The sequence below is a fragment of the Roseivivax marinus genome (assembly GCF_900109705.1).
Taxonomy (GTDB): Bacteria; Pseudomonadota; Alphaproteobacteria; order Rhodobacterales; family Rhodobacteraceae; genus Roseivivax; species Roseivivax marinus.
Genome location: NZ_FOAI01000004.1, coordinates 1 through 56,017, shown reverse-complemented (window position 1 = coordinate 56,017; position 56,017 = coordinate 1). Strand labels below are relative to the sequence as shown.

At 67.8% G+C, this 56,017-nt stretch carries 53 protein-coding genes and 1 tRNA gene (1 of these 54 cut by a window edge); 21 read left to right on the top strand and 33 right to left on the bottom strand.

The window, feature by feature from the left end:
* On the top strand, positions 1–149 hold the end of the coding sequence (locus BMX29_RS06530) for a protein-disulfide reductase DsbD domain-containing protein (protein WP_092811366.1). The gene continues 646 nt to the left of window position 1, outside the view; the window shows 149 of its 795 coding nt (coding positions 647–795); its start codon lies off the left edge, out of view; the stop codon is at positions 147–149.
* A gap of 391 nt (positions 150–540) precedes the next feature.
* Entirely contained in the window at positions 541–1,164 is a 624-nt protein-coding gene (locus BMX29_RS06525) for a YcbK family protein (protein ID WP_175471145.1), read from the top strand.
* A gap of 173 nt (positions 1,165–1,337) precedes the next feature.
* Here the strand turns inward: BMX29_RS06525 and BMX29_RS06520 are convergent, their stop codons facing one another.
* From BMX29_RS06520 to BMX29_RS06500, 5 genes are all read right to left on the bottom strand, one after another.
* The gene (locus BMX29_RS06520; protein ID WP_092811362.1) at positions 1,338–4,742 is read right to left on the bottom strand and encodes an efflux RND transporter permease subunit; all 3,405 of its coding nucleotides are present in this window, start codon (positions 4,740–4,742) and stop codon (positions 1,338–1,340) included.
* 1 nt (position 4,743) lies between these two features.
* Positions 4,744–6,210, bottom strand: coding sequence for an efflux RND transporter periplasmic adaptor subunit (locus BMX29_RS06515; protein WP_092811359.1), 1,467 nt, complete (start codon positions 6,208–6,210; stop codon positions 4,744–4,746).
* Positions 6,211–6,330: 120 nt separating this feature from the next.
* Positions 6,331–6,873 carry a molybdenum cofactor biosynthesis protein B gene (moaB, locus tag BMX29_RS06510; protein ID WP_092811357.1) on the bottom strand — a complete coding sequence of 181 codons (543 nt, stop codon included), beginning with the start codon at positions 6,871–6,873 and terminating at the stop codon, positions 6,331–6,333.
* Positions 6,870–7,292: a hypothetical protein gene (locus BMX29_RS06505; protein WP_043842049.1), complete on the bottom strand. Its 423-nt coding sequence runs from the start codon at positions 7,290–7,292 to the stop codon at positions 6,870–6,872. The genes moaB and BMX29_RS06505 overlap by 4 nt, the downstream gene beginning before the upstream one ends.
* Positions 7,289–8,107, bottom strand: coding sequence for a uracil-DNA glycosylase (locus tag BMX29_RS06500; protein WP_043842048.1), 819 nt, complete (start codon positions 8,105–8,107; stop codon positions 7,289–7,291). Before BMX29_RS06500 ends, BMX29_RS06505 begins: the two co-directional genes overlap by 4 nt.
* A gap of 575 nt (positions 8,108–8,682) precedes the next feature.
* Between BMX29_RS06500 and BMX29_RS06495 the strand changes: the two genes are divergently transcribed.
* The 4 genes from BMX29_RS06495 to plsY all read left to right on the top strand — a co-directional run bounded on the left by BMX29_RS06495 (position 8,683) and on the right by plsY (position 12,215).
* Positions 8,683–9,633: an aspartate carbamoyltransferase catalytic subunit gene (locus BMX29_RS06495; RefSeq protein WP_092811355.1), complete on the top strand. Its 951-nt coding sequence runs from the start codon at positions 8,683–8,685 to the stop codon at positions 9,631–9,633.
* 115 nt (positions 9,634–9,748) lie between these two features.
* Positions 9,749–10,300 (top strand): aspartate carbamoyltransferase catalytic subunit, encoded by a 552-nt coding sequence (locus BMX29_RS06490; RefSeq protein WP_092811353.1) that lies wholly within the window; start codon positions 9,749–9,751, stop codon positions 10,298–10,300.
* The gene (gene pyrC / locus BMX29_RS06485; protein WP_092811351.1) at positions 10,297–11,607 is read left to right on the top strand and encodes a dihydroorotase; all 1,311 of its coding nucleotides are present in this window, start codon (positions 10,297–10,299) and stop codon (positions 11,605–11,607) included. The genes BMX29_RS06490 and pyrC overlap by 4 nt, the downstream gene beginning before the upstream one ends.
* A complete protein-coding gene (plsY, locus tag BMX29_RS06480; RefSeq protein WP_092811349.1) occupies positions 11,607–12,215 on the top strand; it encodes a glycerol-3-phosphate 1-O-acyltransferase PlsY in 609 nt (202 codons plus the stop codon). The genes pyrC and plsY overlap by 1 nt, the downstream gene beginning before the upstream one ends.
* 176 nt (positions 12,216–12,391) lie before the next feature.
* Here plsY and BMX29_RS06475 read toward each other — a convergent pair whose 3' ends face one another.
* Positions 12,392–13,222 (bottom strand): alpha/beta fold hydrolase, encoded by an 831-nt coding sequence (locus BMX29_RS06475; RefSeq protein ID WP_092811347.1) that lies wholly within the window; start codon positions 13,220–13,222, stop codon positions 12,392–12,394.
* The gene (locus BMX29_RS06470; protein ID WP_092811345.1) at positions 13,222–13,821 is read right to left on the bottom strand and encodes a 2-hydroxychromene-2-carboxylate isomerase; all 600 of its coding nucleotides are present in this window, start codon (positions 13,819–13,821) and stop codon (positions 13,222–13,224) included. Before BMX29_RS06470 ends, BMX29_RS06475 begins: the two co-directional genes overlap by 1 nt.
* 96 nt (positions 13,822–13,917) lie before the next feature.
* On the opposite strand from BMX29_RS06470, the gene BMX29_RS06465 reads away from it, so the two are divergent.
* The gene (locus BMX29_RS06465; protein ID WP_092811343.1) at positions 13,918–14,928 is read left to right on the top strand and encodes a ribose-phosphate pyrophosphokinase; all 1,011 of its coding nucleotides are present in this window, start codon (positions 13,918–13,920) and stop codon (positions 14,926–14,928) included.
* Positions 14,929–15,014: 86 nt separating this feature from the next.
* On the opposite strand, the gene BMX29_RS06460 is transcribed toward BMX29_RS06465, so the two are convergent.
* The 7 genes from BMX29_RS06460 to BMX29_RS06430 all read right to left on the bottom strand — a co-directional run bounded on the left by BMX29_RS06460 (position 15,015) and on the right by BMX29_RS06430 (position 21,485).
* Positions 15,015–15,365, bottom strand: coding sequence for an H-type lectin domain-containing protein (locus BMX29_RS06460; RefSeq protein ID WP_092811341.1), 351 nt, complete (start codon positions 15,363–15,365; stop codon positions 15,015–15,017).
* A gap of 144 nt (positions 15,366–15,509) precedes the next feature.
* Positions 15,510–15,950 carry a F0F1 ATP synthase subunit epsilon gene (locus BMX29_RS06455; RefSeq protein WP_043842029.1) on the bottom strand — a complete coding sequence of 147 codons (441 nt, stop codon included), beginning with the start codon at positions 15,948–15,950 and terminating at the stop codon, positions 15,510–15,512.
* Between the two features lie 66 nt (positions 15,951–16,016).
* On the bottom strand, positions 16,017–17,441 hold the full coding sequence (gene atpD, locus BMX29_RS06450) for a F0F1 ATP synthase subunit beta (protein WP_043842028.1): 1,425 nt from the start codon (positions 17,439–17,441) through the stop codon (positions 16,017–16,019).
* Positions 17,442–17,457: 16 nt separating this feature from the next.
* On the bottom strand, positions 17,458–18,345 hold the full coding sequence (locus BMX29_RS06445) for a F0F1 ATP synthase subunit gamma (protein WP_043842027.1): 888 nt from the start codon (positions 18,343–18,345) through the stop codon (positions 17,458–17,460).
* A 12-nt stretch (positions 18,346–18,357) separates the two neighbouring features.
* Positions 18,358–19,896 (bottom strand): F0F1 ATP synthase subunit alpha, encoded by a 1,539-nt coding sequence (gene atpA, locus BMX29_RS06440; protein ID WP_043842025.1) that lies wholly within the window; start codon positions 19,894–19,896, stop codon positions 18,358–18,360.
* Positions 19,897–20,463 (bottom strand): F0F1 ATP synthase subunit delta, encoded by a 567-nt coding sequence (locus tag BMX29_RS06435; protein WP_092811339.1) that lies wholly within the window; start codon positions 20,461–20,463, stop codon positions 19,897–19,899.
* A 284-nt stretch (positions 20,464–20,747) separates the two neighbouring features.
* Positions 20,748–21,485 (bottom strand): class I SAM-dependent methyltransferase, encoded by a 738-nt coding sequence (locus BMX29_RS06430; RefSeq protein ID WP_043842023.1) that lies wholly within the window; start codon positions 21,483–21,485, stop codon positions 20,748–20,750.
* A gap of 72 nt (positions 21,486–21,557) precedes the next feature.
* Between BMX29_RS06430 and gloB the strand changes: the two genes are divergently transcribed.
* The 3 genes from gloB (at position 21,558) to BMX29_RS06415 (ending at position 25,773) form a co-directional block, all read left to right on the top strand.
* Positions 21,558–22,325 carry a hydroxyacylglutathione hydrolase gene (gloB, locus tag BMX29_RS06425; protein WP_092811615.1) on the top strand — a complete coding sequence of 256 codons (768 nt, stop codon included), beginning with the start codon at positions 21,558–21,560 and terminating at the stop codon, positions 22,323–22,325.
* Positions 22,326–22,480: 155 nt separating this feature from the next.
* Positions 22,481–24,814 (top strand): ATP-dependent Clp protease ATP-binding subunit ClpA, encoded by a 2,334-nt coding sequence (clpA, locus tag BMX29_RS06420; RefSeq protein ID WP_043842021.1) that lies wholly within the window; start codon positions 22,481–22,483, stop codon positions 24,812–24,814.
* Positions 24,811–25,773 carry a M23 family metallopeptidase gene (locus tag BMX29_RS06415; protein ID WP_092811337.1) on the top strand — a complete coding sequence of 321 codons (963 nt, stop codon included), beginning with the start codon at positions 24,811–24,813 and terminating at the stop codon, positions 25,771–25,773. The genes clpA and BMX29_RS06415 overlap by 4 nt, the downstream gene beginning before the upstream one ends.
* A gap of 6 nt (positions 25,774–25,779) precedes the next feature.
* Here BMX29_RS06415 and BMX29_RS06410 read toward each other — a convergent pair whose 3' ends face one another.
* The 3 genes from BMX29_RS06410 to BMX29_RS06400 form a co-directional block, all read right to left on the bottom strand.
* Entirely contained in the window at positions 25,780–27,933 is a 2,154-nt protein-coding gene (locus tag BMX29_RS06410; protein ID WP_092811335.1) for a peptidoglycan -binding protein, read from the bottom strand.
* 3 nt (positions 27,934–27,936) lie between these two features.
* Positions 27,937–29,193 (bottom strand): biopolymer transporter ExbB, encoded by a 1,257-nt coding sequence (locus tag BMX29_RS06405; protein WP_051487354.1) that lies wholly within the window; start codon positions 29,191–29,193, stop codon positions 27,937–27,939.
* Positions 29,194–29,260: 67 nt separating this feature from the next.
* Positions 29,261–29,800, bottom strand: a complete 540-nt coding sequence (locus tag BMX29_RS06400; RefSeq protein WP_043842533.1) for a gamma-glutamylcyclotransferase — start codon at positions 29,798–29,800, stop codon at positions 29,261–29,263.
* A gap of 65 nt (positions 29,801–29,865) precedes the next feature.
* Here BMX29_RS06400 and BMX29_RS06395 point away from each other — a divergent pair, with 65 nt between their 5' ends.
* Positions 29,866–30,825, top strand: a complete 960-nt coding sequence (locus BMX29_RS06395; RefSeq protein WP_175471144.1) for a DUF2125 domain-containing protein — start codon at positions 29,866–29,868, stop codon at positions 30,823–30,825.
* A gap of 82 nt (positions 30,826–30,907) precedes the next feature.
* Positions 30,908–32,182, top strand: a complete 1,275-nt coding sequence (locus BMX29_RS06390) for an acetylornithine deacetylase/succinyl-diaminopimelate desuccinylase family protein (protein ID WP_092811331.1) — start codon at positions 30,908–30,910, stop codon at positions 32,180–32,182.
* Between the two features lie 15 nt (positions 32,183–32,197).
* Here BMX29_RS06390 and panC read toward each other — a convergent pair whose 3' ends face one another.
* Positions 32,198–33,043 carry a pantoate--beta-alanine ligase gene (gene panC / locus BMX29_RS06385; RefSeq protein WP_092811329.1) on the bottom strand — a complete coding sequence of 282 codons (846 nt, stop codon included), beginning with the start codon at positions 33,041–33,043 and terminating at the stop codon, positions 32,198–32,200.
* Positions 33,040–33,873: a 3-methyl-2-oxobutanoate hydroxymethyltransferase gene (gene panB, locus BMX29_RS06380; protein ID WP_092811327.1), complete on the bottom strand. Its 834-nt coding sequence runs from the start codon at positions 33,871–33,873 to the stop codon at positions 33,040–33,042. Before panB ends, panC begins: the two co-directional genes overlap by 4 nt.
* Positions 33,874–34,066: 193 nt before the next feature.
* On the opposite strand from panB, the gene BMX29_RS06375 reads away from it, so the two are divergent.
* Positions 34,067–35,077 (top strand): P1 family peptidase, encoded by a 1,011-nt coding sequence (locus tag BMX29_RS06375; protein ID WP_092811325.1) that lies wholly within the window; start codon positions 34,067–34,069, stop codon positions 35,075–35,077.
* Positions 35,078–35,312: 235 nt separating this feature from the next.
* On the opposite strand, the gene BMX29_RS06370 is transcribed toward BMX29_RS06375, so the two are convergent.
* From BMX29_RS06370 to BMX29_RS06360, 3 genes are all read right to left on the bottom strand, one after another.
* Positions 35,313–35,810 (bottom strand): MarR family winged helix-turn-helix transcriptional regulator, encoded by a 498-nt coding sequence (locus BMX29_RS06370; RefSeq protein WP_092811323.1) that lies wholly within the window; start codon positions 35,808–35,810, stop codon positions 35,313–35,315.
* 83 nt (positions 35,811–35,893) lie between these two features.
* The gene (locus tag BMX29_RS06365) at positions 35,894–36,166 is read right to left on the bottom strand and encodes an FAD assembly factor SdhE (RefSeq protein WP_092811321.1); all 273 of its coding nucleotides are present in this window, start codon (positions 36,164–36,166) and stop codon (positions 35,894–35,896) included.
* Complete coding sequence (locus BMX29_RS06360) at positions 36,163–36,558, bottom strand: helix-turn-helix domain-containing protein (protein ID WP_043842009.1); 396 nt, start codon at positions 36,556–36,558, stop codon at positions 36,163–36,165. The genes BMX29_RS06365 and BMX29_RS06360 overlap by 4 nt, the downstream gene beginning before the upstream one ends.
* Before the next feature lie 90 nt (positions 36,559–36,648).
* Between BMX29_RS06360 and BMX29_RS06355 the strand changes: the two genes are divergently transcribed.
* Both BMX29_RS06355 and BMX29_RS06350 read left to right on the top strand, forming a co-directional pair.
* Positions 36,649–37,851, top strand: coding sequence for a pyridoxal phosphate-dependent aminotransferase (locus tag BMX29_RS06355; RefSeq protein ID WP_092811319.1), 1,203 nt, complete (start codon positions 36,649–36,651; stop codon positions 37,849–37,851).
* A 17-nt stretch (positions 37,852–37,868) separates the two neighbouring features.
* Complete coding sequence (locus BMX29_RS06350) at positions 37,869–38,270, top strand: hypothetical protein (protein WP_043842007.1); 402 nt, start codon at positions 37,869–37,871, stop codon at positions 38,268–38,270.
* Positions 38,271–38,653: 383 nt separating this feature from the next.
* Here the strand turns inward: BMX29_RS06350 and rpoC are convergent, their stop codons facing one another.
* The 5 genes from rpoC to BMX29_RS06325 form a co-directional block, all read right to left on the bottom strand.
* Entirely contained in the window at positions 38,654–42,913 is a 4,260-nt protein-coding gene (rpoC, locus tag BMX29_RS06345; protein ID WP_043842005.1) for a DNA-directed RNA polymerase subunit beta', read from the bottom strand.
* A 98-nt stretch (positions 42,914–43,011) separates the two neighbouring features.
* Positions 43,012–47,151 carry a DNA-directed RNA polymerase subunit beta gene (gene rpoB / locus BMX29_RS06340; protein WP_092811317.1) on the bottom strand — a complete coding sequence of 1,380 codons (4,140 nt, stop codon included), beginning with the start codon at positions 47,149–47,151 and terminating at the stop codon, positions 43,012–43,014.
* Positions 47,152–47,424: 273 nt separating this feature from the next.
* On the bottom strand, positions 47,425–47,808 hold the full coding sequence (gene rplL / locus BMX29_RS06335) for a 50S ribosomal protein L7/L12 (RefSeq protein WP_043842002.1): 384 nt from the start codon (positions 47,806–47,808) through the stop codon (positions 47,425–47,427).
* 70 nt (positions 47,809–47,878) lie between these two features.
* Positions 47,879–48,397: a 50S ribosomal protein L10 gene (gene rplJ / locus BMX29_RS06330; RefSeq protein WP_043842001.1), complete on the bottom strand. Its 519-nt coding sequence runs from the start codon at positions 48,395–48,397 to the stop codon at positions 47,879–47,881.
* 364 nt (positions 48,398–48,761) lie between these two features.
* On the bottom strand, positions 48,762–49,211 hold the full coding sequence (locus tag BMX29_RS06325) for a MarR family winged helix-turn-helix transcriptional regulator (protein ID WP_244889166.1): 450 nt from the start codon (positions 49,209–49,211) through the stop codon (positions 48,762–48,764).
* A gap of 105 nt (positions 49,212–49,316) precedes the next feature.
* Between BMX29_RS06325 and BMX29_RS06320 the strand changes: the two genes are divergently transcribed.
* On the top strand, positions 49,317–49,679 hold the full coding sequence (locus BMX29_RS06320) for a DUF1428 domain-containing protein (protein ID WP_092811613.1): 363 nt from the start codon (positions 49,317–49,319) through the stop codon (positions 49,677–49,679).
* Positions 49,676–50,335 (top strand): glutathione S-transferase family protein, encoded by a 660-nt coding sequence (locus BMX29_RS06315; protein WP_092811313.1) that lies wholly within the window; start codon positions 49,676–49,678, stop codon positions 50,333–50,335. Before BMX29_RS06320 ends, BMX29_RS06315 begins: the two co-directional genes overlap by 4 nt.
* Positions 50,336–50,438: 103 nt before the next feature.
* On the opposite strand, the gene rplA is transcribed toward BMX29_RS06315, so the two are convergent.
* The 4 genes from rplA to secE all read right to left on the bottom strand — a co-directional run bounded on the left by rplA (position 50,439) and on the right by secE (position 52,829).
* A complete protein-coding gene (rplA, locus tag BMX29_RS06310) occupies positions 50,439–51,137 on the bottom strand; it encodes a 50S ribosomal protein L1 (RefSeq protein WP_043841998.1) in 699 nt (232 codons plus the stop codon).
* Positions 51,137–51,586, bottom strand: coding sequence for a 50S ribosomal protein L11 (rplK, locus tag BMX29_RS06305; RefSeq protein WP_043841997.1), 450 nt, complete (start codon positions 51,584–51,586; stop codon positions 51,137–51,139). The genes rplA and rplK overlap by 1 nt, the downstream gene beginning before the upstream one ends.
* A gap of 303 nt (positions 51,587–51,889) precedes the next feature.
* Positions 51,890–52,423 carry a transcription termination/antitermination protein NusG gene (nusG, locus tag BMX29_RS06300; protein ID WP_043841996.1) on the bottom strand — a complete coding sequence of 178 codons (534 nt, stop codon included), beginning with the start codon at positions 52,421–52,423 and terminating at the stop codon, positions 51,890–51,892.
* Between the two features lie 208 nt (positions 52,424–52,631).
* Entirely contained in the window at positions 52,632–52,829 is a 198-nt protein-coding gene (gene secE / locus BMX29_RS06295; protein WP_043841995.1) for a preprotein translocase subunit SecE, read from the bottom strand.
* Positions 52,830–53,132: 303 nt separating this feature from the next.
* Here secE and BMX29_RS06290 point away from each other — a divergent pair, with 303 nt between their 5' ends.
* Entirely contained in the window at positions 53,133–53,717 is a 585-nt protein-coding gene (locus BMX29_RS06290) for a hypothetical protein (RefSeq protein WP_043841994.1), read from the top strand.
* 336 nt (positions 53,718–54,053) lie between these two features.
* Here BMX29_RS06290 and BMX29_RS06285 read toward each other — a convergent pair.
* Positions 54,054–54,129 (bottom strand) — tRNA-Trp (locus tag BMX29_RS06285).
* Positions 54,130–54,622: 493 nt separating this feature from the next.
* Between BMX29_RS06285 and BMX29_RS06280 the strand changes: the two genes are divergently transcribed.
* The 3 genes from BMX29_RS06280 (at position 54,623) to BMX29_RS06270 (ending at position 55,755) form a co-directional block, all read left to right on the top strand.
* Positions 54,623–54,859 (top strand): hypothetical protein, encoded by a 237-nt coding sequence (locus BMX29_RS06280; RefSeq protein WP_092811311.1) that lies wholly within the window; start codon positions 54,623–54,625, stop codon positions 54,857–54,859.
* Between the two features lie 83 nt (positions 54,860–54,942).
* On the top strand, positions 54,943–55,194 hold the full coding sequence (locus tag BMX29_RS06275; protein ID WP_092811309.1) for a hypothetical protein: 252 nt from the start codon (positions 54,943–54,945) through the stop codon (positions 55,192–55,194).
* Between the two features lie 72 nt (positions 55,195–55,266).
* Positions 55,267–55,755, top strand: a complete 489-nt coding sequence (locus tag BMX29_RS06270) for a cupin domain-containing protein (protein WP_092811307.1) — start codon at positions 55,267–55,269, stop codon at positions 55,753–55,755.
* 85 nt (positions 55,756–55,840) lie between these two features.
* On the opposite strand, the gene BMX29_RS06265 is transcribed toward BMX29_RS06270, so the two are convergent.
* A partial coding sequence (locus tag BMX29_RS06265; RefSeq protein ID WP_483313988.1) for an EF-Tu C-terminal domain-related protein occupies positions 55,841–56,017 on the bottom strand: 177 nt, incomplete at its 5' end.

Genomic DNA, 56,017 nt, shown 5'->3' with positions numbered 1-56,017 from the left:
CCGAGACCCGCCGCTCTGGCGACCGCCTGGTCACCGAGACCCGCCTCGTGCACGTGGACGGCAGGGCCTTCGCACTCGACCGCTCTGGCGTCCGGATCACGGTCATGGCGAACGGACAGGCAGTGGACATCAAGGGCTGCAACGGCTGAGATCGGCGCGGGACGCGTGGAGCCTGACGGCCGGAGCGGCGCCGGGCTCATGGGTCCGAGCGCCTAGAGCGAAGCCTTCGGCGCCTTGCCTACGGGACCTCGTGTCGCCTCCGGGCCCGTCGAGGCGCACCGTAGAGCGGCTTCGACCAGCAGCGGCCACCGGTCGTGACCCGCGATGGGCACCGCTCCGAACCGGGCACGGTGTCACGGCACTGCGCTCCGTTTCCGCATCACCCGGTGCCGTTACGTCACCCAGCTCAGGAACTTTGGCGGCAGGCGCTCAAATTCCTTGCCGCATGGCCTCTTGGACCGCATGATCGGAGCCGGGGCGTCAGAACGCGCCCCACCTTGAGACCCCGGACAACGGGGCCGAGCAGTGATGAGGCAATCGATGACCACACCCCCCGTTTCCGCGGGCCGTTTCGGCCGGCGCCGCTTTCTCTGTACTCTCGGCGCAGGCCTGACCGCGCCCCTCGTTTCCGGCTGCGGCTTCCGCCGCGAAGAGCCGCTCCCCTCCCCGGCCCGTTCGGGGACGCGCCTCGATTCGGTGTTCCCGCGGGTGGACAGCCACCTCAACATCCGCAACGCCCATACCGGCGAGCATGTGGCCGTGCGCTTCATGGCCGACGGGCGCGAACGGCGCCGGGCGCTGCGCAAGCTCGACTGGATCTTCCGCGACTGGCGGGACGAGGAAGCCCCGGACATCGACCGGCGCATCTACTGGACCCTCGCGGCCCTGAGCAACGAGGCGAAGCGCAACGGCCATTCCGGCGAGATCACCCTGCTGTCGGGCTACCGCACGATGCACACCACCCAGCTGCTGCAAAGCAAGAGCACGGGCGCCTCGTCGACGAGCTACCACATGCGGCGGCGCGCGGCGGACATCCGGTTCGAGGGTATTCCGCCGGAGCAGATCGCGCGGCTGGCCGAGTGGCTCGAGGTCGGCGGCGTCGGACGCTATGGCTCGCGCTTCACGCATATCGACTCCGGGCCGATCCGGACCTGGGGCACCTGACCCGGCGGGACCGGCCGCGGCGGTCTGCGTGGCGGGACCGGCGGAGGCTTCAGCGAGGGCCGAGCGAGGGCGCTGCCCTCGCGCTCCCGGAGTATTTGTAACGAGAAGAAGGGCCCGGAGCGATCCGGGCTTCTTGCCTGTGCAATATCGTGCGGACGCGGGCGCGACAGCCGCTATTCGGCCGGCAGCGCGGTCCGACGGCGGCGGCGGGCCAGGGCAAGCCAGAGGCCGGCGGCGGCATAGGCCCCTATCACGAGCAGGGTCGTGCCTGCGACGAAGAGGGCCGCGGCCAGCGGCTCGGGGTCGAGGCCGGGCGCGAGGGCGGCCAGCGGAGCCGGCAGCGCACCGGTAACGCCCACCCAGCCGAGCGTCGCGCCGAGCCACGCGATCACCACCGCCACGCCCGCCGCATGGGCCAGCCGTGCCCCGCGCAAGCGGTGACGCAGCCCACGCCCGAGAGCGGCCCGGGCGCGGGCGAAGTCCTCTCCGATCGACAGGAGCGCCGGGACCACGAGCAGGACGAGGACCATGCCGAAGCCCAGCCCGTAGCAGAGCGTGATGACCGTGGGCTTGAGAAACTCGGCCTGGCTCGAGCCCTCGTAGAGCAGCGGCGCGAGACCCAGCACGGTGGTCAGCGTGGTCAGCAGGACCGGGCGCAGGCGGTCGGCCGCGCCATCGATGATGGCCGGACGGATGCCGCGCTCGGACGCGTATTCGTCGATGGTCGTCACCAGCACGATCGAGTCATTGATGATGATGCCGGTCATGCCCAGAAGGCCCACCACCGTGAACATCGAAAGCGGCACGTCCCACACGTTGTGCCCCCAGATCGTACCCACCAGACCGAAGGGAATGATGGCCATGACCACCAGTGGCCGGGTCCAGCTGGCGAAGACCCAGGCCAGCACGAGGTAGATGCCCAGAAGCACCAGCACGAGGCCGGTCAGCGCGTCGGACATGAACTCGTCCTCGTCCTCCGAGAGCCCCGACAGCACGTAGTCGACCTGCCGCTCGCTGGCGATCCGCGGGAGGATCTCGTCCTCCAGCGCCTGCATCACGTCGGCTGCCGCCTGCGGGTCATCCTCGTTCAGATCGCCGGTGACCGAGATCAGCCGCACGCCGTTCTCGCGGCGGACGGTGGAGAAGCCGGCGCGGCGGTCGACCTGCACGATGTCCGACAGCGCCACGTAGCTGCCCGCCGGCGTGCGGAGTTGGGTGCGGTCGAGGAAGTCGGCGGTCAACTCGTCTTCGGGCAGTTCCACGCGCACCTCGGCCGACCGCGGCCCGAGCGGGTAGGTCGCGGCCTCGATGCCACCCAGGCGTGCGCGCAGGGTCTGGCCGAGGCTGTCGATGTCGAAGCCCAGCGCCTGCCCTTGCGGCGTCAGGTCGAGGATCAGCTCCTCCTGGTCGTAGGGCAGATCGTCCTCGACAGCGGAGACTTCGGGGAAGCGCGCAAGCGCGGTCTTGAGGTCCTCCGACGCGGCCTTGAGGGTCTCGGCATCGGCGCCGGAGAACTGGATGTCGAGCGCGTCGCCCCCCGGCCCGGAGCGCCAGCCGCGGAAGCTGATCGTCTCGGCGAGGGGTAAGTCCTGCACCTCGTCCTGCAGCTCGGCCACGAAGGCGAAGCTCGAATAGGGGCGCAGGTCGGCCTCGATCAGCTCGATGGAGATCGCGCCGAGCTGATCGGGGTCCTTGCTTTCGGTGCCCGACAGGCCGCGGCCGGTGTTGCCGCCGATCTCGGTCATCACGAACGAGACGGGGTTGAGGCCGTATTGCTCCTCGTAGCGGGCGCCCACGGCTTCGGTCGCGCGCTGCATCTCGCGCATCATCTCGAGGCTGTCGTCGCGCGTGGCGCCGGGGGCCATGGCGAAGTTGCCCGAGATCGATGGCTGCTCGGGCGCATTGAAGAAGCGCCACGGCACGTCGCCCCGGATCAGCAGCGCGGCCTGCGCGGCCAGCAGCACCACGGCGCCGGCGAGCACCACGTAGCGGGCGGCGACCACACCGGCCATCAGCGGACGGAACAGGCGTTCCCGCACCCAGACGAAGCCACGGTTCACCACGCGCGACGGTGCGTCGTACCAGTGCGACTTGCCGGTGTGGCGCAGGGCGTGGCTCATGTGGTTGGGCAGGATCAGGAAGCATTCGACCAGCGACGCGATCAGGACCGCGATCACCGTCAGCGGGATATCGCGGATCATCTCGCCGAACCGGCCGCCGATTACGGTAAGGCCGAAGAAGGCGATGACCGTCGTGAGCGTCGCGCAGAACACCGGCAGCGCCATGCGGCTCGCCGCGCGTTCGGCGGCTTCGACAGGTGACAGGCCGTTGCGCGCGAGATGGTCGGCGTGTTCGCCCACCACGATGGCGTCATCGACCACGATGCCCAGCGTGATGATCAGCGCGAAGAGCGAGATCATGTTGAAGGTGATGCCGCCCGCGTACATCAGCGCCACCGCGGCGAACATGGCGGTGGGGATACCCGCCGCCACCCAGAACGCCACGCGGGCGTTGAGGAAAAGGAACAGCAGCACCACCACCAGTCCAAGGCCCATCAGGCCGTTGTCGATGAGGATGTCGAGACGTGCGCTGATCGCGTCGGCGCGGGTGCGGATGAGGTCGATGGTGGTGCCCGCGGGCATCTCGACCTCCATCTCGGCGGCGATCTCCTCGACCGAGCGCTGGATGGCGATGGCATCGCCGCGGGCCGAACGGTCGACGCGGATCGAGATCGCGGGATTGTCGCCCACGAAGTAGCTGCGTTCGCGGTCCACGCCCTCCACGCGGATACGGGCCACGTCGCCCACCCGCAGGTTCGAGCCGTCGCTGTTCGAGCGCAGGACGATGTCCTCGATCTGATCCGCGGCGCGCTTCTCGGTTCCGGTGCGGACGCGCGCATTCGCGCCCTGCACCTCGCCCGCGGGGTCGGCGTCGATCTCGGCGGCGATGGCAGAGGAGATCTCGCGCAGCGTGACGTCGTAAGCGAGGAGGTTGGCCGAGGGCACCTCGATCACCGTGCGGGGCGCGGCGATCCCCCGGATGGTGGTGCCGGTGATCCCGGCCTCGAAAAGGCGCTGCACGAAGGCGTCGGCGTAGCCCGCGAGTTGCTGCACCTCGATCGGGCCGGTCACCACCACGTCGGTGACCCGGTCGAACCAGTTGTTGCGCGTGACCTCCGGGTCCTCGGCATCGTCGGGCAGGCCCGAGACCTGGTCTACGGCCTGCTGCACGTCATTCGCGGCGCGCGCCATGTCCCAGTTGGGTTCGAACTCCACCTCGAGCGAGGCCCTGCCCTCCTGCGAGCGGGCCTCGGTGGCGGTTACCCCCTCGACCGCGACGAGCGCGGGTTCGAGCAGTTGCACGATGCCGGTGTCGATGTCCTCGGCGCCCGCGCCCTCCCACACCACGTCGACGTCGATCTCGTCGATCACGATGTCCGGGAAGAACTGCGCGCGCATGTTCGGGATGGCGAGCACGCCCGCCGCGAGCATCATGATCAGCAGCAGGTTCGCGAGCGTCCGGTGACGGACGAAATAGCTGAAAAGCCCGCGTGCGGATCCCGGTGTGCCGCGCGCCATCTCAGCCGCCGATCCGGGCTTCGAGGCGTTCGATCACCGAGGCAGGGACCTGCGGCGCCGACAGCTGGGCGAGGATGCGCTCCTTGGCCGAGGCGGGCATGGCCTCGCTGTCCTCGACGAAGGCGACGAGGCGGCGGCGGCGCTCCTCGGTCAGTTCCACCAGGTCCTCGACCTCGGCCGGTTCGGGCGCGGCGGTCTCGGGTCGCGCGACGGTGCGGACCTTGATGCCCGCGCCCAGAAGCGGCGTGCGCTGCGCGACCACCTCGCGACTCTCGACCGGCGCCGCATCCACGAGGATGTCGTCGTCCTGCCGGCGCACGAGCGTCACGGGAACGGCTTCAAGTCGGTCGTCCCCTGTCACAGCAAGCACGGTGCCCGACGCATCGAGCGCGGTGGCCGGCAGCCGCGCGAGGCCGTCGATCGGCGCCTCCTCCACCGCCACGGTCACGAAGTCGCCGGGGCGGAAGCCGGGTGCGCGCTCCATCCGGGCATAGATCACCCGGCCGGTCTCGCCCTCGGCGACCGACGCCGCGGCACGGTCGATGGTGCCCTGCGCCACGAGGTCGGTGCCCGCCACGTCCAGCCGCACCGTCACCGGGGCGCGCTGAAGCTCGCCGTCGCCATCGAGCAGACGGGCATAGCCCTGGGTCGAGACGCGGAACGCCACCTCGAGCGCCTCGGGGTCGATCAGCCGCGCGATCTGCTCGCTCTCCGACACGCGCCGGCCCTCGACAACGCTGACCTCGCTGAGCGTCCCCGCAAAGCCCGCGCGAACCTCGGTGTCGGCCAGCGTGCGTTCGGCCTCGGCCACGGCGAGCCGGGCGCGGCGGATCGCGGTTTCCGAACTGGCGATGCGGGCCTCGGCCTCCGCGATGGCCTGCCGGCGCTGGATCACCGCGCTGCGGGCGTTCGCGGTCTGCAATTCGGCTTCCTCGACCGCGGTGGTGCTGCCGACGCCGCGATCCGCGAGGTCGCGCTGCCGCGAGAGCGCCCGGTCGTAGAGCGCTACCTGGTCCTCGGCGGCCGCGAGATTGTCCTCGGCCAGCGTCAGGGCGCGCGTGGCATCGTCGCGTTCGGCAAGAGCGTCCTCGAGATCGGCCTCGGCGCGGTCGCGGGCGGCCTCGGCGTCGGCGGGATCGATACGCGCGAGAAGCTGGTTCGCCTCGACGCGGCCGCCCTCGTCCATCTCGTCGGCCAGTGCCACGATCCGGCCCGAGGCTCCGGCGCGGATTTCCAGCTCGCGCCTGCTCCGGATCTCTCCGTAGGCGGTCAGCACCGGGCGCAGGGTTTCGGCCTCGGCGGTCACGACGTTGACCGAGTAGACCCGTTCCTCGCGCTCGGGCATCCGCGGCTCGTCCGACAGGCGGGCCTGCACGGCGTCGCGCACCAGAAGGCCCGCGTAGGCCAGAAGGCCCAGCGTCATCGCGAAAAGGAACAGCCCCGTGAGGCTCCGGCGGAGAAATCTCATGCGCACTCCGTCTTGCAGCGGCAGGCGGGCCGCGCGTGGCTCGGGTTCATCTTCTTCGGGAGGTGGCCGCGGCACCAGCCGCGCCCAGGCCCCTTCACGAGCCTTTTACGGAACCGCGGGTCACTTCCGTCGCCGATGTTCCGACAATCTCGGAAAGATTTCCACGAAATTGCAGGGACGGTGCCGGTAGTCGAGCTGCAACGCGAGGATCTCGTCCCAGGCGTCTCGGCAGGCCGAAGGGCTGCCCGGCAACGCGAACAGGTAGGTGCCGTCCGCCACGCCGCCGGTGGCACGCGACTGCACCGCCGAGGTGCCGATCTTGTCCATCGAGATCATGGTGAAGACCGTACCGAAGGCGTCGATCTCCTTCTCGTAGACATCGCGGTGCGCCTCCACGGTGACGTCCCGCCCGGTAAGGCCGGTGCCCCCGGTCGAGATCACCACGTCCACGCCCTTCTCGGCGCACCACGCGCGCAGCCGGTCTGCGATGGCGGCGCGTTCGTCGGGCAGGATCGCCCGGTGAGCCAGTTCGTGGCCCGCCGCGCGGATACGGTCGGCCAGGAGGTCGCCCGAGCGGTCGTCGTCCTCGGTGCGGGTGTCGCTCACCGTCAGGAGCGCGATGCGGACCGGGATGAAGTCGCGGCTTTCGTCGATGCGGCTCATGCGCTGCGCTCCGGTCGCGGGGTCAGGGGAAGCGACACGAGGGACAGCAGCCCCCAGCCCGTCGCCGTCCAGTATTGCTCGGGCAGCACACCGCCCAGCCGGTCGAGTCCGCCGGCAATCAGCGTGCCGGCCGGTTCCACCCAGGCCGCGGCGAGCACAGCGCCGGACAGCATCATCCAAAGGCCGAGGCCCATCACCAGCGCCAGCGCGATCCGCGCAGCACGATTCGGCAGCGGCGCGGACCGGCAGCTCAGCGCGGCGGCGACCAGCAGCAGGCCGGCGAGGATATCCTCGGGCGGGCGCCCCTCCCCGCCCCGGCCGAGCGCCAGGAACGCGACGAGCGACAGGACGGCGACGGCCACCGGGGCGCCGAAGGCGTCAGCGGTCTGGCGGGCGGGGCGGCGGTGATTCAGGTTCATGTGCCCATGTCCCGCAAACGGGCGCGGAGCGCCAGCAGGTCCGCCCAGGCGTCGCGCTTGGCCTCGGGGTTCCGCAACAGGTAGGCCGGGTGTAGCATCGGCAGTGCCGGGCGGCCCAGGGCCTCGGTCCACTTGCCGCGCAGCCGCAGGATGCCGCGCTTGCCCAGAAGCGCCTGCGCCGAGGTATTGCCCACGATCACCACGATCTCGGGCCGCGCGAGGTCGAGGTGCCGGCGCAGGAACGGCAGCATCATCGCGATCTCCTCGGGACGTGGGTCGCGGTTCTGCGGCGGGCGCCACGGCATCACGTTGGTGATGTAGACGGCATCCGCGCCGTCCCGATCGCGCCCCATGTCGATCGCGTCGAGCATCTTGTCCAGAAGCCGCCCGGCGCGGCCGACGAAGGGCCGGCCCTCGAGGTCCTCGTCGCGGCCCGGCGCCTCGCCCACGATGGCCACGCGAGCCGCCGGGTCGCCGTCCGCGAAGACCAGCGACCGTGCGCCCCGGCGCAGCTCGCAATGCTCGAACGTCTCCATCGCGGCGCGCAGACCGGCGAGGTCCTGCGCCGCGCCCGCCGCGCGCTCGGCTTCGGCCACGGGATCGACCTCCGGTTTCGGCGGGGCGGCCGCACCGGGGACGTGGGGCGCCTCGGGAGTGGTCGCGGCCGTGGCGGCCGCCGCGGCGCGATCGGCCACGCGCGCGGCATCCGCCGCGAAGCGGTCCACGGGCGCCTCCGCGATCGCCTCGGTCACGCCCGCCTCGATCTGCCAGTCGAGAAGCGCGCGTGCGGCGTGCCAGTCCAGTGCCGAATCCATGACGCGACCCTAGACCCGCCCGCGATGCGGGAAAAGCGCGCACACGCGGCAGGCGGTCGATCACCTGCCATGTCGCCCGGGATGACGCCCGCCGGACGGGATCGAACGGCTCTTCGACGATCCGGAACAGTCTAATCGGCCGTTCGCGTCAAGATCGGTCGCAGGCCCGGCAGGGCGCTGCCGCCAAGAGCTTCCGGCATCATGCTGAACGATCTGCCCACGGCGTCTGCCCCGCCTTGCGTCACCCCAACCCGCCCTGCTCTGGAGCGGTCCGCGACCCGTTTTGACGCGACAAGACGGCGGCCTCGGCTGGACAGGCGCCGCCGCCGAAACTCATCTCATCTCACCAGACGCCTGCAACGAGCGGGGCGAGAGCCCGGCCGGGACCCTGTCCGATCGGACGCTCGCCGGAACCCGGACAGCCCGCCGCGTCACCCCATTTCGCGCCGTCACATGCGGCGGCCCCTCGCGTCGCCGCCCCGCCACCCGCCGGCGCAATCCCGCAGCCTCCCTTGCCCGTCTCCGGCACGCTGCCTATACCTGCGCCACCACGTCGCAGACCGCCGGAGCCCACGATGCGTTTCGACCACCGCCACCTCCTCGGAATTGCGGCCCTGCGGCCCGACGAGATCGTGACGCTTCTCGACCTCGCCGACCGCTATGTCAGCCAGTCGCGCGACACCCGCGGACACGCGCAGACGCTGTCGGGGCTCACCCAGATCAACATGTTCTTCGAGAATTCGACCCGCACGCAGGCAAGCTTCGAACTGGCCGGCAAGCGGATGGGCGCGGACGTGATGTCGATGGCGATGCAGGCCTCGTCGATCAAGAAGGGCGAGACCCTGATCGACACGGCGCTGACGCTGAACGCCATGCACCCCGACCTTCTGGTGGTGCGCCATCCCCATTCCGGCGCCGCGGACCTGCTTGCGCAGAAGGTGAACTGCGCCGTCATCAACGCCGGCGACGGACGGCACGAACATCCCACACAGGCGTTGCTCGACGCGCTGACGATCCGCCGTCGCAAGGGCCGGTTGCACCGCCTGACCGTCGCGATCTGCGGCGACATCGCCCACAGCCGCGTGGCGCGCTCGAACATCCTGCTCTTGCACAAGATGGAGAACCGCGTCCGCCTCGTCGCGCCGCCGACGCTGCTGCCGTCCGGGATCGAGGACTTCGGCGTCGAGGTCTGCCACGACATGACCGAGGGCCTGAAGGACGCCGACGTGGTGATGATGCTCCGCCTCCAGCGCGAGCGCATGGACGGCGGCTTCATCCCGTCCGAGCGCGAGTACTACCACCGCTACGGGCTCGACGCCGAGAAACTGGCCCACGCCAAGGACGACGCAATCGTCATGCACCCGGGCCCGATGAACCGCGGCGTGGAGATCGACGGCACGCTCGCCGACGACATCAACCGATCGGTGATCCAGGAACAGGTCGAGATGGGCGTCGCCGTCCGGATGGCGGCAATGGACCTGCTCGCTCGCAACTTGCGCGCCCGCCCCTCCGAGATCATGGCATGAGCGGGGACGCCAAAATTTTAGTTAAAATTTTTGCGTCTGTGCCGCACCGCAGCCACGCCCCCACGATCTTAGTTAAGATCGTGGGGGCCCAGCCCAAGCTCCGCACGGAGACCGCATGAGCGACCTCGATATTCGCGCCGCCGAGACCGGGACCACCCGCGTCTTCGACCTTGACCTGCCGCCCGAGGCGGTTGAACGCTTCACCACCCAGGCCGGCACCGGTGAATGGCCGTTGCAATACGCTCTGGGCGCCGACCGCCTGCGCCAAAGCTTCGTCGAGATCATCAAGATCCGCGATCTCGGGACCATGCCGCTCTCGGCCTACCTCGCCGAGGCGCACAACCTGTCGGGCTCCGACTTCGAAGCCGCGCGCCCGAGGCTCGATGCCCTGCGCGGCCATGTCGTCGTGCTGCCGGCGCAGGCCTTCGACCGCACCGCGCAGACCCTCAATCCGCAGGCGCCGCTGCGCCACGTGGGCACCTTCCGCGAGGCCGGCGCCTCGGCGCAGGCCGCGCCGCTGCGCAGTGCCTCCGCGCGCGGCTCCGCGGCCGATGCCGATCCCGTGGCGGCAACGCCTGCCAAGACCTCGCCGCTGCTGCGCGCGCTCGCCATCGTCGTGCTGGCCCTGATCGCCGGCGTCGCCCTTTACCTTCTGGCCACCGCATGACCGACACCCACCGACCGCTGCTGATCCACAATGCCCGCCTCGTCGACCCCGAGGCCGGTCGCGTCACCGAAGGCGCCGTCCTGGTCGAGGACGGCCGCATCGCGCAGGTCTTCGACCATCCCGCCCCCGAGATCGACGAGGGCCGTGTGCCCGCCGACGCGCGCCGCGACGCTGGCGGCAAGGTTCTGGCGCCCGGCATCGTGGATATCGGCGTGAAGATCTGCGAGCCCGGCGAGCGGCACAAGGAAAGCTACGGCAGCGCGGGCGCGGCGGCCGCCGCTGGCGGCGTCACCACCATCATCACCCGCCCCGACACCGATCCGCCCATCGATACGCCCGAGACGCTGGAGTTCATCCGCCGCCGCGGTTCCGAGGCCGCGCCGGTCCGTGTTCTGCCCATGGCCGCGCTGACAAAGGGCCGAGCCGGGCGTGAAATGACCGAGATCGGATTCCTGATGGACGCCGGCGCGGTGGCCTTCTCGGACTGCGACCACGTGATCGCGGACACCCGCGTGCTGTCCCGCGCTATGAGCTACGCCGCGGGGCTTGGCGCGCTGATCGTCGCCCACCCGCAGGAGCCGGGACTGAGCCGCGGCGGCGCGGCCACCTCGGGCAAGTTCGCAAGCCTTCGTGGCTTGCCATCGGTGTCGCCCATGGCCGAACGCATGGGCCTCGATCGGGACGTCGCGCTGGTGGAGATGACCGGAGCGCGCGTGCATTTCGACCAGGTGACCGCCGCACGCGCCCTGCCGCCCTTGGAACGCGCCAAACGCAACGGGTTCGACGTCACGGCCGGCACCTCCATGCACCACCTGACGCTCAACGAGATGGACGTCGCGGACTACCGGACCTTCTTCAAGGTGAAGCCGCCGCTCCGCTCCGAGGACGACCGGCAGGCGGTGATCGAGGCGGTCCGCACGGGCCTGATCGACGTGATCTCGTCCATGCACACGCCGCAGGACGAGGAATCCAAGCGCCTGCCCTTCGAGGAGGCCGCGAGCGGTGCCGTCGGTCTGGAAACCATGCTGCCGGTCCTGCTGCGCCTCTACCATTCGGGCGATCTGGACCTGCCGACGCTGTTCCGCGCGCTGTCGCTGGCGCCCTCGCGGCGGCTGGGGCTCGACAGCGGCCGGATGGCGGCGGGCGCCCCTGCCGACCTCGTGCTCTTCGACGCCGAGAAGCCCTTCATCCTCGACCGCTTCAAGCTGCGGTCGAAGTCCAAGAACACGCCATTTGACGGCGCACGGCTGCAGGGTAAGGTCCTTGCGACGTTCGTCGGAGGCCTCTCCGTCTTCGAGGCTGCCTGATGCCCGTGCTGGACTCCGCCACCTTCGTTCTGCTGCTCTGGGCCGTGCTGGGCTATCTCTGCGGCTCCGTGCCGTTCGGGCTCATCATCACTCGCGCGATGAGGCTGGTGGACCCGCGCACCATCGGCTCGGGCAATATCGGCGCCACCAACGTGCTGCGCACGGGATCGAAGGCCGCGGGCGCGGCGACGCTGATCCTCGACGCCGTGAAGGGAGCCGTCGCGGTGGTTGCCGCCCGTCTCGCAGCCGGTGAGGACGCGGCCCAGGTCGCCGCGCTCTTTGCCTTCATCGGTCACTGCTACCCGGTCTGGCTGCGCTTTCGCGGCGGCAAGGGAGTGGCGACGTTCCTGGGCGTTCTGCTGGGCCTCGTGTGGCCCGTGGGCCTCCTGACCTGCGCCACGTGGATCGCGGCCGTGGTGATGACGCGGGTGTCGAGCGTGGGCGCGCTGACCGCGGCGGCGGTCTCGACCATCTGGATGTTCCTGATCGCGCAGTTCGACACGGTGCTGGTCGGGATCGTGATGACACTGCTGCTCTACTGGCGGCACCGTCAGAACCTCGCGCGACTGCGGGCCGGGACGGAGCCGAAAATCGGCCAGAAACCCTGATCGAGGGACAGGCGCGCGAGATGCCCCGAGCATTCAGCACCTGAGCGAAGACCTTTGTGGAGACAAGATCAAGCCGCGGCGTCCGTCCCGGCGGGTCTCGCAAGTGATCGCTCTCGAGAGACGCGCCGAGATGCCCTGCCAGCGCAACGCGCCAACGCGCGCCGAAGCTTCGCCCCTCAGCCGGCCTCGGCCCGGAGGTCGCCGGCCCGGTCCAGATGGGACCGGATCGCGCCCGCGACCGCGTCGGGGTGGCTGATCGGAACCATGTGCCCCGCGCCGGGAACCACCACGTCCTCGACCACCGGCAGACGCGCCGCGAGGCCGCGGTGGATCGCGCCGAGGATCGGCGGGCTGTCCCCGCCGCGCACCAGCATCACCGGCGCGCGCACCGCTGCGGTCGCATCCGGCGCCAGAAGCCCCTTGGAGTCCTCGTTCAGCACATCGCCCGTGACCATGACCTGCGGCATCTGCGCGGCCATGCGGGCGCGCGCGGCGTCGGGAAGGCTGGTCCAGTCCGGGCCGCCCCCCCAACGCCCGGTGAAGGCGCGCGCGGCCGCATCCCAGTCGCCGTCCGCGGCATGGCGGGCCGCCGGGGCCCCGGCGTCGAGGTTGGCTTCGAAAAGGTCCGGCGCCTCGTCCCGCGCGGCGGCGAAGAGCACCGGCTCGATCAGGGTCAACGTCGCGACGCGCTCAGGGTAGGTCTCGGTCAGCCGCAGGGCCACGGTGGCGCCGAAGGAATGGCCCACCAGGTGCACGCGGGGACCGAGAAAGCTTTCGGCGATATCGGTCACGAGGTCATGGACATCGCGCACGCCGTCCCAGTCGCCGCTGCGGCCGTGGCCGGGCATGTCGGGGGCGATGGCGGTCAGCCGGTCGGACAGGGCCTCGGCCATGCCGGTCCACGCCCCGGAATGGGCGAGCGCGCAATGCAGCAGAAGGGCGGGTTCGGGCCCGGTCCCGAAGCTCCGCCAGTGGACGGGATGGCCCGCCCGCGTGCCCTCGGGCATCAGATCTCTCCCGTGAGGTGCCTGTCGAGGTCATCGAGCCGGTCCTGTCCCCAGAACCGCTGCTCGTCTCCGGTGATGTAGAAGGGCGAGCCGAAGGCGCCGCGCGCGATCGCCTCCTCGAGATTCGAGGCATAGATCTCCGCCCCGGCGAGCAGCCCGCTCGAGGCCAGCGTCGGGTCGAAGCCCGCCTCTTCCAGCGCGCCGCGGATCACGCCGTCTTCGGCGATGTCACGGTTCTCGGCCCAGCACGCGCGCAGGATCGCGTGGACCAGCGCACCCACGTTGCCGCCGCCCGCGCGCTGCGCCGCGATGATCGCGTAGGACGAGGGCGCGGGGTTCGTGGGCCAAAACGACGGAGCCAGCGACATCGGCAGGCCGGTCTTCTTCGACTGCCGCAGGATCTCCTGCGCGCGGTATTCCTGCCGCGACGGGTGCCGCTGGGCCGGGGGTGTGCCACCGGTGCGCGCGAAGAGCGCGATGATGTCCATCGGCTTGTAGGTGATGGTGGCGCCGCGCTCGGCGGCGATCTCTTCCAGCCGGAGCCCCGCGAGGTAGCTGAAAGGCGACAGCGTGGAGAAGAAGTAGTCGATGTGCGGCATGCCTGTTCCGTTCTTCCCTGCGCGTCTTTGCCGGACCGTAGGGGCGTGCTAAGCGCAGCGCAACCAACGATTCCCCCTCCCCGGAGCCCGCGCCTCATGCCCACCGTCGTAGAACCCAAGCTCATTTCCGGAAACGCGAACCTGCCGCTGGCGCAAGCGATCGCGCGCCGCATGTCGCTCTACCGCGGCATGAGCGTGGGGCTGGTCGATGCCCGGGTCGAGCGGTTCAACGACGGCGAGATCTTCGTCGAGGTGTTCGAGAACGTCCGCGGCGAGGACATGTTCGTGATCCAGCCGACCTCGAACCCGGCCAACGACAACCTGATGGAGCTTCTGGTGATGACCGACGCGCTGCGCCGGTCGTCGGCAGCGCGCATCACCGCCGTGATCCCCTACTTCGGCTATGCCCGTCAGGATCGCCGCACCAAGGCGCGCACGCCGATCACCTCCAAGCTGGTCGCGAACATGATGGCCAGCGCGGGCATCGAGCGGGTGCTGACGATGGACCTGCACGCGGCGCAGATCCAGGGCTTCTTCGACATCCCGGTGGACAACCTCTACGCCTCGCCGATCTTCGCGCTGGACATCAAGAGCCAGTTCAAGGGCGAGCTTGACGACGCGATGATCGTGTCCCCGGACGTGGGCGGCGTCGCCCGCGCGCGCGAGCTGGCCAAGCGCCTCGACGCGCCGCTGTCCATCGTGGACAAGCGCCGCGAGAAGGCGGGCGAGGTCGCGGAGATGACCGTGATCGGCGACGTCACGGGGAAGAAGTGCTTTATCGTCGACGACATCTGCGACACCGCCGGAACGCTCTGCAAGGCGGCCGAGGTGCTGAAGGACCACGGCGCCACCGAGGTTCACGCCTACATCACCCACGGCGTGCTTTCCGGCCCGGCGGTCGAGCGCATCTCGAACTCGGTGATGAAGTCGCTGGTCATCACCGACTCCATCCAGCGCAGCGAGAGCGCCAAGGCCGCGCCCAACATCCGCGTGGTGCCGACCGCGCCGATGTTCGCGCAGGCGATCCTGAACATCTGGAACGGCACCAGCGTGTCGTCGCTGTTCGAGACCGACACGCTCGGTCCGATCTACGAAGGCATCCTCTGAACCCGCGATTCCGATGAAAGCGGGCCGCCCGGGCGGCGGCCCCGAGAGGTTGGAGAGGGCGAGCGGATCGCCGGCCCCCTGCCCTTTCAGAGCACGTCCCAGTCGTCTTCGTCACTGATCTCGCCGATCGCCATCCAGCTCATGCGGACGCGGGCGACGCGGGTGTCGCCCCAGGTCCGGAACACCATTTCGAAGCTGTCCGGCTTCACGGTGTCGGCCAGCAGGTCCGCGCGCACGTTGGCACCCGAGTCGATGTCCCAGAGCGACAGCGTCAGATGCACAGACGGGGCGTCGCTGAACGGCTCGGAGAAGGCGATGCGGCGGCGGCGCTCGCGCGCACCCGATCCGGTCCACATCTCTCCGCCGTTGGCGAAGTCCGAGAACAGCTCGACGGTGCCCTGATCCACCCCGATGCGGTGGCTGCGTAGTTTCTTCATGTTGTCGTCACGTGATCTTTCGCGCCATCCTGTCGGGCGGACGGGCCAATTCCAACGTCAAATGCACGTCCCGCGTGCACCGGTCACGAAAAAACCCCGCCGGTCGGGCGGGGTCTTCTCGGATCGTCTCGGATCGCGCGCCGATCAGAGGTTCGGCTGCTTCTCCGACAGGCCGATGTGGCCGCCCACGGCAACCATGTCGGCCAGAAGCTTGGCGGCATCGTCCACCGGGCCCGGCTCGTTCTCGAAGGTGGATTCCTTCGCCTTGCGATACCGCTCCTCGGCCTCGGCCACGAGCTGTTCGTAGGTCTCCTGGTCCACGTCCTCGCCCGGCAGAGCGCGCTCGGCCAGGACCGACAGGCCCTCGCCCAGCTCCGCGAAGCCGCCGGTGACGACGAACTTGCGGGTCTGGCCGTTCGCGGTCTCCACGACCATCACGCCGGGGCGCAGCGTGGTGATCAGAGGCGCGTGGTTCGGCATCGCGGTCAGGTCGCCATCGGCGCCCGGCAGCTGCACCGACACGACCTCCTCCTGCATGAGCCGGCGTTCCGGGCTCACCAGGTCGAATTGCATGGTCTCAGCCATATCGTGCCTCCTGAAAGGACGGGGCGCGCGCGTCCGCCGCGCCGCCCCGCCGGAAAGGTGTCAGTCTCAGGCGGCGTCGGACGCCATCTTCTCGGCCTTGGCCTTCACGTCCTCGATGCCGCCGACCATGTAGAAGGCGCCTTCGGGCAGGTGATCGTATTCACCCGCGACAACGGCCTTGAACGACGAGATCGTGTCCTCGAGCGGCACCTGGACGCCGTCCGAACCGGTGAAGACCTTCGCCACGTCGAACGGCTGCGACAGGAAGCGCTGGATCTTCCGGGCACGGGCCACGGTCAGCTTGTCCTCTTCCGACAGCTCGTCCATGCCGAGGATCGCGATGATGTCCTGCAGCGACTTGTAGCGCTGAAGGATACCCTGCACGTCCCGCGCGGTCTGGTAGTGCTCTTCGCCAAGGATGCCCGGATCCATCAGGCGCGAGGTCGAGTCGAGCGGGTCCACCGCGGGGTAGATGCCGAGCTCGGAGATCGCGCGGTTGAGAACCGTGGTCGCGTCGAGGTGGGCGAAGGTGGTCGCCGGCGCCGGGTCGGTCAAATCGTCCGCGGGCACGTAGACGGCCTGGATCGAGGTGATCGAGCCGGCCTTCGTCGAGGTGATCCGCTCCTGCATGGCGCCCATGTCGGTCGCCAGCGTCGGCTGGTAGCCCACGGCCGAGGGGATGCGGCCCAGAAGCGCCGACACCTCGGAGCCCGCCTGCGTGAAGCGGAAGATGTTGTCGACGAAGAACAGAACGTCGGTGCCGGACTGGTCGCGGAACTGCTCGGCCAGCGTCAGGCCGGTCAGCGCGACGCGGGCACGGGCCCCCGGCGGTTCGTTCATCTGGCCGTAGACCAGGGCCACCTGGCTGTCGGGCAGGTTGTCGGGCTTGATCACGTTCGACTCGACCATCTCGTGGTAGAGGTCGTTGCCCTCACGGGTGCGCTCACCCACGCCGGCGAACACGGAGAAGCCCGAGTGCACCTTCGCAATGTTGTTGATGAGCTCCATGATGAGAACGGTCTTGCCGACGCCCGCGCCGCCGAAGAGGCCGATCTTGCCGCCCTTCGCGTAGGGGGCCAGCAGGTCGATGACCTTGATGCCGGTAACCAGCACCTCGGACGAGGTCGACTGTTCCTTGAACTCGGGCGCCTCGGCGTGGATCGGGCGATATTCGTCCGCCTCGACCGGTGCGCCTTCGTCCACGGGCTCGCCCACGACGTTGAGGATGCGCCCCAGCGTCGCGTTGCCCACGGGCACGGTGATCGGGCCGCCGGTGTCCTCGACCGGCTGGCCGCGGACGAGGCCTTCGGTGCCGTCCATCGCGATGGTGCGCACGGTCGACTCGCCCAGGTGCTGGGCGACCTCGAGCACGAGGCGGCGGCCGTTGTTGTCGGTGGTCAGCGCGTTCAGGATCTCGGGAAGGTGGTCGTCGAACTGAACGTCGACCACGGCGCCGATGACCTGCGTCACTTTGCCTTTCGCGTTTGCCATCTATTCGTCTCCGGTCTTAGAGCGCCTCGGCGCCCGAGATAATTTCGATCAGCTCGTTGGTGATGACCGCCTGGCGGGTCCGGTTGTATTCCCGGTTGAGGTTCTCGACCATGTCCTCCGCGTTGCGTGTCGCGTTGTCCATGGCGGTCATGCGCGCACCCTGTTCGGATGCCGCGTTCTCGAGCAGGGCCGAGAAGATCTGCGTCGCCACGCCGCGCGGCAGCAGGTCCTCGAGGATCGCCTCCTCCGACGGCTCGTAGTCGTAGAGCGCCGCCGAGCCGTCGTCCTGGGCCTCGTCCTCGTCCACCTCGAAGGTGGCGGGGATGATCTGCTTGGCCGTCGGTTTCTGGCTGATGACGTTCTCGAACACCGAGTAGAAGATCGTCGCCTTGTCGAACTCGCCGCCGTCGAAACGGTCGAGGACGTCCTGCGCGATCCGCTGCGCGTCCGGGTAGCTCAGCCGCTTCACGTCCGACAGATCCACGTGGCCGACGAAGTGATCGCCCCAGTCGCGGCGAAGGGCATCGCGGCCCTTCTTGCCGACGGTCAGGATCTTCACTTCCTTGCCGTTCGCCTTCAGCTCCGCGGCATGGGACCGCGCGAGCTTGGCGATGTTGGCGTTGAAGCCGCCGCAGAGGCCCCGCTCGGCCGTCATCACGACGAGCAGGTGCACGCGATCGTCGCCCGTCCCGCGCAGAAGGCGCGGGGCGGTTTCACTGTCGCCCACCGAAGCGGCGAGCGAGGCCATCACCGCGTTGAACCGCTCCGCGTAGGGGCGGGCCATCTCGGCGGCATCCTGGGCGCGGCGCAGTTTCGCGGCCGCGACCATCTGCATGGCCTTGGTGATCTTCTTGGTCGATTTGACCGAAGAGATCCGTGTTTTCAGGTCCTTGAGGGACGGCATACGCTGTCCTCCTTAGGCGAAGTCTTTGGCGTACTCGTCCAGCACGGCCTTGATGCGGTCGGAAGCCTCGCCCTTGATCTTCGGATCCTCGTTGGTGATCCAGTCGAGCAGGTCCTTGTGCTTGCCGCGCAGGTGCTGGAGGAGCCCCTGCTCGAAGCGGCCGACATCCGACGTCTTGATGTCGTCGAGGTAGCCGTTGGTTCCGGCGAAGATCACGCAGACGATTTCCGCGTTGGTCAGCGGCGCGTATTGCGGCTGCTTCATAAGCTCGGTCAGGCGCTCACCGCGGTTCAGCTGACGCTGGGTCGCAGCGTCGAGGTCGGAACCGAACTGTGCGAACGCCGCCATCTCGCGGTACTGCGCGAGCTCGAGCTTCACCGGGCCTGCGACCGACTTCATCGCCGAGGTTTGCGCCGACGAACCCACGCGGCTCACCGACAGGCCGGTGTTCACGGCCGGGCGGATGCCCTGGTAGAACAGGTCGGTCTCGAGGAAGATCTGGCCGTCGGTGATCGAGATCACGTTGGTCGGGATGAACGCCGAGACGTCGCCGCCCTGGGTTTCGATGATCGGCAGCGCGGTCAGCGAGCCGGCACCGTTTTCCTCGTTCAGCTTCGCCGAACGCTCGAGCAGGCGCGAGTGCAGGTAGAAGACGTCGCCCGGGTAGGCTTCGCGGCCCGGCGGGCGGCGCAGCAGGAGCGACATCTGGCGGTAGGCCACGGCCTGCTTGGAGAGGTCGTCGTAGACCATCAGCGCATGGCGGCCGTTGTCGCGGAAGAATTCGCCCATCGCGGTTGCCGAGTAGGGCGCGAGGTACTGCAGCGGTGCCGGCTCGGAGGCGGTCGCGGTCACGACGATGGAGTATTCCATCGCGCCGGTTTCCTCGAGCTTCTTGACCAGCTGCGCCACGGTCGAGCGCTTCTGGCCGACGGCGACGTAGACGCAGTAGAGCTTCTGGCTCTCGTCGTCGCCGGCGGCTTCGTTGTAGCTTTTCTGGTTGAGCATGGCGTCGAGCGCCACGGCGGTCTTGCCGGTCTGGCGGTCGCCGATGATCAGCTCGCGCTGGCCACGGCCGATCGGAATCATCGCGTCCACGGCCTTGAGGCCGGTCGCCATCGGCTCGTGCACCGACTTCCGCGGCATGATGCCCGGCGCCTTCACGTCGGCGACGCTGCGCTGGGTGGTCTCGATCGGGCCCTTGCCGTCGACCGGGTTGCCGAGCGCGTCGACCACGCGGCCGAGAAGCGCATCACCCACCGGGACTTCCACGATGGTGTTGGTGCGCTTGACGGTGTCGCCTTCCTTGATGTCCTTGTCGGTGCCGAAGATCACGACGCCGACGTTGTCGGCTTCGAGGTTCAGCGCCATCCCCTGGATGCCACCGGGGAATTCGACCATCTCGCCGGCCTGAACGTTGTCGAGGCCGTGCACGCGGGCGATGCCGTCACCCACGGACAGCACGCGACCCACTTCCGCGACCTCGGCCTCCTGACCGAAGTTCTTGATCTGCTCCTTCAGGATCGCAGAAATTTCGGCTGCTTGGATACCCATTTATCCGACCTCTTTCATGGCATTCTGGAGGGAGGCGAGCTTGGAGCGGATCGACGTGTCGATCATCTTCGAGCCTACCTTTACAATAAGTCCGCCGATCAGGGCGTCGTCGACTTTGGTGTTGAGCTTGACGTCTTTACCGACCTTGGCCTTCAGGGTGTCGGCGAGCTGCGTGCGCTGCGCGTCGGTCAGCTCCACCGCCGACGTGACATCCGCGGTCACTTCGCCCTTCTGCTCGGCGATCATCTCGCGCAGCTGCGTCAGGAAGGCCGGCACCACGAACAGGCGGCGCTTGGACGCCATCAGCGCCAGCGTGTTCCGCATCTGCGTGGAGGTGCCCATCTTCTCGGCCACGGCGGTGATCGCCTTGCCCTGCGCGTCGCGCGAATAGACGGGGTTGCGGATGAGGTCGCGCAGATCCGCGCTGTCCTTCAGCGCCGCGTCCAGCGCGTCCACGTCGCCCTCGAGAGTGTCGAGCGATCCGTCCTCGCGCGAGATCTCGAACAGGGCTGCGGCGTAACGCTCGGCGATGCCGGAGGAAATCGAAGCAGGTTCAGACACGTCCACCCTTCCCAAAAGTCTAGCCCCCGTGGCCGCGATCAGGAGGCCAGGAGGCGTGAGCCGGTTGGCCCCAGACCTTGCCGGGGCTGCAAAATCAGCGCGGATGTAGCAGAGCCTCCCGCACCCCGCAACATGCTAAGGAACTTTTAAGCCGCGCGGGAAATCCCATGATTTCAGCCGTTTCGCGCTAACATCCCGCGTGACGTCGGGCCATGTGGTTCGCAACGCTCGCTTTTCCGTGACGCCCCGTGGTGATTCAGTCCGTCCCGCACGCGGCGCCGCGCCGCAGCTTAGACCGGCTTGGCGACGGGTTTGGGCGCCAGAACCTCGAGCGGGTCGCGCACCCGGTCCGTCAGCGGCCGTCGCGTGGGCGGGTAGCGCTTGGAGGCGAGCACGATCATCACGCCCCCGGCCATCGCCGCCGGGATCGCCCGGCCGACCTTTTCCCAGAATGGGCCCGTCCGCATCCAGAACCGCCGCGTAGAGGGCGGCTGGTAGAGGACCGACACGTGCGCTTCGGGAATGAAATCGTGCGCCTTGAGCTGCGACTCCAGCTGGCTCAGCGAATAGGGACGGCCGTAACCGAACGGCGTCCGGTCCGACCGCGCCCAGAGGCCCGAGCGGTTGGGGACCACGAAAGCAGCCTGCCCGCCCGGGCCCAGCACCCGGTAGCATTCGTCCAGCAGCGCGGTCGCGTTGTCGCAGGTTTCGAGCCCATGCATCAGCACCAGCCGGTCCACATGCCCGGTCTCGAGCGGCCACTCGGTCTCGTCACAGAGAACCGACACGTTCGGCAGACCGTTCGGCCAGTGCATCACCCCCTGCGGCGCGGGCATCAGCCCCACCACCCGGCGCGACTGCGCGAGGAACGGTCGCAGCAGCGGCACCGCGAACCCGTAGCCCGCCACCGTGCGGCCGTGGGTGTCGGGCCACAATGTCTGAAGATGTCCGCGCACGATCTTCTGCGCCACGCGCCCCAGCGCGTTGCGATAGTAGAAGTCTCGCAGGGTACGGACATCCAGATGCATTGCGACGGGTCGCCTCTCCGTCCTAGCTTCCCGGTGAGACTGTGCACGATACCCAAAGGGAGCGAAATGGAAATGGCCCTGGAACTTGTTACGATCCCGGCGCTGTCGGACAACTACACCTACCTGCTCCACGACGCCCGGAGCGGCGCGACCGCGGTGATCGACGTGCCCGAGGCCGATCCGATCGACGCCGCCCTGACCGAGCGCGGCTGGACGCTGTCCGAGATCTGGCTGACCCACCACCACGACGACCACATCCAGGGCGTCGAGAAGCTGAAGGCCAAGCACCCCGCGGCCGTCATCGGCGCGCGCGCGGATTCGCACCGTCTGCCGCCGCTCGACCGGGCGCTGTCGGACGGCGACACGTTCGAGTTCGGCGGCGAGGAAGTCCACGTGATGGACGTGTCGGGACACACGGTAGGGCACATCGCCTTCCACCTGCCCACATCGCGCATCGCGTTCACCGCCGACAGCCTGATGGCACTGGGTTGCGGGCGTGTCTTCGAGGGCACGATGGAGCAGATGTGGAACAGCCTTCAGAAGTTCCTGACGCTGGACCCCGAGACCACGATCTGTTCGGGTCACGAGTACACCCAGAAGAACGCGGAGTTCGCCCTGACCATTGAACCGGACAGTTCAGCGCTTAAATCACGTGTAGACGCGGTTGCGGCAGCGCGGGCGAAGGGCGAGCCCACGGTGCCGTCGAAACTTTCCGAAGAATTCGCCACCAATCCCTTCCTGCGCGCCGGCGATGAACCCGTGCGCGAGAACCTCGGGATGATGGACGCCCCCGCGCACGAGGTCTTCGCCGAGATCAGACGCCGCAAGGATTCCTTCTGACGCCCGATTCCCGAACAGCCAGGCCACTCACACCGAATGTGACCGGGGCTGTTACAGAAAATACTTGAAGCAGTGGGTCGATCGACCGAACTTTAACTTCAAGAGGCAATGCTGGGGAGGCCTTCCCCGGCGCAGACAAGAGGAGCACTCCCGCCGTGCCTTCATTCTCGAACACTCTTGAGCAGGCCATCCACGCAGCGCTCGCCCTGGCAAACTCGCGCAGCCACGAATTCGCGACGCTCGAGCATCTCCTCCTCGCGCTCGTCGACGAACCGGACGCCGCACGCGTGATGAAGGCGTGCGACGTCGACACCGAAGAGCTTCGCACCTCGCTGGTGGAGTTCATCGACGGCGACCTGTCGAACCTCGTCACCGACATCGAGGGGTCGGAGGCGGTGCCGACCGCCGCGTTCCAGCGCGTGATCCAGCGCGCGGCGATCCACGTGCAATCCTCGGGCCGCACCGAGGTGACCGGCGCGAACGTCCTCGTGGCGATCTTCGCCGAGCGTGAATCGAACGCGGCCTTCTTCCTGCAGGAGCAGGAGATGACCCGTTACGACGCGGTGAACTTCATCGCCCACGGCGTGGCCAAGAACCCGGCCTTCGGCGAAAGCCGCCCCGTGCAGGGCGCCGCCGAGGAGGAAGAGGCCCAGCAGGCCGAGACCGCATCGTCCGGCGATCAGAAGGAATCCGCGCTGGCCAAGTACTGCGTGGACCTCAATGCCAAGTCCAAGAAGGGCGACGTGGACCCGCTGATCGGCCGCGACAGCGAAGTCGAGCGTTGCATCCAGGTGCTCTGCCGCCGCCGGAAGAACAACCCGCTGCTGGTGGGTGACCCGGGCGTCGGCAAGACCGCCATCGCCGAGGGCCTCGCCCGCAAGATCGTCAACGGTCAGACCCCCGAAGTCCTGTCCGAAACCACGATCTACTCGCTGGACATGGGCGCGCTGCTGGCGGGCACGCGCTATCGCGGCGACTTCGAAGAGCGGCTGAAGGCCGTGGTGACCGAGCTCGAGGAACACCCCGACGCGGTTCTGTTCATCGACGAGATCCACACCGTCATCGGCGCCGGTGCCACCTCGGGCGGCGCGATGGACGCGTCGAACCTCCTGAAGCCCGCGCTTCAGGGCGGCAAGCTGCGCACCATGGGCTCCACCACCTACAAGGAGTTCCGCCAGCACTTCGAGAAGGACCGCGCGCTCAGCCGCCGTTTCCAGAAGATCGACGTCAACGAGCCGACGGTCGAGGACAGCGTGAAGATCCTCAAGGGCCTCAAGCCCTATTTCGAGGAGCACCACTCGATCAAGTACACCAACGACGCGATCAAGACCGCCGTCGAGCTGTCGGCGCGCTACATCAACGACCGCAAGCTGCCCGACAAGGCCATCGACGTGATCGACGAGGCCGGCGCGGCGCAGCACCTGGTCGCTGAATCCAAGCGCCGGAAGTCCATCGGCACCAAGGAGATCGAAGCCGTGGTGGCCAAGATCGCCCGCATCCCGCCCAAGAACGTCTCCAAGGACGACGCGGAGGTGCTGCGCGATCTCGAGGGCTCGCTCAAGCGTGTCGTGTTCGGGCAAGACCCGGCGATCGAGGCGCTGTCCTCCGCGATCAAGCTGGCCCGCGCCGGTCTGCGCGAACCCGAGAAGCCGATCGGCAACTACCTCTTCGCCGGCCCCACCGGCGTCGGCAAGACCGAGGTGGCCAAGCAGCTCGCCGACACGCTCGGCGTCGAGATGCTGCGCTTCGACATGTCGGAGTACATGGAGAAGCACGCCGTTTCGCGCCTGATCGGTGCGCCTCCGGGCTACGTGGGCTTCGATCAGGGTGGTCAGCTGACCGACGGCGTCGACCAGCACCCGCACTGCGTGCTGCTGCTCGACGAGATCGAGAAGGCCCACCCGGACGTCTACAACATCCTGCTGCAGGTCATGGACCACGGCACGCTGACGGACCACAACGGCCGCACGGTCGACTTCCGGAACGTGATCCTGATCATGACCTCGAACGCGGGGGCGTCCGACATGGCCAAGGCAGCCATCGGCTTCGGCCGGGATCGGCGCGAAGGCGAGGACACCGCCGCGATCGAGCGGACGTTCACGCCGGAGTTCCGCAACCGCCTCGACGCGGTCATCTCGTTCCAGCCGCTGCCGCGGACGGTCATCCTGCAGGTCGTCGAGAAGTTCGTCCTGCAACTCGAGGCACAGCTGCTTGATCGCGGCGTGTCCATCGAGCTGACCAAACCCGCCGCCGAGTGGCTGGCCGAACGGGGCTACGACGACAAGATGGGCGCGCGTCCTCTGGGCCGTGTCATCCAGGAGCACATCAAGAAGCCGCTGGCCGAGGAACTGCTCTTCGGGAAGCTGCAGAAGGGTGGCGTGGTCCGTGTCTCGGTGAACGAAGACGGCGACACGCTCAAGCTGGACCTCGACGGCCCCGAGAAGCGCCGCCTGTCGTCCAAGCGTCCTCCGCTTCTGACCGCGGAATGATGCTCCGGGCCTCGGCCCTGATCCTTGTCGCCTCCGCCGCGCCCGCCGCGGCGGAGGCTTTTCTGTCGCTGCCCCTCGACTGCACGCTCGGGCAGGACTGCTACATCGAGGACTACCACGACGCGGAGCCGGGTGAGGGCCAGCGCGACTACACCTGCGGGATCAAGTCGCGCGACGGTCATCGCGGCACCGATTTCGCCCTGCCGAGCACCGAGGCGATGGACGCCGGCGTCACGGTCCGTGCGGCCGCCCCCGGCACCGTCGAGGCTATCCGCGACGGTGAGGCCGACCGCCCCCTCACCGCAGACCGCCGCTCCGAAATCGAAGGCCGGGAATGCGGCAACGCCGTTCGGATCGGCCACGAAAACGGCTACCAGACGCTCTACTGTCACATGAAGAACGGCTCCGTCGCGGTCGCCCCCGGCGACACTGTCGCGACCGGTGACGCGCTGGGACAGGTCGGCCTGTCGGGCGAGACCAATTATCCCCACCTGCACCTCAGCGTGCTGCGCGACGGCGCGCGGGTCGATCCGTTCGCGCCCGACAGCACCGAGGCCTGCGGCGAGGCGACCGAAACGCTCTGGACCGATCCCCCGGGCTACGAGCGCTCCGGCCTCTTCACCGCCGGCTTCTCGATCGTGGTGCCCTCCCTCGACGCCGTGCAGAGCGGTAGCGCGCGCATGGCGACGGCCGCTCCGTCCGAGGCGCTGGTGCTCTACGGGCATGCCTTCTACCCGGAAACCGGCGACGTCCTGCGGATGGAGGCCACGGGCCCGGACGGCAGCACGCTGTTCCGTGAGGACATCACCATCGAGAAGGAGCAGGCGCAGCTCTTCCGCGCCTATGGCCGCCGCGCGCCCGACACGGGCTGGCCCACCGGCACCTATACCGGGTCGGTCACGCAAATGCGCGGTGACACCCTGATCGCGGTCCGGCACGCCACCATCACGGTGCGCTAGCTCCGCTCACTTCTCGGTCAGCTTCAGCTCGATCCGGCGGTTCTGCGCCCGCGCGGTCTCGGTATCGGCCGGGTTCACCGGCTGGTACTGCCCGAAGCCGTTCGCGGCGAGACGCTCCGGGGACAGGCCCAGCGCGTCGATCATGTAGCGCACCACGGACAGGGCCCGGGCCTGGCTGAGCTCCCAGTTGTCGGCGAAGCGGCCACCGCGGATCGGCGTGTCGTCGGTGTGCCCGTCCACGCGGATCACCCAGTCGATCTCATCGGGGATGTCGCTGGCCACCCGTTCGAGGATCGAGGCGACCTTGGCGATCTCTTCGCGGCCCTGCGTGGACAGCTGATCGCTGCCCACCGGAAACAGGACCTCGGACGAGAACACGAAGCGATCGCCCTCGATCCGCACGCCGGGCGTATCGCCCAGGATCTCGCGCATCCGGCCGAAGAATTCCGAGCGGTACCGCTCGAGGTCCTGTTTCTCGGCCTCGAGGCGCTGCCGCTCGGCCTCTTCCAGTTCGCGCCGGCGGCGTTCCTCGGCGGCGGCACGGGCGAGCGCCTGGTTCAGGTCCTGCCCGAGGTTCTGCAACTGCACCTGCGCCGCCTCGTCACGGTCCTGCGCGTCGTCGAGCAATGCCTGAAGCGAGGTCAACTGCCGGCGCAGCTGCGCCACCTGCTGGTTCAGAAGCTCGGTCTGCCGGGTGGCCTGATCGGCGCGCTCGGTCTCGCTGTTCAGTTCCGATTGCGCCGTCTGCAAGAGAGCCGCGCGGGTTTCGGCCTGGGTCATGGCGTTCTCGGCCTGCGCCTGGGCAGCCTCGCGCGCGGCGAGCGCGGCGACGAGACGCTCGCGCACCTCCTCGGCGGAAAGCTCCGATGCTTCCTGCGCAGCGACCACTTCCGACAGTCGCTGCTCCAGTTCCTCGGCGCGCGCGGCGCGATCCTCGGCCTCGGCCCGGGCGGCGGCCAGCTGGGTTTCCAGCGCGGCAACCGCCGCCGCCTGCTCGTCGGTGGCAACGCTGCTGTCGTCGAGCGCCGCGCGCAACCGGGCTGTTTCGCCCTCGAGCCGGGTTACATCCTCGCGCAGACCGTCCGCGCTCGCGGCGCGCGCCTCCGCCGCGTCCAGCTGGTCGCGCAGGGCGGCGACCTCCGCGCTTTCGGCGTCGCGGTCGGCAAGCGCGTCGGACAGCGATTGCTGCGCCTCGTACTCGGACAGAAGCGCGGCGGCAAGGCGGGCGTTCAGATCCTCCTCGGCCGACCGCGCGGCGGCGAGCAGGGTCAGCGTCTCCTCGGCTTCGGCGCGCTCGGCTTCCAGCGCCAGCTGCATGGCGGTCAGTTCGGCATCGGCACTTTCGAGCCGCTGGCGCAGGGCAGCGGCGGCCTCGGCCTCGGCCAGTCGCTGCGCCTCCTCGTCAGACAGCTCGGCGGTCAGCGCGTCCACGTTCGAACTCAACGCTGTCACCTGGTCGGACGCCTCGGCGTTGCGCGCGCGCAGATCGGCAACGAGGGCCTCGATCGCCTCGCGGCGGGACGCAGCCAGGCGCGCGGCCTCGGCCTCGGCATCGACCTCGTCCCGCGCCTGCGCCAACGCCAGTTCCAGCGCGTCACGCTCTTCGGTCAGTGAGGTCCGCGCCGCCTCAAGCTCGTCGCGCGACGCGGTGAGCGCGGCGATGCGCCCGGCATCGGCCTCGGCGCCCTCTTCCAGCGTCGCGACCCGGTCCCGCGCGGCGTCACGCTCGGACAGCAGCGCGGCGACGCGGTCCTCGTAGGATGCGATCCGGGTTTCGGCTTCGGTCAGCGCGGCCTCCTGCCGGTCGCGTGCTTCCGTCAGCGTGCGGATCATGGCGTCACGCTCTGCGGCGCGGGTCTCGGCATCGTCGAGCGTGGCCGACAACTCGCCCAGCTGGTTGGTCAGCGAGGTATTCTCGCGCTCGGCGAGGCCCAGCGCCGAGGACAACGCTTCGATCTCGGAGGTCAGCTGCGACAGGCGCGACTGCTGGGTGGCGAGTTCGCTTTCCTGCCCGGTGATGGTCTCGCGCAGGACGAACTGGATGACCATGAAGATGGTCAGCACGAACATCAGCACCAACAGAAGGCCCGTCATCGCGTCGACGAAGCCCGGCCAGATCGAGGCCTGGAACCGCTGTCCGCTGCGCCGCGCGAGCGCCATGGATCAGCCCTCCCGGCTCTGCTTGGTGGTGAAACGCTGTGGACGCACGGCCTGGCCGCCTTCGCGGGGGGTGCCGGCGGACGGTGCCGCAGGGCGCCCCGCGCCGGCCTGCCGGCTGATCTGGCCCAGCGTCCGCGACAGCCCGGCAAGGTCGGTGCGCAGCTCGGCCATGCTTTCCTGCCGCCCCGCCGAGATCTCTTCAAGAAGCCGCAGCATCTGCACGTCGATGGAGCGCAGCCGCATCCGGCTTTCGGCGTCCAGGCCACCGTCGCTTTCGCGCGAGGACAGAACCTCTATCAGCCGCTCCTGCCCGTCAGCGATCCGCGCAAGCGCGGCGCCCGACGGCGCGGTCGCCTCCATCCGTTCGGTCATCCGCTCGATCGAGTCGGCCAGCTGGCCGAGCCGGCCTTCGATCTCGGTGCGCGAATCCTCGGACCGGGCGTAAAGCTCCTGCATCGCCTCCATCTGGTCGGCGACCTGTTCGAGCGCCACGGCCGCGCCCGACATCTCGTCGCTGCCCTCCGACGCCGAGATCCCGATGCGGGTGATCGACGACAGCCATTCCTCGAGTTCGCGGTAAAAACGGTTCTGGCCGTGACCCGCGAACAGCTCCAGAAGGCCGACGATCAACGAACCGGCGAGGCCCAGCAGCGACGAGGCGAAGGCCACGCCCATGCCGCCGAGCTGTCCTTCGAGGCCGCTCATCAGGCGGGAAAAGACCTCCGTCCCGCTCTCGCCCTCTTGCGGAACGAGAGACCGGATCGTGTCCACCAGCGCCGGCACCGTCGTCGCAAGGCCGTAGAACGTGCCGAGAAGGCCGAGAAAGATCAGCAGCGAGACGATGTAGCGGGTGATCTCGCGCGCCTCGTCGATGCGCTGCGCCACCGAATCGAGGATCGACCGGGTGGAGGTCGTGGTGATCTGCATCCGTCGTCCGCGCGCCCGCAACAGCGTGGCGAGCGGCGCCAGAAGACGGGGCGCGCGCGCTTCACGGGCCTCGCGGCCGCCGCGGACGAACCCCTCGATCCACCGGACCGAGGTGATGATCTGCCCGACCTGCCAGAAGCAGGCAAGCACGCCGAGGACGAAGACGAACAGGATGAAGCCGTTGAGGTACGGGTTCGCCTGGAACACCGGCAGTACACTCGGCAGCGCCATGACGCCGCCCATCGCGGACAGCACCAGAACGGCCACCATCGCCAGCGTCTGCCGGAGCGGCTGGGAGAACTGAGGCTCGGTCTCGTGGCTCGGCTGATCCATGCGCGGGACCGCTCCTTCCCCGTCTAACGGGTTGACAACTCGTCCGGACCCTAGGCCCTCGCGCGCCTCAAGCCAAGCGGTCGGCCCGCAGCGCGCGGACACGATCGCTCAACCATTGCAGTTCTGCATCCGGGATGCCCAGATCGGCCAGCTGCTGCGTGGTGTTCCACAGGTATTCCGGATTCGGCCCCCTGCCCCCGACGGCGCCCGCAATGATCTCGGCCTGCTGCTCGAGAGTGAGATGCGCGGCATATTGGTCGTGGTCCGAGTCGATCACGTAGGCCAGCGCGGTAAGCGGGCCCTCGTCGGTTTCGAGCTCCACCAGCCGTTCGAGGTAGGCCGAAGAGACCAGTTCGCGCTCGCGCAGGTAGGCCAGCACCTCTTCGGTCTGGTCCTCGCGCGCGGCCAGCGCCAGCCCGTCGCAGGACGCTCCCTCCATCGCGTCGAGCGCCAGAACCAGTCCGGGGTCCTCCGGCGTGCCGCGGTGGTGAATCGACTTCATGCAAAAGCTGCGGTGATAGCCGTTCAGCCGCGCCGGGCGGCTTTCCGCAACCTCGAAGCCGGGGTTCCAGAGAAGTGATGCGTATCCGAAGACCCAGAGTGTCATCGCCATGGTCCTTGTCGTTCCGCGTCTGTAAACACCATCGCACCACGAGGTTGAAGGGGCCGCCCATGAGATTGCTTGCCGCGCTGATCGTCGTCGCCGCTCTCGCCTGGTCGGGGCTGTGGGCCGTGCAGGCCTGGATCGCCCGGGGCGCGATCGAGGACTGGGCCGAGGCGCAGCGCGCCGCCGGCTGGGAGGTGTCCTACTCGGACCTCGACGTGGGCGGCTTTCCCAATCGCGTCGACGTTCGCATGAGCGATCTCGCGGTGGCGAACCCCGAGGCCGGATGGGCATGGGAGGCGCCGTTCCTGCAGGCCTTCCGGCTGGTCTACAAGCTCGACCACTTCATCTTCGCCTTCCCCGAGCGGCAGGTCGTCTCGACGCCCGAGGGCACGTGGCAGGTGGGCTCCGAGGGCCTGCGCGCGAGCCTCGTCCTGGGTTCGGGCACCGAGCTTGGCCGTTTGCACTTCGAGGCCGACAGCCTCGTCGCCGAGGACGAAGAAGGCGGCCGCACCGAAATCGACGATCTGCGCGGCGCGTTCGACCGCGTCGAGGACACGGCGCCGGTCTACCGGCTCTCGGTCGCCGCCGAGACCGGCCTCGGCGACGCGCCCGAGGACGGCGGCACGCGCGATCCCGACATCGCGCTGCGCGCGGACGTGACCTTCGATGCGACCCCGGCGCTGGACAGCGGGCCGGTGCGCCCGGTGCGGATCGAGATCGACCGCGCCGAGTATGCCTTTGAGGCCGCGCGTCTTAGGCTCGACGGCGACGTGGACGTGGACGGCGACGGCAGGCTTTCGGGCGACGTGAGCCTTCTCGCCGAGAACTGGCAGGCGTTGCTGGACGAGGCGGTGGACGACGGACGGCTGGAGCCCGACGCGGCCGAGACGCTGGAGGGCGTCCTCGGCCTCGTGGCGCGCATCCGGGGCAGTTCCGATACGCTCGACGTGGGCCTCAGGCTCGAGGACGGCGCGGCCTACCTCGGGCCGGTGCCTCTCGGACAGGCACCGCGCCTGCGGTTCTGACGCCGTTGCGGGTCCGGGCCTTGCGACCCCTGCAGGGCCGCGCGACAGTCCGCGCGACTCCAACAGCCAAGGCCCGCCCGACATGACAGATGCCCTCTTCGCACGAATCGTGGATCGCCGCGACGACCTCGTGGCCCTTCTGCAGGACCTGATCCGCATTCCGACGCGGAACCCGCCTGGCGAGAACTACCGCGACATCTGCGAATTGCTGGAGCGGCGCCTGAGCGCGTCGGGCTTCACCTGCACGCTGGTGCGCGCCGAAGGCGCCAAGGGCGATAGCGACGCATATCCCCGCTGGAACATCGTCGCCCGGATCGAGGGGCCGCGCCCGGGGCCGTGCGTGCACTTCAACTCTCACACCGACGTGGTGACCGTGGGCGAGGGCTGGACCCGCGATCCGTTCGGCGCGGAGCTTGACGGCGACCGGGTCTACGGCCGCGGCGCGTGCGACATGAAGGGCGGACTGGCGGCGTCGATCATCGCCGCCGAAGCCTTCATCGCCGAACATCCGGACTTTGCCGGTTCGATCGAGATCAGCGGCACCGCGGACGAGGAATCGGGCGGCTACGGCGGCGTCGCCTACCTGGCCGAAAAGGGCTGGTTCGACCCCGAGCGCGTGCAGCACGTCATCATTCCCGAACCGCTGGGCACCGATCAGATCTGCCTCGGCCACCGCGGCGCCTGGTGGGCCGAGATCGAGACGCACGGCCGCATCGCGCACGGCTCGATGCCGTTCTTTGGCGACTGCGCCGTGCGCCACATGGGCGCGGTGCTCAACGCGTTCGAGGCCGATCTCTTCCCGGCCATGGCCGCGCGCCACACGCAGATGCCGGTGATCCCCGACGGTGCCCGTGCCGCGACAATGAACCTCAACGCCATCCACGGCGGCGAGCGGGCCCGCGAGCCGGGCGACACCTCGCTGCCCGCCTGCAACGTGCCCGACCGTTGCGTGCTTCAGGTCGACCGCCGCGTGCTGGTCGAGGAAGGCGTCGACGCCGCCGCGGACGAGATCGTGAAGCTGCTTGACGGGTTGAAGGAAAGCCGCCCGGGCTTCGATTACGAGGTGCGCGAGATCAACCGCGTGATCCCGTCGATGACCGCCGAGGACGCCCCCGTGGTGACCGCCGTGCGCGCCGCGATGACCGATGCTCTGGGGCGCGACGCGACCTTCGTGGCCTCACCCGGCAGCTACGACCAGAAGCATATCGACCGGATCGGGCGCCTGAAGAACTGCATCGCCTACGGGCCCGGAATCCTCGAACTGGCGCACCAGCCCGATGAGTACATCGAGGTCAGCGACATGCTGGACGCGACCCGCGTCATGGGGCGCACGCTGGAGCGGCTGCTGCTGGACTGACGCCCGGCGCGGCGCTCAGGTGACGGGAAGGTTGTCGATCAGCCGCACCCCGTCGATCCACGCCGCCGCGAAGAGCCGCGCGGGCACGTTCGCGCGGTCGAGCGCGCGCAGGTCCTCCACCGCGCGCAACTCGAGGTAGTCCACCTCGTCGTAGCCTGCCGCGCGTATCGCCTGCGCCGCCGTATCGATCACCGGCCCGGCCGCGGCGCCGTCCCGCAGCGCGGCGACGGCTTCGGTCATCGCCGCGTGAAGAGCGGGCGCCGCCCGACGCGCCTCGGCCCCGAGCCGCACATTGCGCGAGGACAGCGCGAGGCCGTCCGCTTCGCGCACCGTCTCGCAGCCGACCACCTCGACGCCGAGGTCGAGATCGGCCGACAGCCGCCGCACCAGCTGCAATTGCTGGAAGTCCTTCTCGCCGAACCAGGCGCGGTCCGCGCCGGTCTGGCGGAAAAGCTTCGTGCAGACGGTCGCAACCCCGTCGAAATGCCCGGGCCGGTGCGCGCCGCAGAGAACGCCGGTCAGGCCGGACACCGACACCGTGGTCGCGAAGCCCGGCGGATACACGTCCTCGGGGCCCGGCACATAGAGCGCGTCCACGTCGTGGGGCGCGAGCTTGGCCGCGTCCTCCTCCTCGGTGCGGGGATACTTCTCGTAGTCCTCGCGGCTGTTGAACTGGCGCGGATTGACGAAAAGCGTCACCACCACGCGGTCCGCCCCGGCTTTCGCCCCTTCGACGAGGCTCAGGTGCCCTTCGTGAAGCGCGCCCATGGTCGGCACGACGCCGATCGTCTCTCCGGCGCGGCGCCATCCGGCGACCAGTTCTGCGAGGGCGGCGCGGCTGCGGACGATGGGGGCACTCATGTCGTCTCTCCCGGTGGGGTGTCGGCGAAGGTATGTTCCTCGGCGGGGAAGGTGCGCGCCCGCACCTCCCCGGCGTAGGCAGCGATGGCGGCCTCGGCGCGTTCGCCCAGAGTGGCGAAGCGCTTGACGAACTTGGGACGGAACTCGGTGAAGAGGCCGAGCATGTCGTCGACCACCAGCACCTGCCCGTCGCAGCCCGCCGACGCCCCGATGCCGATGGTCGGGATCGGCACCTCGGAGGTCACACGGTCGGCCAGTGCCGCAGGCACCTTTTCGAGCACCACGGCGAAGGCGCCAGCCTCGGCCACCGCTTGCGCATCGGCGATCAGCGCCTCGCCCGCCGCGCCGCGCCCCTGCACCTTGTATCCGCCGAGGGCGTGGACCGATTGCGGTGTCAGGCCCACATGCGCCATCACCGGCACGCCGCGGGCGACGAGGAAGCGGATGGTGTCGGCCATGTGGCGCCCGCCCTCGAGCTTCACCGCCTCGCAACCGGTCTCGGACATCAGGCGCGCGGCGTTGGCGAAGGCTGTCTCGGGGCCGGCCTCGTAGCTGCCGAAGGGCATGTCCACCACCATCAGCGAGGCGCCGAGGCCCCGGCGCACCGCCTGCCCGTGCAGGATCATCATCTCCATCGTGACGCCCAGCGTCGAGGGCAGCCCGTGCAGCACCATGCCGACACTGTCGCCCACCAGCACGATGTCGACGACGCCATCCATCATCCGTGCGGTGGGGGTGGTGTAGGCCGTGAGGGCGACCAGTGGCGTCCCGCCCTTTGCGGCCCGGATGGCCGCGGGGGTGGGGGCGGTCTGGCGGGGCGTGGCGCTCATGGGGTCCTCCGGGCGCAGGGCCGATCCTTTGCGCGGGCACCTAGCAGCTTTCGTGCGGCCTGTCACAGGCGACGCTGCGATGACCGCACACGCGGCGCGGGGTTGACCCGGTGCGACGGTCGGGCTTGCCTTCGGACAAACCGGGTGTCGGCACCAGCCTGCCACCCTGCCCCTGATGACCGGAGCCCCGCCGATGCACCTCAAAGCAGGACCGCGCAACTCCCTGACCGATGTCGCGGGCCTGCGCGTGGGCCACGCGGACGATCCGGTGCTCAAGTCCGGGTGCACGGTGGTCACCGCCGACGCGCCCTTCGTGGCCGCCGTGTCGGTGATGGGCGGCGCCCCCGGCACGCGCGAGACCGATCTGCTGGCCGCCGACAAGACCGCGCCGGGCGTGGACGCTCTCGTGCTCTCGGGCGGAAGTGCCTTCGGACTGGGCGCGGCGGAAGGCGTGATGGCCGGCCTGCGCGCCGCCGGGCGCGGCTTCGCCGTGGGTCCGGCGCGGGTGCCGATCGTGCCGGCGGCGATCCTCTTCGACCTGTTGAACGGCGGCGCCAAGGACTGGACGGACAGCCCCTACCCCGCCCTCGGCCGGCGCGCCTTCGAGGGCGCAGGGGCGGAGGTTGCGCTCGGCTCGGTCGGTGCGGGGGCCGGCGCGTTGACGGGCCAGGTCAAGGGCGGCCTCGGGTCGGCCTCCTGCGTGACGGAGACCGGGATCACGGTTGCGGCCCTCGTGGCGGTGAATGCCATGGGCAGCGCGACGACGCCCTCGGGCCGGCACTTCTGGGCGGCACCCTTCGAGATCGGTGCCGAGTTCGGTGGCCTCGGGCCCGATCCCGCGTCCGGGCTGCAGCCGCTGCCGCCCAGCCGGAAGGCCGGCGCCATGGCCGCGCAGGGCAACACGACCATCGCCGTGGTCGCCACGGACGCGCGGCTCGACAAGGCGCAGACGCAGAGGCTGGCGGTCGCCGCGCAGGATGGACTCGGCCGGGCCATCGTTCCGGCACACACCCCGCTCGACGGGGATCTCGTGTTCGGCGCGGCAAGCGGCGCGATGGAGCTGTCCGACCCGGTTTCTGACCTCGCGACGCTATGCCACGCCGGCTCCGTCGCCCTGGCGCGCGTCGTCGCCCGGGCCGTGTGGGAGGCAAGTCCCGCAGATGGAGACCTTCTGCCGACCTTCCGCGAGACGCTCAGCCGCTGATCCGGACGTGCGTCCGGCTGCGGCGAAAAAGGGCCGGACCGGGTCACTCGCGGTGACTGTATTGAAGGTGTCGGAACTGCTTGCCCGATTTCCAGGCCGTTTTGTTGGTGCGAGAAGACGTCCGGGCGGCGCCTGAGACCCGCATCGGCCGGCCCCTGCGATCATCCGGCGGCACAAGTCGGAACCGTCACTCCCTCATCCCCGCGTGCCGATTGCAGCACCCAGTCGGCCGCGTTCAGTAGATATACCTGATCTGGTCGGTCCAGAACCGCTCCACCCGCCGCAGAGAATGGGTGATCCGGTCGAAACCGTCGCGGTCGATGGCACCGCTCGCCTCAAGCCCCTCGGCATGGCGCAGGAACAACGTCTCGACGATTTCGCGGATCTCGCGGCCGCGCGGGGTCAGGCGCACCCTCACCGAGCGGCGGTCGATCTCGCAGCGCTGGTGGTGCATGTAGCCCGCCTCCACCAGCTTCTTCAGATTGTAGCTGACGTTCGAGCCCTGGTAGTAGCCGCGCGTCTTCAGCTCGCCCGCGGTGACTTCGTTGTCGCCGATATTGAACAGCAGAAGCGCCTGCACGGCGTTGATCTCGAGGATGCCGACACGCTCGAACTCGTCCTTGATCACGTCGAGCAACAGGCGGTGCAGACGCTCCACCAGCGCCAGTGCATCGAGGTAGCTCGTCATGAAGCTGGAATGCTCCGCCGAACCGACAGAAGAGTGCAGGCTCATCTCAGTCTCCGAACGTCATATGCCCGGAAATTGCTGCAAAATTCCTGATAACTGATTAAGCGCGCACCCTTGCGGGCGATTTTTCACCGTTCGAGGCGAAACTCGTCCGAGATCTGCCGGATCAGGGCGGCGTGACGCTCGGGTGGCTCGGTCTGGCCGCTGACCCAGGCGTAAAGGTCCTGGTCGTTCTCCTCGAGCAGCGCCTCGTAGCCATCCAGTTCGGCATCGCTCATCGCGCTCAGACGATTGTCGGCGAACCGGATCAGGATCAGGTCCATCTCCTTGATGCCGCGGCGCATGGAGCGCATCCGAAGCCGCCGCAAACGCGTGGCGCGATCGTCCTCGGCAATGGTCATCCCTGCGTCTCCTGCATCAGCGCCTTCAGCCGTTTCTCGAGTCGTCCGACCCGCTCTGCCGTGGCCTTCATCTCAGCCTGCACGGCGCGCAGGTCGGTCAGCACGGCGCGCATGTCGGCCTGCGCCATGGAACCCTCGGGAGGCACATCGACGCCCGCTCCCTCTCCCGACAGGAGCCAGACCACGGACACGTCGAGAAGACCCGCGATCAGTTGCAGGCGATGCGCCCGCGGCTCGGCGCGGTCGGCCTCCCACGATTCCAGCGTGGTCAGCTTCACCCCCAGCCTCCGGGCCAGTTCCTCGGCGCCCATCCCGGCCGCGTCGCGCGCGGCGGCGAGCCTGTCACCGAAGGTCGCCGCCTCCGGGCCGTACCAGTCGGTCTCGTCCTGCATGTCGTTCTCCCCCGCGGCAATGGCTTCGCTTGAACGCTGCCGGGTCGAACCGTAAGACAGATGCCAGACTTTTCAAACCGGGGCGATCGAATGGCCTTTCTGTCAGAGGCGCTGGCGCGCGTGAACCCCTCGCCCACTGTGGCGATCACGCAGCGGGCGCGAGAGCTGCGCGCCGAGGGCCGCGACGTCATCGCGCTGTCCGCCGGGGAGCCCGACTTCGATACGCCCGAGAACGTCAAGCGCGCCGCCGTGGCCGCGATCGGCCGGGGCGAGACGAAGTACACCGCCCCCGATGGCATGACCGAGCTCAAGCAGGCGATCTGCGACAAGTTCGCCCGCGAGAACGGGCTGAGCTACGCGCCCGCGCAGATCTCGGTCTCGAGCGGTGGCAAGCAGGTGCTGTGGAACGCGCTGTTGGCAACGCTGAACCCCGGCGACGAAGTGATCGTGCCCGCGCCCTACTGGGTCAGTTACCCCGACATGGTCCGCATGGCCGGCGGCACCCCGGTGATCGTGACCGGCGAGGAGCGCGACGGCTTCCGCCTGACCGCCGGAGCGCTGGAGGCGGCGATCACGCCGCGCACCAAGTGGCTGATCTTCAACTCGCCGTCGAACCCCACGGGCGCCGGCTACGACCGGGCGACGCTGTCCGCACTGACAGACGTGCTGATGCGGTACCCGCAGGTGCACGTCATGAGCGACGACATGTACGAGCACCTGGCCTATGACGGGTTCAACTTCTGCACCCCGGCCGAGGTCGAGCCGGGACTGGCGGAGCGTACGCTCACGGTGAACGGCGTCTCCAAGGCCTACGCCATGACCGGCTGGCGCATCGGCTACGCCGGCGGGCCCGAGCCGCTGATCGCCGCCATGCGCAAGGTGCAGTCGCAGACCACCACCAATCCCTGCTCGATCAGCCAGTGGGCGGCGGTGGAGGCTCTGACCGGGCCGCAGGACGTTCTTGCCACGCGCGCCGAGGCTTTCAGGCGCCGCCGCAATGCCGTGGTCGCGGCCTTGAACGACTGCGCCGGCATGACCTGCCAGACGCCCGAGGGCGCGTTCTACGTCTACCCGTCGGTGGCGGGCTGCCTTGGCCGCACCAGCGCGGGAGGCGCCCGCATCGAGACCGACGAGGACTTCGCCACCGCGCTTCTCGAAGAGGCCGGAGTCGCCCTGGTTTTCGGCGCGGCCTTCGGGCTGTCGCCGCATGTCCGCCTGAGCTATGCCGCGGCCGACGATGTTCTGGCCGATGCCTGCGACCGCATCCGCGCGTTCTGCGCGGGCCTGACCTGATCCGGAGAGGCACGACGATGTCCACCGCCCTGCCCGAATACTACTTCCGCGTCCGCGAGAACGGCGCCGTGGTCTTCCGCGTCGATGCCGAGAACCGTCACCGCCGGATCGACATGGACCAGATCGCGGTGCTCAACATCCGCAACGGTGAGATCAAGCCGCATGGCGGCCGCACGCTGAGCGATCGGGACATGCAGGAGATCGAGGGCTGGATGCAGGCCCGCCGCGCCCTTCAGGAGATGCGCGACATCGACGACATCCACCGCGCGGTGGACTACCTCAACGTCACCGCGCAATGGGCGCAGTCCAAGGCCTCGGACGAGCAGCTCGAAGAGGTCACCGACGCGCTCCTGATGGCGATGCACGACCTGCGCACGGTGCTGGTGCGCAAGAAGGCCGATCGGCTGAGCGGCGACTGACGGCGCGCCCCGGCCGGCCCCGCCTCCGGCTGTCCGACCCGCCGCCGCCCTGCGCATGGACAGATGCGCCCCCCCCTTTCCGGGGTCGCGCGGAACCGAATTCTTCTCGTTACAAATACTCCCGCCGGAGGCATCCGCCCGCCCCACGCGGGGCGCAGGCGCGGCCGATCCCGCCCCGGAGTTGCACTGTCCCGCACTGGCCGGATGCACGGGCTCCACCGCGTCCCGGCTCCCGGCATCTTCTTGGCAAGATATTCTCACCGAAGGCACCCCGTCACATCCGCGAGGCGCTCCGCCCGAAAGGCCCGTCACGGCCGCCAAGCGCAAAGAAAAAGGCCCCGGTCTCCCGGGGCCTTTCTTGTCTCTCGCCGGTCAGCCTGCGATCACTCGCGGCTTTCCGGGGTGTCCACGATCAGCGTGTCGAAGTCGTCGCCACCGACGACATCCGAGCTGCCCGAGGCGCTTTCTTCCGGTGCGGCGAGGCGTGCGGCCTCCTCCGCCTCGGTGCGACGGGCGTCGATGACGACATTGTCGCGGTCGGTGGCAATCTTGCGGACCTTCTGGGTCGCGCCGCCGGTGCCCGCCGGGATCAGGCGGCCCACGATGACGTTCTCCTTGAGGCCCACCAGCTTGTCGACCTTGCCCTGCACCGAAGCCTCGGTGAGCACGCGGGTCGTCTCCTGGAACGAGGCGGCCGAGATGAAGGACCGGGTCTGCAGCGACGCCTTGGTGATGCCCAGCAGGATCGGCTCGCCCTGTGCGGGGCGCAGACCCTTGGCCTCGGCCTTGGCGTTCGCGGTGTCGAACTCGATCTTGTCGACGTGCTCGCCCTTGAGCAGCGTGGTCTCCCCGCTGTCGAGGATCTCCCACTTCTGCAGCATCTGCCGGACGATGACCTCGACGTGCTTGTCGTTGATCTTCACGCCCTGCAGCCGGTAGACGTCCTGCACCTCGTCGATCATGTAGTTCGCCAGCGCTTCGACACCCATGATCGACAGGATGTCATGCGGCGCCGGGTTGCCGTCCATGATGTAGTCGCCCTTCTGGATGTAGTCCCCTTCGACAACCGGGATGTGCTTGCCCTTGGGGATCATGTACTCCTTGGGCTCGAGGCTGTCGTCGGCGGGCTCGATCGAGACGCGGCGCTTGTTCTTGTAGTCCTTCCCGAAGCGCACGTAGCCGTCGATCTCGGCGATGATGGCGTGGTCCTTGGGACGACGCGCCTCGAAGAGTTCCGCCACCCGCGGCAGACCGCCGGTGATGTCTTTCGTCTTGGCGCCCTCGCGCGGGATCCGCGCGACCACGTCACCGGCCTTGATCTGCTGGCCGTCCTCGCACGACAGGACCGCATCGACCGACATCGGGTAGGTGACCGGGTTGCCCTGGTCGTTTCGCACCGGCTCGCCGTTCTCGTCCTGCAGGATGATCTCGGGCTTGAGCTCGTTGCCCTTGGGCGCGGCGCGCCAGTCGGTCACGATCTTCTGGCTCATGCCCGTGGCGTCGTCGGTCTCTTCGCGCACGGCAACGCCGTTCACGAGGTCGACGTGACGGGCCACACCGTCCTTCTCGGCGATGATGGGCAGGGTGTAAGGGTCCCACTCGAACAGCTTGTCGCCACGCTCGATCGACTGGCCTTCCTCGACGAAGAGCTTGGTGCCGTAGCCGACCTTGTGGCTCGCGCGTTCGGCGCCGTGCTCGTCGGTGATGAGAACCTTCATGTTCCGGCCCATCACCAGCGTCTCGCCGGCCGCGTTCACCAGCGTGTTCGGGTTCTCGAACACGATCTTGCCCGACTGCGACGCTTCGAGGAACGACTGCTGGGCACCCTGTGCCACGCCGCCGATGTGGAAGGTCCGCATGGTCAGCTGCGTGCCCGGCTCGCCGATCGACTGCGCCGCGATGATGCCGACGGCCTCGCCGACGTTCACCATCGTGCCGCGCGCGAGGTCACGCCCGTAGCACATGGCGCAGACGCCCTCTTCGGCCTCGCAGGTCAGCGGCGAGCGGATGCGCGCGGTCTGCACCGCGTGCTCTTCCACCGCATCCGACATGCGCTCGTCGATGAGCTGGCCTTCCTTGATGATCACCTCGTCGGTGCCCGGCTTCACGATGTCCTCGGCCGCGACGCGGCCCAGCAGACGCTCGCCGAGCGACGCGATGATCTCGCCGTCGTTGATCGCCGCCTCGGCGGTGATCGACCGCTCGGTGCCACAATCCTGCATGCGGATGATGCAGTCCTGCGCCACGTCCACGAGACGACGGGTCAGGTAGCCCGAGTTCGCCGTCTTGAGCGCGGTGTCCGACAGGCCCTTCCGGGCGCCGTGGGTCGAGTTGAAGTACTCGAGAACGGTCAGACCTTCCTTGAAGTTCGAGATGATCGGCGTCTCGATGATGTCGCCGTTCGGCTTCGCCATCAGGCCGCGCATCCCGCCCAGCTGCTTCATCTGGGTGACCGAGCCACGCGCACCGGAGTGCGCCATCATGTACACCGAGTTCGGTTCTTCCTCGGACCCGTCCTCCGCATGCTTGGAGGTCGAGATCGTGGTCATCATGGCCTCGGTGACCTTGTCGTTGCACTTCGACCAGGCGTCCACGACCTTGTTGTACTTTTCGCCCTGGGTGATCAGGCCGTCCATGTACTGCTGCTCGAAGTCCTTCACCTGCTCGCGGGTCTCTTCCACGATCGGCCACTTGGACTCGGGGATGACCATGTCGTCCTTGCCGAAGGAGATGCCCGCCTTGAACGCCTCCTTGAAGCCCATGGACATGATCTGGTCGCAGAAGATGACCGACTCCTTCTGACCGCAGTAGCGGTAGACGGTGTCGATGACGCGCTGGACGTCCTTCTTCCGCAGCAGCGTGTTGACCAGTTCGAACGGCGCCTTGGCGTTCATCGGCAGCAGCGCGCCCAGACGCACCCGGCCCGGCGTGGTGTCGTAGCGCTTCACCACCTCCTGGCCCTCGTCGTCGATCTGCTTCACGCGGCACTGGATGTTGGCGTGCATGTGCACTTCGCCGGCGTTGAGCGCGTGCTCGACCTCTTCGACCGAACCGAAGACCATGCCTTCGCCCTTCATGCCCTCACGCGCGATGGTGAGGTAGTAGAGGCCGAGGATCATGTCCTGCGACGGCACGATGATCGGCGCGCCGTTCGCGGGCGACAGCACGTTGTTCGTGGACATCATCAGGACGCGCGCTTCGAGCTGCGCTTCGAGCGACAGCGGAACGTGCACGGCCATCTGGTCACCGTCGAAGTCGGCGTTAAACGCCGAGCAGACGAGCGGGTGCAGCTGGATCGCCTTGCCCTCGATCAGGGTGGGTTCGAACGCCTGGATACCCAGACGGTGCAGCGTCGGCGCACGGTTCAGCAGAACCGGGTGCTCGCGGATCACCTCGTCGAGGATGTCCCAGACCTCGGGACGCTCCTTCTCGACCAGCTTCTTCGCCTGCTTCACCGTGGACGACAAGCCCTTGGCCTCGAGTCGCGAATAGATGAACGGCTTGAACAGCTCGAGCGCCATCTTCTTCGGCAGGCCGCACTGGTGCAGCTTCAGTTCCGGGCCGGTCACGATGACCGAACGGCCCGAGAAGTCCACGCGCTTGCCGAGCAGGTTCTGACGGAACCGGCCCTGCTTGCCCTTCAGCATGTCGGACAGCGACTTCAGCGGGCGCTTGTTGGCACCGGTGATGACGCGGCCGCGGCGGCCGTTGTCGAACAGCGCGTCCACGGATTCCTGAAGCATCCGCTTCTCGTTCCGGACGATGATGTCCGGCGCGCGCAGCTCGATCAGCCGCTTGAGGCGGTTGTTCCGGTTGATGACGCGGCGATACAGGTCGTTGAGGTCCGACGTTGCGAACCGGCCGCCGTCCAGAGGAACGAGCGGGCGCAGTTCCGGCGGGATGACCGGGATCACAGTCATCACCATCCACTCGGGACGGTTGCCCGACTCGAGGAAGCTCTCGACGACCTTGAGACGCTTGATGATCTTCTTCGGCTTGAGCTCGCCGGTGGCTTCCTTGAGCTCTTCGCGCAGGTGCTCGGCCTCGGACTCGAGGTCGATCTTCGCCAGCATCTCGCGGATCGCCTCGGCGCCGATGTTCGCCGTGAACGCGTCCATGCCGTACTGGTCCTGGGCGTCCATGAACTCTTCTTCGGTCAGCATCTGACCTTCGGTGAGGTCGGTCAGACCCGGGTCGATGACCACGTAGTTCTCGAAGTAGAGCACGCGCTCGAGGTCGCGCAGCGTCATGTCCAGCATCAGGCCGATGCGCGAGGGCAGCGACTTGAGGAACCAGATGTGGGCGCAGGGCGCGGCGAGCTCGATATGGCCCATGCGCTCGCGCCGGACCTTCTGCAGCGTCACCTCGACGCCGCACTTCTCGCAGACGACGCCGCGATACTTCATGCGCTTGTACTTGCCGCACAGGCATTCGTAGTCCTTGATCGGACCGAAGATGCGCGCGCAGAACAGGCCGTCACGCTCGGGCTTGAACGTGCGGTAGTTGATCGTCTCGGGCTTCTTGATCTCGCCGAAGGACCAGCTGAGGATCCGCTCGGGCGACGCCAGCGACACCTTGATCTCGTCGAAGACCTTGGGCGGGGTCAGCGGGTTGAACGGGTTGTTCGTGATTTCCTGGTTCATGATGTCCTCATCGCTTGAGAGAGGGTGCGGGGGAGGCACCGGTGCGCGAAGGCGCGCACCGGCGGAGAGTGGAAGCGGCGCGGGTCAGGCGCCTGCCCTCACTCCTCGTCCTCCTCCGCATCCAGGAGTTCCATGTTGAGGCCCAGACCCCGGACCTCCTTGACCAGGACGTTGAACGATTCCGGCACGCCGGCCTCGAAGTTGTCCTCGCCCTTGACGATCGACTCGTAGACCTTGGTGCGGCCAGCCACGTCGTCCGACTTCACCGTCAGCATCTCCTGCAGCGTGTAGGCGGCGCCGTACGCTTCCAGCGCCCAGACCTCCATCTCGCCGAAGCGCTGACCGCCGAACTGCGCCTTGCCGCCCAGCGGCTGCTGGGTCACGAGGCTGTAGGGGCCGGTCGAACGCGCGTGGATCTTGTCGTCCACCAGGTGATGCAGCTTCAGCAGGTACTTCACGCCCACAGTCACCTTGCGCGAGAACTTCTCGCCGGTGCGGCCGTCGAACAGGACCGACTGACCGCTTTCCGAGAAGCCGGCACGCTTCAGCGCGTCGTTGACGTCGCCTTCCTTCGCACCGTCGAAAACCGGCGTCGCGATCGGAACACCGCGGGTCACGTTGCCCGCCGCGTCCAGAAGACGGTCCTCTTCCATGTCGGCGAGGCCCTCTTCGTAGACCTCGTCGCCATAGGCGATGCGCAGCGCCTCGCGCACCGGGGTCAGGTCGCCCGTGCGCTTGTAGTCCTGCAGAGCCTCGTCGATCTTCAGACCCAGGCCGCGCGCGGCCCAGCCCATGTGCGTTTCGAGGATCTGACCCACGTTCATGCGCGAGGGCACGCCCAGCGGGTTGAGGCAGAAGTCGACCGGCGTGCCGTCCTCGAGGAACGGCATGTCCTCCATCGGAACCACGCGGCTGATGACGCCCTTGTTGCCGTGACGGCCGGCCATCTTGTCGCCCGGCTGCAGCTTGCGCTTCACCGCCACGAACACCTTGACCATCTTCATCACGCCCGGCGGCAGGTCGTCGCCCCGGCGCACCTTCTCGACCTTGTCGTCGAACCGTGCATCGAGCTGGCGCTTCTGAGCCTCGTACTGCTCGTTCAGCGCCTCGACGTGCTTGGCGTCCTCTTCTTCCGAGAGCGCCAGCTGCCACCACTGACCGCGGCTCAGACTATCGAGAAGCTCTTCGGTGATCTCGGCGTTCGCCTTGACGCCCCGCGGGCCCTTCACCGCGGTCTTGCCGAGGATCAGGGTCTTGAGACGCTGGTAGATGTTGCGGTCGAGGATCGCGAGCTCGTCGTCCCGGTCACGGGCCAGGCTCTCGATCTCTTCCCGCTCGATCTGCAACGCACGCTCGTCCTTCTCGACGCCGTGACGGTTGAAGACGCGGACCTCGACCACGGTACCGTAGTCGCCCGGCTTCACCCGCAGCGAGGTGTCACGGACGTCCGAGGCCTTCTCGCCGAAGATTGCGCGGAGAAGTTTCTCCTCCGGCGTCATCGGGCTTTCGCCCTTCGGAGTGATCTTGCCCACGAGAATGTCACCCGGCTCCACGTCGGCGCCGATGTAGACGATGCCCGCCTCGTCGAGGTTGCGCAGGGCTTCCTCGCCGACGTTGGGGATGTCGCGCGTGATTTCCTCGGGCCCGAGCTTCGTGTCGCGCGCCGCCACTTCGAATTCCTCGATGTGGACGGAGGTGAACACGTCGTCGCGCGCGATGCGCTCCGAGATCAGGATCGAGTCCTCGTAGTTGTAGCCGTTCCACGGCATGAACGCGGCGATGATGTTCTTGCCAAGCGCCAGTTCACCCATGTCGGTGGACGGACCGTCGGCGATCACCTCGTTCTTCTCGACCGTGTCGCCCACCTTCACCAGCGGACGCTGGTTGATGCAGGTGTTCTGGTTCGAGCGCTGGAACTTGCGCAGGCGGTAGATGTCAACGCCGGGGTCACCCGGCTCGAGGTCCGAGGTGGCACGGATCACGATACGCTGCGCGTCGACCTGGTCGATCACGCCCCCGCGGCGGGCGGTGATTGCCGCGCCGGAATCGCGGGCCACGACCTCTTCGATGCCGGTGCCGACGAGCGGCGCCTCCGACCGAAGCGTCGGGACCGCCTGACGCTGCATGTTCGAGCCCATCAGTGCGCGGTTCGCGTCGTCGTTCTCGAGGAACGGGATCAGCGACGCCGCGACCGACACCAGCTGCTTGGGCGAGACGTCGATCAGGTCGACGGTCTCGTTCGGCGCCAGCGTGTAGTCGCCCGCCTGGCGGGTCGACACGAGGTCGTTGATGAAGCGGCCGTTCTCGTCGAGCGACGCGTTCGCCTGGGCGACGGTGTGGCGCATCTCCTCGGTGGCGGACATGTAGTGAACCTCGTCGGTCACCTGCCCTTCCTTCACCACCCGGTAGGGGGTCTCGATGAAGCCGTACTTGTTCACCCGCGCGAAGGTGGCGAGCGAGTTGATCAGGCCGATGTTCGGACCTTCCGGCGTCTCGATCGGGCACATCCGGCCGTAGTGGGTCGGGTGAACGTCGCGCACCTCGAAGCCGGCACGCTCACGGGTCAGACCGCCGGGCCCGAGCGCCGACAGGCGACGCTTGTGCGTCACTTCCGACAGCGGGTTGGTCTGGTCCATGAACTGCGACAGCTGCGAGGAGCCGAAGAACTCGCGCACCGCGGCAGCCGCGGGCTTCGCGTTGATCAGGTCCTGCGGCATGACAGTGTCGATCTCGACCGAGGACATGCGCTCCTTGATGGCGCGCTCCATCCGCAGCAGGCCGACGCGGTACTGGTTCTCCATCAGCTCGCCGACCGAACGCACACGGCGGTTGCCGAGGTGGTCGATGTCGTCGATGTCGCCGCGGCCGTCACGCAGGTCCACCAGGGCCTTGATGCACTGCACGATGTCGTCGCGGTCCAGCGTGCGCTGGGTGTCCGGCTTGTCGAGGTTCAGGCGCATGTTCATCTTCACGCGGCCCACGGCCGAGAGGTCGTAGCGCTCGGCGTCGAAGAACAGCGTGTCGAACAGGGCAGAGGCGGCCTCGACCGTGGGCGGCTCGCCCGGGCGCATGACACGGTAGATGTCCATGAGCGCGGTCTCGCGGCTCATGTTCTTGTCCTGCGCCATGGTGTTGCGCATGTACGGGCCGACATTGATGTTGTCGATGTCGAGCACCGGGATGTCGGTCACGCCGGCATCCATCAGTTCCTTGAGGGTGCCGCCGGTCACCTCGCCGTCCTTGTCGACGGTCCAGGTGAGTTCGTCCCCGGCCTCGACGTAGATCGCGCCGGTTTCCTCGTTGATGATGTCCTTCGCGACGAACTTGCCGACGATGTTGTCGAAGGGCACCAGCAGATTCTTGACGTTGCCGTCGTCGATCAGCTGCTTGACCGCGCGCGGGGTCACCTTCTTGCCGGCCTCGGCGATGACCTCGCCCGAATCCGCGTCGATCAGGTCGTAGGTCGGACGGGTGCCGCGGACGCGCTCGGGGAAGAACTTCGTCTTCCAGCCGCGGCCCTTAACCACCTCGTAATCGACGGTGTTGTAGTACGCGTCCATGATCGCTTCCTGGTCCAGGCCCAGGGCGTACAGAAGCGTGGTCACCGGCAGCTTCCGGCGACGGTCGATGCGTGCGTAGACAAGGTCCTTGGCGTCGAACTCGAAGTCGAGCCAGGAGCCGCGGTAGGGAATGATGCGGCAGGCGAAGAGCAGCTTGCCCGAGCTGTGGGTCTTGCCCTTGTCGTGGTCGAAGAACACGCCCGGCGAACGGTGCATCTGGGAGACGATGACGCGCTCGGTGCCGTTGACGATGAACGTGCCGTTGCCGGTCATGAGCGGCATGTCGCCCATGAACACGTCCTGCTCCTTGATGTCCTTCACCGACTTCGCGCCGGTGTCCTCGTCGACATCGAACACGATCAGCCGCAGCGTGACCTTCAGCGGTGCCGAGTAGGTCATGTCGCGCTGCATGCACTCTTCGACGTCGTACTTGGGCTTCTCCAGTTCGTAGGACACGAACTCGAGCACGGCCGTCTCGTTGAAGTCCTTGATCGGGAAGACCGACTGGAAGACGCCCTTGATCCCCTCGCCGTCCGACGGCTCGGGCTGGTCGCCCGAATTCAGGAACAGGTCGTAAGAGGATTTCTGAACCTCGATGAGGTTCGGCATCTCGAGGACTTCGCGAATCTTGCCGTAATAGCGGCGAAGGCGCTTTTGACCGAGGTAGGAAGTCGCCATGGGTGTCGTCACCTTTCAGTGTTCTCACCTGAACGCGCAGACCGTCGGGCCCCGGCCGCGCATCCATCCGAGAGGGCGTGTTCCGATCCATTCATGGCCTTCGTCCCACCGAAGGCCTCCCGATCGAGGGAACCTCGCCTGAGAGAGGGTCGGCCCGCATGACGCGAAACGGCCCTCTCTGAGACAGGTTCGGCTGGACCCGGAACACCCGGATCCAGCCTCTTCACGTTGCGCTCCGGACGCGGCCCGACGCGGGGCCCCATCCGGCGCAGATCACTTGAGCTCGACTTCCGCGCCTGCGTCTTCGAGCTTCTTCTTAATCTCTTCGGCTTCTTCCTTCGAAGCGCCTTCCTTGACCGGCTTGCCGCCTGCTTCGACCAGCTCCTTGGCTTCTTTCAGGCCAAGACCGGTGATGCCGCGGACTTCCTTGATCACGTTGATCTTGGATGCGCCGGCCGACTTCAGGATGACGTCGAATTCGGTCTGCTCTTCGGCAGCCTCGCCACCGGCGTCGCCGCCTGCGGGGCCGGCCATCATGACGGCGCCGCCAGCTGCGGGCTCGATGCCGTACTCGTCCTTGAGGATGGTCTTGAGTTCTTGTGCCTCGAGCAGGGTGAGACCCACGATCTGCTCTGCGAGTGCTTTAAGATCAGCCATTGTGACTTCTTTCCATATCTAGATGTGATCCAACGCCGCGACTACAAGGTCGCGACCGTCACGGATTGCCTTAGGCCGCCTCGGCCTTTTCCTCGATGGTGGAGAGGATGGAGGCGATGTTGGAAGCAGGCGCGCCGATCGCACCGGCGATGTTGGAGGCGGGTGCGCCGAGCATGCCGGCGATCTGAGCGAGAAGCTCTTCGCGCGACGGCATCTTCGACACGGCCTCGACACCGGCCCGGTCCAGGGCCTCCCCACCCATTGCGCCACCAAGGATCTCAAGCTTCTTGTTATCCTTGGCGAAACCCTCGACCACCTTGGCGGCTGCCACGGGGTCTTCGGAATAGGTGAGGACGGTCATGCCCTCGAGGTACTTCGACATGCTCTCGCACGCCTTGCCCTCGAGCGCGATCTTGGCAAGCCTGTTCTTGGCGACACGCACCGACGCACCGCCCTCTCGGGCGCGGCCACGCAGGTCCTGCATCTCGGCAACCGTGAGGCCTTGGTAGTGTGCAACCACCACGACGCCAGAGCTTTCGAAGATCTGGCCGAGTTCCTCGACCACTTTCTCTTTCTGGGCTCTATCCACAGTTTCACTCCAAGTTCTGGAGGGGCGACCCCTCCGGCTCTTTCTAAGCCGGGCTGTATTGCCCGGCCCCAAGGTCCGATCGGGTCGTCACAATCGCTGTTCCGGAGGGACGAAGCGCCCCAACGGACCGAATGTTCTGTTCCCGTCTCGGGCAGGACTTAGCGGCGTCGGGTTTTGCCCTTGGCCAGCCCACCGTCTCGGACGATACGGACACGGCCGCACGAATCGCGCAGCTGGCCCGTAACGGGTCGGATAGACGGTCTGGACGGAAAAGCCAAGAGGCGCGCGGACAAATTCCACGCGCTTTCGTCGACTTCGTAAGAGATTAGCACGGCGTTCCCGATTGTCCAAGCATCACCGCCTCTCAGCCTTTTTCGTCTTCGCGGAAGGCCAGCGACGCAAGACCTGCACGCAGCTCCGCCCCCTGCCCGTGCGCCATCTCGGCATCGAGTGCGTCATGGGTGGCGCGCCAGGTGGGCACCGCCGCCTTCAGCACCGCCTGCCCCTCGGCACCGAGGTAGAGACGCCGCGCCCGCCGGTCGTCCGGATCGGGCGTCGCGATCACCCAGCCCCGTCGTTCAAGTGGCTTCAGCGCGGCAGTCAGCGTGGTGCGATCCATGCCCAGCACCGTCACCAGCTGCGAGATCCGCGGCGCGCCGGGGCGATTGAGCGCCATCATCAGCGAGAATTGCCCGTTGGTGAGGCCGTGCGGCTTCAACGCCTCGTCGAAGCGCCGCGCCACCAGTCGCGCCGCGCGTTGCAGATGAAGACAGAGACACCGGTCGCGTACTTCCAGCGTGACCAAGAGCGGCATCTCGGGGTCCATTGGGGGCGGGGTTTCGCCTGTCCTGCTCATTTGTGTTGATATCAACGCAGATTCGCCACAACCTCAAGGGGCATTCCGTTGATGGAGATCACAATGCCTTACTATTCAGGATTTCTCTGCGCCGTCCCCACCGAGAACAAGGACGCCTACATCGCCAGCGCCCGGAAGGCCTGGCCGATTTTCGAGGAATACGGCTGCATCGGCACCGTCGAAACCTGGGGCGTCGACGTGCCCGATGGCAAACTCACCTCGTTTCCCCTCGCCACCAAGAAGACCGAGGACGAGACGGTCGTGTTCTCGTGGATGGTGTGGCCCGACAAGGCGACCTGCGATGACGCGTGGGGCCGGATGATGGAGGACCCGCGCATGGCCGAGATGATGGACATGCCCTTCGACGGCAAGCGCATGATGTGGGGTGGCTTCGAACCCATCTTCACCGCCGGGTCGGCGTCATGACCCGCGCGCGGCGGGAGCTCTGGACCTTCAGCTGGGTGCCGCCTTTCGCCCAGGGCAACGTGAAGGACCTGCGGGTGCGGTGGGCGCTGAACGAGGCCGGCGCGGACTACACCGTGCGGACGCTGCCCCATAACGCCGCGCGCGAGGATGCCTACCGCGCGCTCCAGCCCTTCGGGCAGGTTCCGGCCTACCGCGACGGCACGGTGACCCTGTTCGAGACAGGCGCGATCCTGCTTCACCTCGCCCGGGTGGAACCGGGTCTCGCGGCTGCCTCGCCCCAGGAAGAGGCGTCGGTCGCGGCATGGACCCTCGCGGCGCTGAACTCCATAGAGCCGCGGATCGACAACGTGGTCATGCCGCGGCTGTTCGAACCAGAGGCGTCGTGGCTGGACGATTTCGACACCCTCGCCCAGCGGCTGGCCGGGCAACGCCTCGACGACCTCTCGACATACCTCGGAGGACGCGAGTGGCTGACGGACACGTTCTCGGTCGCCGATATCGTCATGGCCACGGTGCTGCGCAGCATCGACGACCGCCCACTGCTGGCCGAGCGGCCGGTGCTGACCGGATACCTCGGGCGTTGCCTCGCCCGCCCGACCTTCCAAACGGCGCTCGACGCGCAGCTTTCCACCTTCGCGGAAAACGAACCGGCCTGAGCGCGCAATGCCCGCTCCGCCGAAAAACGAAAAAGGCCCCGGATCGCTCCGGGGCCCTTCTCTGTCTGTTCGTCGGTCGAGCCGACGCGCGGCGCGTCCGCGATCAGCCCTGCGTGGCGTTGGTGACGTCGATCGTCACGCCCGGGCCCATCGAAGAGGACAGCGCGATCTTCTTCATGTAGGTGCCCTTGGCGCCGGCCGGCTTGGCCTTGGAGACCGCGTCCACGAAGGCGCGGACGTTCTCGGCCAGCTTCGCCTCGTCGAACGAGATCTTGCCGATGCCCGCGTGCACGACGCCGGCCTTCTCGGCCTTGAACTGGACCTGGCCACCCTTCGCGTCCTTGACCGCCTGCGCGACGTCCATGGTCACGGTGCCGACCTTGGGGTTCGGCATCAGGTTGCGCGGGCCGAGGATTTTGCCGAGACGGCCGACGATCGGCATCATGTCCGGGGTCGCGATGCAGCGATCGAACTCGATCGTGCCGCCCTGGATGGTCTCCATCAGGTCCTCTGCGCCGACGATGTCCGCACCGGCTTCCTTGGCCTCGTCGGCCTTGGCCCCACGGGCGAACACGGCCACGCGGACGGTCTTGCCCGTGCCGTTCGGCAGGCCGACAACGCCGCGGACCATCTGGTCGGCGTGGCGCGGGTCGACACCGAGGTTCATCGCGATCTCGAGGGTCTGGTCGAACTTGGTGTTGGCGTTCGACTTGATGAGGCTGACCGCCTCCTCGACCGTGATCTCTTCCTTGCCGGCGAAGGCTTCGCGGGCGGCGCGGGTACGTTTACCGAGCTTTGCCATTACTTCACCTCGATGCCCATGGACTTGGCCGAGCCAAGAATGATCTTCATCGCCTGATCCACGTCAGTCGCCGAGAGGTCCTTCATCTTGGCCTCGGCGATCTCGCGCACCTGCTTGCGGGTGACGGTCGCGACGGTCTCGCGGCCCGGCTTCTCGGCACCGCGGGGACGGTTGCGCTTGCCCACGGGCTTCAGACCGGCCGCCTGCTTCAGGTAGTACGACGCCGGCGGCGTCTTGATGTCCATCGTGAAGGACTTGTCCTGATAGTAGGTGATCACGGTCGGACACGGGGCGCCCGGCTCCATTTCCTGCGTCTTGGCGTTGAACGCCTTGCAGAATTCCATGATGTTGATGCCGCGCTGACCCAGAGCGGGGCCAACCGGCGGCGAGGGGTTCGCCTTGCCTGCAGGGATCTGCAGCTTCATCTTGCCAGCAAGCTTCTTGGCCATCTGGCGTCTCCTTTCGTCCAACGGGGCCGCGACGCGTCGCGGCCCGTGTGCGTTGTGTGGTCAGGTCCGGACGGCGCGCCGCCCTCGCCTCCCACAGCGGAAGCGTCCCGAGACGCGAGTCGCGGGACAGGCCGCGCGGATACACCCGGTTGGGTGCGATTGCAACGGCGTTCGGATACAAGCTGAACGCCCGCACCCGCGCCGTCGCCCCTCGTGCGCGTGGCGAAACGAAAACGGCGCACCGGACCAAAGCCCCGGCACGCCGCTGGAATACATGGCAATGGGCGCGAATGCCCGGACCGATCAGCCCTGCTTGGTCACCTGGGTGAACTCCAGCTCGACCGGAGTCTCGCGACCGAAGATCGACACCGACACGCGCAGGCGCTGGTTGTCCTCGTCCACGCCCTCGACCATGCCGTCGAAGTCTTCGAACGGACCGTCGTTGACCTTGACCTTCTCGCCCACCTCGAAGTGGATGAGCGTGCGCGGCGCCTCTTCGCCCTCCTGCACGCGACCCAGGATCTGCTGCACCTCGGCATCGCGCATGGGCATCGGGCGACCCTGGGGCCCGAGGAAGCCGGTGACGCGGTTGATCGAATTGATCAGGTGGTAGCCGGTGTCCGACATCTCCATCCGCACCAGCACGTAGCCGGGCATGAAGCGACGCTCGGCGGTCACCTTCTTGCCCCGACGAATCTCGATGACCTCTTCGGTCGGAACGAGCACTTCCTCGATCTGGTCCTCGAGACCCTGCTCGGCCACCGAAGTCCGGATCTGCTCGGCCACCTTCTTCTCGAAGTTCGAGAGCACGCTCACCGAATACCACCGCTTCGCCATCTGGCCTCGACCTTTCCGTTCGTTCCGCGCGGAGGGGCATCCGATGTGCCGCGCGCCCCGCGCCGTCCTGATTCCCGTGTGCCCGACAAGAAAAAATCGGCGCGCAACGACTCATTGCACGCCCGCCGGGAAAGTGACGTGTGCCCTACCGAAACGGGTCGTGCAGTTCAAGGGCCTCCGCGCGCGCTCGGGCGCGGGATGGCCATCGTCAGCCGAAGAAGCCCAGAAGCGCCTGGAGGCCCCCGCGGATGGCGAGATCGACCAGCGCGAAGAAGATCGCGGTGAGGGTCGCCATGATAAAGACCATCAGCGTGGTCAGCAGGACCTCGCGACGGGTCGGCCAGACGACCTTGTTAACTTCGGCCCGGACCTGCTGGACGAATTGTAGCGGATTGGTGCGCGCCATCTCGGTTCCCGCTCGGCTGTGCGTGTCCGGGGGCTGATACGTGGAACCGCCGCCCGGTTCAAGCGGAAGCCGAGTTCGGAGCCATCGAGGCTATCCCGCCCACCCCCGGCAGCCACAGGAATTTCAGTCGCGCACGATGCGATAGCGCGGTCCCCGCCCGCGTCCAGCGATCGTCAAATGAATGTGAGAGACGGAAATCCCGGAAACTTTCGCGGTCCGACGCGGTTGGGAGGCCATAGCGAAGCCGAATTGGCATTCGCACCACGACGACACGAGACACAACTCTCAAAAGGAGTGACAGACATGAAACGCATTATTCTCGCATCCGCCCTCGCGATCACCACGGCCACCGCAGGCTATGCCGCGACCGAAGGCCAGATCACCGAGGTGCAGCAGTACCTGCCGAACTACGACGTCTCGACCTGGTCGGACCCGCAGATCGACCAGGCGCTCAACATCATCACCAGCACCGATTCGCGTTCGGAAACCACCGCGAAGCTCGAGTCCCTCGCCGAAGGTACCGAGTATGTGGCTGCCGCGCCCGAGCTGACCGAAGCCGAGGTTGCGACGCTGAATGAGTACGTGGACGGCGTTGACTACAGCACCATCCCGCAGCCGACGCTCGACGCGGCCCTGTCCGTCGCCAACAGCGAAAGCTCGGCCACCGACCGCGCAGAAACCATCCGCGAACTGCTGATGGATGACGGCATGGCAGTTGGCGACGCCAACACCGCCACCTCGGGCGAAATCGCCCTCATCCGCATCCACGCGCCGAACGTCGATGTCTCGACGCTGACCGAGCCGCAGGTGAACACGATCCTGTCGATGATCCGTTCGAACGACCCGAACGGCCTCGAGAGCGAGATTGAAGCCGTCGTCGCCCAGTAAGCGCACGCGACAGCACTGATAAGAGAACGGCGGGCCCTCGGGTCCGCCGTTTTCGTTTGCGTGGCATCCCGGAATGAGGTGCGGGTGGCATCGGACACGGCCACAGGGACAGCCCGGAGCTGACGCCAGGCGCACCGCCGATCGGACGTCGCACCCCGATACGAAGCTCGCGCGCCTTGAGCGCGCAGCTGCACGCGGACCGACTTCATCCCGCGTGTCACGAGCAACAGGCGATCCTTAGCTCAGATGGTGAACGAGCACCGGCGCCATGCGCGTTGTGCGCAACCCGCGGCACAGCTTTCGAGGCCTGTGCTCTATCTCGAGATTTCAGGAAAATGGCAGGGGCAGCAGGGCTCGAACCCGCGACCTACGGTTTTGGAGACCGTCGCTCTACCAACTGAGCTATACCCCTACGGCGACGCCTCGGATACCGCCCTGCGCCCTCGACTTCAAGGGCGGAATCGCGGTCTGAGCGCCTCGTCTCAAGAAAGCCGCTGACGGACAGCTCTTCCCGAGGCAAGGCCCCCACTCCACGCCGGATGATAGACGACCGAACATCGGAATAAAACGCTCTGTGCACTGATGCACAGACTATGTGGCAGCCATGATCGAGGCCGATCAATCGTGCCAATTGCGAGTTTTTCGTGAGGATTGAAACGCGAAACTTCATACCAACTAATTGTTTATATTTATTTTTAATGGTCGCTAAGAAATTTCGCGACGTGGTCCCTCGCACCCGGACACCAGCGCGTGATCGAGCGCGATCAAACCCGTGACTTGCAAGAAATGCGAACCGAACCAAAGTTCTGGTCATCGACGCACACAGCGCCGACCTCATGAACCGCATCGCAAGATGCACCGACCGAACGGCATCAATCGATGCACACATACCAAGGAGTAACACCATGAAAGCTCTCATCGCAGCCGCCGCCCTCGCCGCAACCGCAGTCGCCGCCGTGCCCGCTTCGGCTCAGATCTCGGACGAGGCCGCACAGATCAAGATCGAGAAGTTCGCCCCCGAAGTCGACGTGACCCGCCTGACCGACGCACAAATCCAGTCGCTGCTGAACGTGATCCACTCCGGCGGTGGCCGCGGCGACCGCGAAGCGACCGCACAGTCGCTGGTCCGCGCCTACCAGTAAGCGCACCTTCACGATTTCCCGCGCGGCCCTGACCAGGGGCCGCGCGGCACTATCTTGCTGGTCACACGCCGGAAAGGCTCGCCATGACCCGCAACGCCCCCCTCTCCCTTGCACTCGTCGCCACGGCCGCCCTCGCCCAATGCGCGCCCGTCGCAACGCAACCTACCGGACTCGACCGGCAGGAGCGCGCGATCCTCGAATACGCGCCCGACGCCGACCTGTCGCGGCTCGAGACCACCGAGCGGCTGATGCTGATGACGATCATCAAGTCCGGCGACAGCTACTTCGACAAGCGCAGCAAGGTCCGGTCTCTGGTGCGGCTCTACACCGACTGAACACACTGCGGACTGCCCCGCGGGCCCGCCTCGGTCTATTCTCCGCCTTGCACGCAGCAGCGGGAACGCCCCATGACTCACGATACCTACATCCTGACCGCGCCCGAGATCGACGCGATGGACGGGCTTGCCAAGACGCACTTCCTCTGTCCGGACGCGCGACGGGTCAATCGCAGCCTGGGCGACAGAACCGGCCTCACCGGCCTCGGCATCCACCTGATCGAGGTGGCGCCCGGCGACCTGACAACCGAACTGCACCTGCATCACCACGAGGACGAGGCGGTTTACATCCTGTCCGGGACCGCCACCGCCACCATCGGGGAAACCTCGCACGAGGTCGGACCCGGCGATTTCATCGGGTACCGCAAGAGCGGCGCGGCTCACACCATCCGCAATACCGGGGACGACCCCCTGCGCTGCCTCGTGATCGGCGAGCGGCGGGCGCATGATGTCGTGGACTACCCGCGACGGGGCAAGCGCCTTTACCGCAACGAAGGGCTGCCGTGGGGCCTCGTGGACCACGAGGAAATCGAGACGCCGTCCGCGGGACGCAAGGCCTGAGCAAGACCACGCATTCCAACCAGGCAAAGAGAAAGGGCCGCCCCGTGGGACGGCCCTTTCCGATTTCCGGCGATCGGTTACCCGATCACTCGATGATCTTGGAGACCACGCCCGAGCCGACGGTGCGGCCGCCTTCGCGGATGGCGAAGCGGAGGCCGTCTTCCATGGCGATCGGCGCGATCAGCTCGACGCCGAACTTCAGGTTGTCGCCCGGCATGACCATCTCGGTGCCCTCGGGCAGCGTCACGGTGCCGGTCACGTC

Coding starts and splice junctions, on each gene's coding strand:
- pyrC (WP_092811351.1), top strand. CDS start 10,297: ATGACCGACACCCACCGACCGCTGCTGATCCACAATGCCCGCCTCGTC.
- rpoB (WP_092811317.1), bottom strand. CDS start 47,151: ATGGCGACTTCCTACCTCGGTCAAAAGCGCCTTCGCCGCTATTACGGC.
- BMX29_RS06410 (WP_092811335.1), bottom strand. CDS start 27,933: ATGGCGCTCGCGCGGCGCAGCGGACAGCGGTTCCAGGCCTCGATCTGG.
- BMX29_RS06350 (WP_043842007.1), top strand. CDS start 37,869: ATGTCCACCGCCCTGCCCGAATACTACTTCCGCGTCCGCGAGAACGGC.
- BMX29_RS06465 (WP_092811343.1), top strand. CDS start 13,918: ATGCCCACCGTCGTAGAACCCAAGCTCATTTCCGGAAACGCGAACCTG.
- panB (WP_092811327.1), bottom strand. CDS start 33,873: ATGAGCGCCACGCCCCGCCAGACCGCCCCCACCCCCGCGGCCATCCGG.
- BMX29_RS06520 (WP_092811362.1), bottom strand. CDS start 4,742: ATGGCGCGCGGCACACCGGGATCCGCACGCGGGCTTTTCAGCTATTTC.
- BMX29_RS06355 (WP_092811319.1), top strand. CDS start 36,649: ATGGCCTTTCTGTCAGAGGCGCTGGCGCGCGTGAACCCCTCGCCCACT.
- rplL (WP_043842002.1), bottom strand. CDS start 47,808: ATGGCTGATCTTAAAGCACTCGCAGAGCAGATCGTGGGTCTCACCCTG.
- BMX29_RS06505 (WP_043842049.1), bottom strand. CDS start 7,292: ATGAACCTGAATCACCGCCGCCCCGCCCGCCAGACCGCTGACGCCTTC.
- BMX29_RS06325 (WP_244889166.1), bottom strand. CDS start 49,211: ATGCCGCTCTTGGTCACGCTGGAAGTACGCGACCGGTGTCTCTGTCTT.
- BMX29_RS06445 (WP_043842027.1), bottom strand. CDS start 18,345: ATGCCGTCCCTCAAGGACCTGAAAACACGGATCTCTTCGGTCAAATCG.
- BMX29_RS06490 (WP_092811353.1), top strand. CDS start 9,749: ATGAGCGACCTCGATATTCGCGCCGCCGAGACCGGGACCACCCGCGTC.
- BMX29_RS06455 (WP_043842029.1), bottom strand. CDS start 15,950: ATGGCTGAGACCATGCAATTCGACCTGGTGAGCCCGGAACGCCGGCTC.
- BMX29_RS06290 (WP_043841994.1), top strand. CDS start 53,133: ATGAAACGCATTATTCTCGCATCCGCCCTCGCGATCACCACGGCCACC.
- rplK (WP_043841997.1), bottom strand. CDS start 51,586: ATGGCCAAGAAGCTTGCTGGCAAGATGAAGCTGCAGATCCCTGCAGGC.
- BMX29_RS06320 (WP_092811613.1), top strand. CDS start 49,317: ATGCCTTACTATTCAGGATTTCTCTGCGCCGTCCCCACCGAGAACAAG.
- BMX29_RS06475 (WP_092811347.1), bottom strand. CDS start 13,222: ATGCCCGAGGGCACGCGGGCGGGCCATCCCGTCCACTGGCGGAGCTTC.
- BMX29_RS06280 (WP_092811311.1), top strand. CDS start 54,623: ATGAAAGCTCTCATCGCAGCCGCCGCCCTCGCCGCAACCGCAGTCGCC.
- BMX29_RS06495 (WP_092811355.1), top strand. CDS start 8,683: ATGCGTTTCGACCACCGCCACCTCCTCGGAATTGCGGCCCTGCGGCCC.
- gloB (WP_092811615.1), top strand. CDS start 21,558: ATGGCCCTGGAACTTGTTACGATCCCGGCGCTGTCGGACAACTACACC.
- BMX29_RS06375 (WP_092811325.1), top strand. CDS start 34,067: ATGCACCTCAAAGCAGGACCGCGCAACTCCCTGACCGATGTCGCGGGC.
- atpA (WP_043842025.1), bottom strand. CDS start 19,896: ATGGGTATCCAAGCAGCCGAAATTTCTGCGATCCTGAAGGAGCAGATC.
- BMX29_RS06470 (WP_092811345.1), bottom strand. CDS start 13,821: ATGCCGCACATCGACTACTTCTTCTCCACGCTGTCGCCTTTCAGCTAC.
- secE (WP_043841995.1), bottom strand. CDS start 52,829: ATGGCGCGCACCAATCCGCTACAATTCGTCCAGCAGGTCCGGGCCGAA.
- BMX29_RS06405 (WP_051487354.1), bottom strand. CDS start 29,193: ATGGATCAGCCGAGCCACGAGACCGAGCCTCAGTTCTCCCAGCCGCTC.
- plsY (WP_092811349.1), top strand. CDS start 11,607: ATGCCCGTGCTGGACTCCGCCACCTTCGTTCTGCTGCTCTGGGCCGTG.
- BMX29_RS06415 (WP_092811337.1), top strand. CDS start 24,811: ATGATGCTCCGGGCCTCGGCCCTGATCCTTGTCGCCTCCGCCGCGCCC.
- BMX29_RS06515 (WP_092811359.1), bottom strand. CDS start 6,210: ATGAGATTTCTCCGCCGGAGCCTCACGGGGCTGTTCCTTTTCGCGATG.
- BMX29_RS06430 (WP_043842023.1), bottom strand. CDS start 21,485: ATGCATCTGGATGTCCGTACCCTGCGAGACTTCTACTATCGCAACGCG.
- BMX29_RS06370 (WP_092811323.1), bottom strand. CDS start 35,810: ATGAGCCTGCACTCTTCTGTCGGTTCGGCGGAGCATTCCAGCTTCATG.
- nusG (WP_043841996.1), bottom strand. CDS start 52,423: ATGGCGAAGCGGTGGTATTCGGTGAGCGTGCTCTCGAACTTCGAGAAG.
- BMX29_RS06500 (WP_043842048.1), bottom strand. CDS start 8,107: ATGGATTCGGCACTGGACTGGCACGCCGCACGCGCGCTTCTCGACTGG.
- BMX29_RS06400 (WP_043842533.1), bottom strand. CDS start 29,800: ATGACACTCTGGGTCTTCGGATACGCATCACTTCTCTGGAACCCCGGC.
- BMX29_RS06395 (WP_175471144.1), top strand. CDS start 29,866: ATGAGATTGCTTGCCGCGCTGATCGTCGTCGCCGCTCTCGCCTGGTCG.
- atpD (WP_043842028.1), bottom strand. CDS start 17,441: ATGGCAAACGCGAAAGGCAAAGTGACGCAGGTCATCGGCGCCGTGGTC.
- rpoC (WP_043842005.1), bottom strand. CDS start 42,913: ATGAACCAGGAAATCACGAACAACCCGTTCAACCCGCTGACCCCGCCC.
- BMX29_RS06390 (WP_092811331.1), top strand. CDS start 30,908: ATGACAGATGCCCTCTTCGCACGAATCGTGGATCGCCGCGACGACCTC.
- BMX29_RS06360 (WP_043842009.1), bottom strand. CDS start 36,558: ATGCAGGACGAGACCGACTGGTACGGCCCGGAGGCGGCGACCTTCGGT.
- BMX29_RS06270 (WP_092811307.1), top strand. CDS start 55,267: ATGACTCACGATACCTACATCCTGACCGCGCCCGAGATCGACGCGATG.
- panC (WP_092811329.1), bottom strand. CDS start 33,043: ATGAGTGCCCCCATCGTCCGCAGCCGCGCCGCCCTCGCAGAACTGGTC.
- rplA (WP_043841998.1), bottom strand. CDS start 51,137: ATGGCAAAGCTCGGTAAACGTACCCGCGCCGCCCGCGAAGCCTTCGCC.
- BMX29_RS06460 (WP_092811341.1), bottom strand. CDS start 15,365: ATGAAGAAACTACGCAGCCACCGCATCGGGGTGGATCAGGGCACCGTC.
- BMX29_RS06315 (WP_092811313.1), top strand. CDS start 49,676: ATGACCCGCGCGCGGCGGGAGCTCTGGACCTTCAGCTGGGTGCCGCCT.
- BMX29_RS06275 (WP_092811309.1), top strand. CDS start 54,943: ATGACCCGCAACGCCCCCCTCTCCCTTGCACTCGTCGCCACGGCCGCC.
- moaB (WP_092811357.1), bottom strand. CDS start 6,873: ATGAGCCGCATCGACGAAAGCCGCGACTTCATCCCGGTCCGCATCGCG.
- BMX29_RS06365 (WP_092811321.1), bottom strand. CDS start 36,166: ATGACCATTGCCGAGGACGATCGCGCCACGCGTTTGCGGCGGCTTCGG.
- BMX29_RS06525 (WP_175471145.1), top strand. CDS start 541: ATGACCACACCCCCCGTTTCCGCGGGCCGTTTCGGCCGGCGCCGCTTT.